50 protein-coding genes and 3 tRNA genes (2 of these 53 running past the window's edge) are annotated in these 56835 nt (G+C 69.9%); 16 read left to right on the forward strand and 37 right to left on the reverse strand.

The annotated features are described in order from the left end of the window. The 4 genes in view from ACFY36_RS47470 to ACFY36_RS47485 are tightly spaced (at most 5 nt apart) and all read left to right on the forward strand, a layout consistent with a single transcriptional unit that may run on beyond the window. Positions 1-435, forward strand: the 3' portion of a protein-coding gene (locus ACFY36_RS47470) for a DUF881 domain-containing protein (protein ID WP_499752514.1). Its footprint begins 378 nt before the window's first position; 435 of the gene's 813 nt are visible here — the last part of the coding sequence; its start codon lies beyond the left edge, outside the window; it ends in the stop codon at positions 433-435. Further along, positions 435-2942: a class E sortase gene (locus ACFY36_RS47475; protein WP_499752515.1), complete on the forward strand. Its 2508-nt coding sequence runs from the start codon at positions 435-437 to the stop codon at positions 2940-2942. Before ACFY36_RS47470 ends, ACFY36_RS47475 begins: the two co-directional genes overlap by 1 nt. Before the next feature lie 5 nt (positions 2943-2947). Next, a complete protein-coding gene (locus tag ACFY36_RS47480) occupies positions 2948-3253 on the forward strand; it encodes a hypothetical protein (RefSeq protein ID WP_499752516.1) in 306 nt (101 codons plus the stop codon). 1 nt (position 3254) lies between these two features. Continuing rightward, complete coding sequence (locus ACFY36_RS47485; RefSeq protein WP_499752517.1) at positions 3255-3905, forward strand: aminodeoxychorismate/anthranilate synthase component II; 651 nt, start codon at positions 3255-3257, stop codon at positions 3903-3905. Between the two features lie 6 nt (positions 3906-3911). Here ACFY36_RS47485 and pknB read toward each other — a convergent pair whose 3' ends face one another. From pknB to ACFY36_RS47520, 7 genes are all read right to left on the reverse strand, one after another. Next, entirely contained in the window at positions 3912-5762 is a 1851-nt protein-coding gene (gene pknB, locus ACFY36_RS47490; protein ID WP_499752518.1) for a Stk1 family PASTA domain-containing Ser/Thr kinase, read from the reverse strand. Beyond that, the gene (locus ACFY36_RS47495; protein ID WP_499752519.1) at positions 5759-7078 is read right to left on the reverse strand and encodes a serine/threonine-protein kinase; all 1320 of its coding nucleotides are present in this window, start codon (positions 7076-7078) and stop codon (positions 5759-5761) included. Before ACFY36_RS47495 ends, pknB begins: the two co-directional genes overlap by 4 nt. A 2-nt stretch (positions 7079-7080) precedes the next feature. Beyond that, positions 7081-8577, reverse strand: coding sequence for a peptidoglycan D,D-transpeptidase FtsI family protein (locus tag ACFY36_RS47500; protein WP_499752520.1), 1497 nt, complete (start codon positions 8575-8577; stop codon positions 7081-7083). Beyond that, complete coding sequence (locus tag ACFY36_RS47505; protein ID WP_499752521.1) at positions 8574-10031, reverse strand: FtsW/RodA/SpoVE family cell cycle protein; 1458 nt, start codon at positions 10029-10031, stop codon at positions 8574-8576. The genes ACFY36_RS47500 and ACFY36_RS47505 overlap by 4 nt, the downstream gene beginning before the upstream one ends. A 79-nt stretch (positions 10032-10110) precedes the next feature. After that, positions 10111-11490 carry a PP2C family protein-serine/threonine phosphatase gene (locus tag ACFY36_RS47510; RefSeq protein WP_499752522.1) on the reverse strand — a complete coding sequence of 460 codons (1380 nt, stop codon included), beginning with the start codon at positions 11488-11490 and terminating at the stop codon, positions 10111-10113. Further along, entirely contained in the window at positions 11487-11972 is a 486-nt protein-coding gene (locus ACFY36_RS47515) for an FHA domain-containing protein FhaB/FipA (RefSeq protein ID WP_097326886.1), read from the reverse strand. The genes ACFY36_RS47510 and ACFY36_RS47515 overlap by 4 nt, the downstream gene beginning before the upstream one ends. Positions 11973-11977: 5 nt before the next feature. After that, on the reverse strand, positions 11978-12769 hold the full coding sequence (locus tag ACFY36_RS47520; RefSeq protein ID WP_499752523.1) for an FHA domain-containing protein: 792 nt from the start codon (positions 12767-12769) through the stop codon (positions 11978-11980). A 196-nt stretch (positions 12770-12965) separates the two neighbouring features. On the opposite strand from ACFY36_RS47520, the gene ACFY36_RS47525 reads away from it, so the two are divergent. The 3 genes from ACFY36_RS47525 to ACFY36_RS47535 all read left to right on the forward strand — a co-directional run bounded on the left by ACFY36_RS47525 (position 12966) and on the right by ACFY36_RS47535 (position 15173). Further along, positions 12966-13048: transfer RNA gene (locus tag ACFY36_RS47525), tRNA-Leu, on the forward strand. A 569-nt stretch (positions 13049-13617) separates the two neighbouring features. Beyond that, the gene (locus ACFY36_RS47530; RefSeq protein ID WP_499752524.1) at positions 13618-14454 is read left to right on the forward strand and encodes a WecB/TagA/CpsF family glycosyltransferase; all 837 of its coding nucleotides are present in this window, start codon (positions 13618-13620) and stop codon (positions 14452-14454) included. Positions 14455-14576: 122 nt separating this feature from the next. Further along, positions 14577-15173, forward strand: coding sequence for a hypothetical protein (locus ACFY36_RS47535; RefSeq protein ID WP_499752525.1), 597 nt, complete (start codon positions 14577-14579; stop codon positions 15171-15173). Here the strand turns inward: ACFY36_RS47535 and ACFY36_RS47540 are convergent. From ACFY36_RS47540 to ACFY36_RS47550, 3 genes are all read right to left on the reverse strand, one after another. Beyond that, on the reverse strand, positions 15170-15595 hold the full coding sequence (locus tag ACFY36_RS47540) for a hypothetical protein (protein ID WP_499752526.1): 426 nt from the start codon (positions 15593-15595) through the stop codon (positions 15170-15172). The two genes, ACFY36_RS47535 and ACFY36_RS47540, sit on opposite strands and share 4 nt — an antisense overlap. A 115-nt stretch (positions 15596-15710) precedes the next feature. Further along, a complete protein-coding gene (locus tag ACFY36_RS47545) occupies positions 15711-15935 on the reverse strand; it encodes a DUF397 domain-containing protein (RefSeq protein ID WP_499752527.1) in 225 nt (74 codons plus the stop codon). Continuing rightward, positions 15899-16780, reverse strand: a complete 882-nt coding sequence (locus tag ACFY36_RS47550; RefSeq protein ID WP_499752528.1) for a helix-turn-helix domain-containing protein — start codon at positions 16778-16780, stop codon at positions 15899-15901. The genes ACFY36_RS47545 and ACFY36_RS47550 overlap by 37 nt, the downstream gene beginning before the upstream one ends. A gap of 385 nt (positions 16781-17165) precedes the next feature. Between ACFY36_RS47550 and ACFY36_RS47555 the strand changes: the two genes are divergently transcribed. Beyond that, entirely contained in the window at positions 17166-17465 is a 300-nt protein-coding gene (locus ACFY36_RS47555; protein ID WP_498656202.1) for a hypothetical protein, read from the forward strand. 3 nt (positions 17466-17468) lie between these two features. Here the strand turns inward: ACFY36_RS47555 and ACFY36_RS47560 are convergent, their stop codons facing one another. Beyond that, entirely contained in the window at positions 17469-18341 is an 873-nt protein-coding gene (locus ACFY36_RS47560; RefSeq protein ID WP_499752529.1) for a PASTA domain-containing protein, read from the reverse strand. Positions 18342-18508: 167 nt separating this feature from the next. On the opposite strand from ACFY36_RS47560, the gene ACFY36_RS47565 reads away from it, so the two are divergent. Continuing rightward, on the forward strand, positions 18509-20089 hold the full coding sequence (locus ACFY36_RS47565) for a Hansenula MRAKII killer toxin-resistant protein 1 (RefSeq protein ID WP_499752530.1): 1581 nt from the start codon (positions 18509-18511) through the stop codon (positions 20087-20089). A 93-nt stretch (positions 20090-20182) separates the two neighbouring features. Here ACFY36_RS47565 and ACFY36_RS47570 read toward each other — a convergent pair whose 3' ends face one another. Both ACFY36_RS47570 and ACFY36_RS47575 read right to left on the reverse strand, forming a co-directional pair. Further along, positions 20183-21631: a glutamate-cysteine ligase family protein gene (locus tag ACFY36_RS47570; RefSeq protein WP_499752531.1), complete on the reverse strand. Its 1449-nt coding sequence runs from the start codon at positions 21629-21631 to the stop codon at positions 20183-20185. A gap of 157 nt (positions 21632-21788) precedes the next feature. Then, on the reverse strand, positions 21789-22367 hold the full coding sequence (locus tag ACFY36_RS47575; RefSeq protein WP_499752532.1) for a YceI family protein: 579 nt from the start codon (positions 22365-22367) through the stop codon (positions 21789-21791). 104 nt (positions 22368-22471) lie between these two features. Here ACFY36_RS47575 and ACFY36_RS47580 point away from each other — a divergent pair, with 104 nt between their 5' ends. Beyond that, positions 22472-22966: a MarR family winged helix-turn-helix transcriptional regulator gene (locus tag ACFY36_RS47580; RefSeq protein WP_499752533.1), complete on the forward strand. Its 495-nt coding sequence runs from the start codon at positions 22472-22474 to the stop codon at positions 22964-22966. A gap of 255 nt (positions 22967-23221) precedes the next feature. On the opposite strand, the gene ACFY36_RS47585 is transcribed toward ACFY36_RS47580, so the two are convergent. The 12 genes from ACFY36_RS47585 to ACFY36_RS47640 form a co-directional block, all read right to left on the reverse strand. Further along, positions 23222-25645 carry an ATP-binding protein gene (locus ACFY36_RS47585; protein ID WP_499752534.1) on the reverse strand — a complete coding sequence of 808 codons (2424 nt, stop codon included), beginning with the start codon at positions 25643-25645 and terminating at the stop codon, positions 23222-23224. Between the two features lie 75 nt (positions 25646-25720). Beyond that, positions 25721-26875 carry an acyl-CoA dehydrogenase family protein gene (locus ACFY36_RS47590; RefSeq protein ID WP_499752571.1) on the reverse strand — a complete coding sequence of 385 codons (1155 nt, stop codon included), beginning with the start codon at positions 26873-26875 and terminating at the stop codon, positions 25721-25723. Positions 26876-26896: 21 nt separating this feature from the next. Then, positions 26897-28414, reverse strand: coding sequence for an acyl-CoA carboxylase subunit beta (locus ACFY36_RS47595; protein ID WP_499752535.1), 1518 nt, complete (start codon positions 28412-28414; stop codon positions 26897-26899). A 215-nt stretch (positions 28415-28629) separates the two neighbouring features. Next, on the reverse strand, positions 28630-29973 hold the full coding sequence (locus tag ACFY36_RS47600; protein ID WP_499752536.1) for a chaplin family protein: 1344 nt from the start codon (positions 29971-29973) through the stop codon (positions 28630-28632). 259 nt (positions 29974-30232) lie between these two features. After that, on the reverse strand, positions 30233-31264 hold the full coding sequence (locus ACFY36_RS47605; RefSeq protein ID WP_499752537.1) for a hypothetical protein: 1032 nt from the start codon (positions 31262-31264) through the stop codon (positions 30233-30235). Between the two features lie 145 nt (positions 31265-31409). Beyond that, a complete protein-coding gene (locus ACFY36_RS47610) occupies positions 31410-32288 on the reverse strand; it encodes a hydroxymethylglutaryl-CoA lyase (RefSeq protein WP_499752538.1) in 879 nt (292 codons plus the stop codon). A 7-nt stretch (positions 32289-32295) separates the two neighbouring features. After that, positions 32296-33624: an acetyl-CoA carboxylase biotin carboxylase subunit gene (locus ACFY36_RS47615; protein ID WP_499752539.1), complete on the reverse strand. Its 1329-nt coding sequence runs from the start codon at positions 33622-33624 to the stop codon at positions 32296-32298. 5 nt (positions 33625-33629) lie between these two features. Then, positions 33630-34235, reverse strand: coding sequence for a TetR/AcrR family transcriptional regulator (locus ACFY36_RS47620; protein WP_498656190.1), 606 nt, complete (start codon positions 34233-34235; stop codon positions 33630-33632). Positions 34236-34287: 52 nt separating this feature from the next. Continuing rightward, positions 34288-36960: a tetratricopeptide repeat protein gene (locus ACFY36_RS47625; RefSeq protein WP_499752540.1), complete on the reverse strand. Its 2673-nt coding sequence runs from the start codon at positions 36958-36960 to the stop codon at positions 34288-34290. Further along, entirely contained in the window at positions 36960-38702 is a 1743-nt protein-coding gene (locus tag ACFY36_RS47630) for an HSP90 family protein (protein WP_499752541.1), read from the reverse strand. Before ACFY36_RS47630 ends, ACFY36_RS47625 begins: the two co-directional genes overlap by 1 nt. A gap of 65 nt (positions 38703-38767) precedes the next feature. Further along, a complete protein-coding gene (locus ACFY36_RS47635; RefSeq protein WP_499752542.1) occupies positions 38768-39667 on the reverse strand; it encodes a sulfurtransferase in 900 nt (299 codons plus the stop codon). 21 nt (positions 39668-39688) lie between these two features. Continuing rightward, complete coding sequence (locus tag ACFY36_RS47640; protein WP_499752572.1) at positions 39689-40462, reverse strand: SGNH/GDSL hydrolase family protein; 774 nt, start codon at positions 40460-40462, stop codon at positions 39689-39691. A gap of 141 nt (positions 40463-40603) precedes the next feature. On the opposite strand from ACFY36_RS47640, the gene ACFY36_RS47645 reads away from it, so the two are divergent. From ACFY36_RS47645 to ACFY36_RS47660, 4 genes are read left to right on the forward strand one after another with little or no spacing between them, the layout of a single operon-like run. After that, positions 40604-42337 carry a proline--tRNA ligase gene (locus tag ACFY36_RS47645; RefSeq protein ID WP_499752543.1) on the forward strand — a complete coding sequence of 578 codons (1734 nt, stop codon included), beginning with the start codon at positions 40604-40606 and terminating at the stop codon, positions 42335-42337. 28 nt (positions 42338-42365) lie between these two features. After that, entirely contained in the window at positions 42366-42758 is a 393-nt protein-coding gene (locus ACFY36_RS47650; RefSeq protein ID WP_498693518.1) for a CBS domain-containing protein, read from the forward strand. Positions 42759-42771: 13 nt separating this feature from the next. Further along, entirely contained in the window at positions 42772-43206 is a 435-nt protein-coding gene (locus ACFY36_RS47655; protein WP_499752544.1) for a SufE family protein, read from the forward strand. 11 nt (positions 43207-43217) lie between these two features. Next, positions 43218-43859, forward strand: coding sequence for a DsbA family oxidoreductase (locus ACFY36_RS47660; protein WP_499752545.1), 642 nt, complete (start codon positions 43218-43220; stop codon positions 43857-43859). A gap of 25 nt (positions 43860-43884) precedes the next feature. Here ACFY36_RS47660 and ACFY36_RS47665 read toward each other — a convergent pair whose 3' ends face one another. Beyond that, positions 43885-44436, reverse strand: coding sequence for a YbaK/EbsC family protein (locus ACFY36_RS47665; RefSeq protein ID WP_499752573.1), 552 nt, complete (start codon positions 44434-44436; stop codon positions 43885-43887). Between the two features lie 103 nt (positions 44437-44539). Between ACFY36_RS47665 and ACFY36_RS47670 the strand changes: the two genes are divergently transcribed. Continuing rightward, positions 44540-45298, forward strand: a complete 759-nt coding sequence (locus ACFY36_RS47670; protein WP_499752546.1) for a hypothetical protein — start codon at positions 44540-44542, stop codon at positions 45296-45298. A gap of 3 nt (positions 45299-45301) precedes the next feature. On the opposite strand, the gene ACFY36_RS47675 is transcribed toward ACFY36_RS47670, so the two are convergent. The 10 genes from ACFY36_RS47675 to gyrB all read right to left on the reverse strand — a co-directional run bounded on the left by ACFY36_RS47675 (position 45302) and on the right by gyrB (position 55258). Continuing rightward, a complete protein-coding gene (locus ACFY36_RS47675; protein ID WP_498693510.1) occupies positions 45302-45703 on the reverse strand; it encodes an NUDIX hydrolase in 402 nt (133 codons plus the stop codon). A gap of 131 nt (positions 45704-45834) precedes the next feature. Continuing rightward, positions 45835-47127, reverse strand: a complete 1293-nt coding sequence (locus ACFY36_RS47680) for a class I SAM-dependent methyltransferase (RefSeq protein ID WP_499752547.1) — start codon at positions 47125-47127, stop codon at positions 45835-45837. A gap of 89 nt (positions 47128-47216) precedes the next feature. Further along, a complete protein-coding gene (locus tag ACFY36_RS47685) occupies positions 47217-47753 on the reverse strand; it encodes an excisionase family DNA-binding protein (RefSeq protein ID WP_499752574.1) in 537 nt (178 codons plus the stop codon). A gap of 64 nt (positions 47754-47817) precedes the next feature. Beyond that, entirely contained in the window at positions 47818-48537 is a 720-nt protein-coding gene (locus ACFY36_RS47690) for a DUF6461 domain-containing protein (RefSeq protein ID WP_499752548.1), read from the reverse strand. Between the two features lie 724 nt (positions 48538-49261). Beyond that, positions 49262-49337: transfer RNA gene (locus tag ACFY36_RS47695), tRNA-Ala, on the reverse strand. 14 nt (positions 49338-49351) lie between these two features. Further along, complete coding sequence (locus ACFY36_RS47700; protein WP_218855230.1) at positions 49352-49480, reverse strand: DLW-39 family protein; 129 nt, start codon at positions 49478-49480, stop codon at positions 49352-49354. A gap of 157 nt (positions 49481-49637) precedes the next feature. Then, positions 49638-49711 (reverse strand) — tRNA-Ile (locus ACFY36_RS47705). Between the two features lie 78 nt (positions 49712-49789). After that, the gene (locus tag ACFY36_RS47710) at positions 49790-50692 is read right to left on the reverse strand and encodes a DUF3566 domain-containing protein (RefSeq protein ID WP_499752549.1); all 903 of its coding nucleotides are present in this window, start codon (positions 50690-50692) and stop codon (positions 49790-49792) included. Positions 50693-50695: 3 nt separating this feature from the next. Beyond that, a complete protein-coding gene (gyrA, locus tag ACFY36_RS47715) occupies positions 50696-53206 on the reverse strand; it encodes a DNA gyrase subunit A (RefSeq protein ID WP_499752550.1) in 2511 nt (836 codons plus the stop codon). A gap of 105 nt (positions 53207-53311) precedes the next feature. Continuing rightward, entirely contained in the window at positions 53312-55258 is a 1947-nt protein-coding gene (gyrB, locus tag ACFY36_RS47720; RefSeq protein ID WP_499752551.1) for a DNA topoisomerase (ATP-hydrolyzing) subunit B, read from the reverse strand. 540 nt (positions 55259-55798) lie between these two features. Between gyrB and ACFY36_RS47725 the strand changes: the two genes are divergently transcribed. After that, positions 55799-56365: a hypothetical protein gene (locus ACFY36_RS47725; protein WP_499752552.1), complete on the forward strand. Its 567-nt coding sequence runs from the start codon at positions 55799-55801 to the stop codon at positions 56363-56365. 8 nt (positions 56366-56373) lie between these two features. On the opposite strand, the gene ACFY36_RS47730 is transcribed toward ACFY36_RS47725, so the two are convergent. Continuing rightward, positions 56374-56835: the 3' portion of a DciA family protein gene (locus tag ACFY36_RS47730; RefSeq protein ID WP_499752575.1), read on the reverse strand. It continues 12 nt past the right edge of the window; 462 of the gene's 474 nt are visible here — the last part of the coding sequence; the start codon falls outside the window, past its right edge; its stop codon occupies positions 56374-56376.

Consider the following 56835-nt stretch of genomic DNA (forward strand, 5'->3'; position numbering starts at 1 on the left):
CAGGGTTCCGGGGTGACGGTCACCCTCGACGACTCGTCCCGCCGGAGCAACGAGTTCTCCGACGCCACCGCACCCGACAACGACGACCTCGTCGTCCACCAGGGCGATGTCCAGGCCGTGGTCAACGCGTTGTGGGCCGGAGGGGCCGAGGCAATGTCGATCATGGATGTCCGCGTCATCTCGACGAGCGCGGTACGCTGTGTCGGCAACACGCTGCTGCTTCACGGCCAGGTCTTCTCGCCACCGTTCAAGATCACGGCGATCGGCGAACCCACAGCGATGCATCGCGCGTTGGAGTCCGCGGAAGGGGTCCAGCAATTCCGGGATGCAGTCGCCGACTTCGGCCTCGGCTACACGGAAAGGGTCGAGAAGAACGTGACAGTGCGGGCGTACGACGGATCGAGTGATCTCCGGTCCGCGGAGGTTGCCGGGTAATGGCCGCTTCGGACACGCCGGCCGGCAGCGCCGGTTCGGGTCGCCACCGCGCGCCCGACGGCGACGCACAGACGGCCTACATCCCCCGGATCACGGATGCTTCCCCCGACGGCGTCCCTGGCGGCCCTCTGGCACCCCCGGTAGGCCTCAGCGGCTCACAGACCACCCCGATCCGCCCACCGGCCCCCACAACACCGCCGGCGGCCACCCCCGACCCACAGCCCGCGCCGCCCACCTTCCCGGCCCGTCAGGACCCCGCCGCCCCGCCGGCCGCGTTCTCAGCCCGGCAGGACCCGGCCGCGCCGCCCGCGGCCTTCCCCGCGCGGCAAGACCCCGCCACGCCGTCAGCAGCCTTCCCAGCCTCGCCGGCGACCTTCCCGGCACGGCAGGACCCCGCCGCGTCGGCCGCCTTCCCGGCACGCCCGGTCTCCGACCCCGCGTCGGCAGCTTTCCCACCGCGCCAGGAGCCCGCAGCCTCATCGGCGGCCTTCCCGACGCGACCGGAGCCCGCAACCTCTTCGGCGGCCTTCCCGCGGCAGGAACCCGCGGCCCCGTCGGCGACCCTCCCGAACTGGCAGGAGACCGCGGCCTCTGCGCGCCAAGAGCCCGCCGCCCCGTCGGCGGCCCTCCCGAACTGGCAGGAGACCGCGGCCTCTCCGCAGACCTTTCCGGCGCGCCAAGAGCCCGCCGCTCCGCCGGCGACCCTCCCGGACTGGCAGGAGCGCGAGGGTCAGCGCTCGACGGACCAGCCGCCGGCCGCCGCGGACACCGCCATCCTGCGGCCCGACGTGGCAACCCAGCAGCGCATCTCCTCGGCCCGCAACACACCCGACGAGCTGGACGCCGCGGTCAACGCCGCCCGTCAGCGCCCGATCGAGCACGCCGCACCCACGCCGCAGCAGTTCGACTTCTTCGGCGCCCCCATCGGCGCCACGCCCGAGCCCACCCCCTTCGCCCCCGCAGCCAGCGAGAGTGCCGCACCCAGCACGGGCACCGCGACCAGCGCATTCGACTCCCCGGCCCGAGGAAGCGCAGCGCCGAGCACCTTCGACTCCGGCGCCTACGGAAGCACCGCGGCCAGCACCTTCGAGCCCACAGCCTCAGGAAGCGCCGCCGTAGAAACCGGAGTCCGCGGAAGCGCGATACCGAGCGCCTTCGAAACCACCGCCCGAGCAACCGCCTCCCCGAGCGCCTTCGAATCCGCGGCCCGGGGAAGCGCCACGCCGAGCGCTTTCGACTCCGCGGCTCACAGCACCGCGCTGCCCGCTGCCCTCGAACGCGACAGCGCGGCGCCGACCTCACCCGGCGGCTTCGGCGCCGGGTCGAACGGCTTCGGCGCGCCCGAGCGGCACGACACCGGCCTCACCGCCCTCCAGACGGGCGGCGCCGGCACCTACCCGGCCGCCACCCCATGGCAGCCCGCTAATAACGACCAAAGCCACCAGCCCGCCCAAAGCTGGCAAAACGGCTCCGGCTGGTCCGCTGAGGCCCGCGAGGCGAACCGGGCTCCTGAGGCGCCTACGAGCCTGCTGCCCGCCGTACCCCCAATCAGCTCTCAACCGCCCCTGCGGGAAGCCACCGCGCTCTTCTCCGCAGTTCCCGGTAAGGCGGCGCAAGCCGCCAAGGTGAAGGCCGAGCCCGACGCCGCCCTCGGCGCCGCGTCGGTCGGCCCTCCGTCGCCGGGTGGTCCCAAGCCCACCGGAGAGGTTGTCGAAGAGGTGGAGCCGAAGCGGGGCGAGAAGGTCGTCAAGCTGCGACCGGAGCAGACCGGCGAGGGCTACAAGAGCGTCTACTCCGAGCTGACCCGGCCCACCGTCGCGTCCCGCGTCCGTGGTGGCATCCGCGTGTCGGGCGAGCTCATGATCACCTTTGGACTGATCGTCCTGCTCTTCGCCGGCTACGAGGTGTTCGGCAACTCGGCCAAGGTCCAGGCCGAACAGGACACTCTCGCGACCGAGCTCGACCAGGCCTGGAACGACCCCACCGTCGCGCCGGCCGCCTCCGCTCCGGCGGCTAAAGCGCCCGACGCGCCCGGCGCCAACCTGGTCGGACGGCTCTACATCCCGAAGCTCGACAAGAAGTGGGTCGTCGTCGACGGCGTCACGCCGGCCGACATCCGCTACGCGCCGGGCCACTACCCCGACTCGGCCGACCCGGGTCAGGTCGGCAACTTCTCGGTGGCCGGTCACCGGATCAAGAAGATCTTCTGGCGGCTCGACGAGCTCAAGGACGGCGACGTCATCGGTGTGGAGACCCGCACCAACTGGTACGTCTACCGTGTCTACGCCCAGGAGGTCGTGAAGCCGACCGCCGTCGAGGTCGTCGCGCCGGTGCCGGGCAAGCCCAAGGCCAAGCCGTCGAAGGCGCTGCTCACGTTGACCACCTGCAACCCGAAGTACAACAACTACCAGCGTCTGATCATCCACGCCGAGCTGGTCTCGACGTCGAAGCGCGACCAGAAGCTGCCCGACGCCGGCATGCCGACCCCGATCAAGACGGGGGCCTGAGGCCGATGTACGCCTGGATCTGGCGCAAGCTGCCGTTCGGTTTCTGGGGCAAGCTCAGCGGCTCACTCGGGCTGATCGCGGCCACCACCGCCCTGCTCTGGTATGTCGTGTTCCCCTGGGCCACCCCACTGCTGCCCTTCGACGACGTTCAGGTCGGCACGGGCACCGAGCAGCAGGGCCCGGATCCGAACTCGGTCGACTCCGACAGCCCCGATCACGGGCCGGACGAGATCCCCTACAGCACCGAGTCGAACGAGCCGCATCCTTCCGAGACCGCCACCACCGGCGGCGGCGACCTTCCGGGTGATTGACGTGCGCATTCTGGTCATCGACAACTACGACTCGTTCGTCTTCAACCTGGTGCAATATCTGGGCCAGCTCGGCGCCGACTGCGTGGTGCGCCGCAACGACGAGATCTCCGTCGACGATGTGGGCACCTTCGGCGCCGCCGGCGTGCTGCTCTCGCCGGGCCCGGGCACACCGGAGCGGGCCGGCATCATGATGGACGTCATCAAGGCGTACGCCGGTCAGGTTCCGATGTTCGGTGTCTGCCTGGGTCATCAGGCGATCGGCGCCGCGTTCGGCGCGACCGTCACCCGCGCTCCCGAGCTGCTGCACGGCAAGACCTCGCTGGTGCACCACACCGGTGAGGGCGTGCTGTCCGGGCTGCCCGAGCCGTTCACCGCGACCCGCTATCACTCGCTGGCCGTGCTGCCCGAGACCCTGCCGGCCGAGATCGAGGTGACCGGCCGCACCGAGTCGGGCGTGGTCATGGCGATGCGCCACCGCGAGCTGCCGATCGAGGGTGTGCAGTTCCACCCGGAGTCGGTGCTGACCGAGGGCGGCCACACCATGCTGGCGAACTGGCTGGCCTCCTGCGGCCTGCCGTCGGCCCTGGAAAAGGCGCCGCCGCTCGCCGCCGAGGTCGAGTCCCGGCGCCGAGCGGCGTTCGCCACCGCTTAGCTCAGCTCAGTCCTGCCGGTAGGCCAGCAGGGAGTCGCCGATCACGCCGCCGGCTCCCGTGCCACCGCCGTTGCCGGGCGGCGGCGTCGTGGTCTGGCCCGGGTCGGGCGTCTCGGTCGAGTCGGGCGGGGTGGTCTGCTCGGCGACGACCGTCAGGGTCACCTTGCCGCCCTTGACGATCGTCTCGCCGGCCTTCGGGTTCTGCTCGATGACCGTGCCGGGCGTGGCGTTCGTGTCGTCCACCGTCTGGATGCTGACGTTGAACGGGCCCGCAGTGTCGAGGATGCCCTCGGCCACCGCCTGCTGGATGTCGGTCACCTTCGGCATCTTGACGAGCTTGCCGTTGGAGATCGCGACGTCGATGGTGCTGCCCGGCTCGACCGTCTTGCCCTGCTTCTCGACCTTGGTCACCACGCCGGCCGGCTGGATGCTGTCGACCGTCTGGAAGTTCGGCGTCAGGCCCAGCTCGCGCAGCCGCGTGTTCGCGTTGTCCTTCGTGCTGCCGACCAGGTTGGCCGGCACGGTGACCTCGTCCGGCTTGTTGCAGAGCTGGTAGGAGATCGGCGTGTCCGTGGTTACCTTCTCGCCGGCCTTGGGCGTCTGGCTCTCGACGGTGCCCTTGCAGTCGGTGTCCTGGCGCGGCTTCTCGGCCGAGATCTTGGTGAAGCCGGCCTTCTCCAGTGCCTCGATCGCGTCGTCGTTGCTCAGGTCTTCGAGGTTGGGCACGGCCACCAGCGCCGGCGTCGACTGGGTGGGGGTCGGCGTCGTGGTGGGCTTGTCGTCGTCGCGCGTCATGGCCAGGGCCACACCGAGCACGATCACGACCAGCACACCGAGCGCGGCCAGCGAGGCCCACACCCACGAGGAGCGACGGTCCTGCTGCCGGGGCGGCATGCCGCCGACCGGCCGCTGCATGGTCGTCGCGGCCTGCGGCTGCCACTGCCGGGGCTGCGGGCCCTGCTGGAGCGCCATGGTCTCGGCCTGCGACATCACCGGGGTGGCCAGCACCGGGCGACCGGAGACGGCGCGCAGGGCGTCGGCTCGCATCTCCTGGGCGCTCTGGTAACGGTTGATCGGGTTTTTCGCGAGCGCCTTGAGCACGATCGCGTCGACGTCGGGCGGGACCTCGTGGTTGATCTCGCTGGGCGCCTTGGGGTCTTCCCGGACGTGCTGATAGGCCACGCTGACCGGGCTGTCGCCGACGAACGGCGGATGCCCGACGAGCAGTTCGAAGAGCACACAACCGGCCGCGTACACATCGGAGCGGGCGTCGACGGCCTCACCGCGGGCCTGCTCGGGCGAGAGATATTGCGCCGTGCCGATGACCGCGCTGGTCTGCGTCATGGTCGTCGCGCCGCTGGCCAGGGCCCGGGCGATACCGAAGTCCATGACCTTGACCTGGCCGTTCTGCGTGATCATCACGTTGCCGGGCTTGATGTCCCGGTGGATGATCCCGTGCCGGTGGCTGAACTCCAGGGCGGCGTCGATGTCGGCGATGATCTCGAGGGCCCGGCGCACCGGGAGGCGCTGCTCCTGGGCGAGAACCTCCTTGAGGGTCCGCCCGTTGACGAACTCCATGACGATGAACGGCTGCTTCTCGCCGGTGGCCGAGATCTCTTCACCGGTGTCGTAGACGGCCACGATCGCCGGGTGGTTCAGGGCCGCGGAGTTCTGCGCCTCGCGCCGGAACCGCTCCTGGAACGTCGCGTCGCGGGCCAGGTCGGTGCGCAGCATCTTGATGGCCACGTCGCGGCCGAGCCGGAGATCACGTCCCTTGTGCACCTCAGCCATGCCGCCGTAGCCCAAAAGCTCGCCGACCTGATACCTGCCACCGAGCAGGCGGGCCTGCGCCGTCATAGCGTCTGTCGTCCTTCGTTCGCTGAGATCCAGCCGGGGTTGGCGCCCGTCTGTGTGGTTAGACGGTACGACGCCGCCGGCGGTGCCCCGCCATCGACGCCCGTGTGGAATACGGCCGCGTTGTCCTGGCCCTGCTTGAGGAGGAACGAGATGACCCCCGCGCAGAGCAGGACCAGCAGCGCGAGAACCACGGCGAGCACGATCAGCACCTGCCGCCCGCCGGAGCTCTCCGGCTTGGCGGCCGGGGCCGGCTGTGATTGATACGGCTGGCGGTAGGGCTGCGGTTGAACCGGCGGCCCGGATGGTACGGAGGCGGCGCCGCGGGCGCCGGAGACGGGCCGCTGCACCGGTGGCGGATATTGCGGGCGGGCGGCCCCGCCCGCGACCGGCGAGCCGGGCATGGCCGGACCGGACGGCGGCCGTGGGACACCGGCCGGGCTGACCGGCGGCGCCGGGCGCATCGGCTGGGGCGCGCTCGCGGGCTGCTGAGCGGTGGCGGCCAGCGACGCCGCGGCCTGGCGGGCGATCGCGGCCATCGCCGAGGCCGACGGCCAGCGGGCGCCCGGGTCCTTGGCCATGGCGCGGTCGACGATGCTGCGCACCGCGGGCGGGATGTCGCCGGGCAGCGGGCGTGGGTTGTCCCGGACGTGCTTCATCGCGATCTCGAGCGGCGTGGCGCCGTCGAACGGCCGGTGGCCGGAGAGGCACTGATAGGCGACCACGCCGAGCGCGTACACGTCCGAGGCGGGCGTGGCGACGGCGCCGGACGCCTGCTCGGGCGAAATGTACGAGGCCGTGCCCAGCACCGAGCCGGCCACGGTGAGCTGACCGACCAGCGCCGACCGGGCGATGCCGAAGTCGGTGAGCACGAGCGTGCCGTTCGGGCGGACGAGCAGGTTGCCCGGCTTGACGTCGCGGTGGACGATGCCGTTCGCGTGCGCGGCCTGCAGCGCGTCGGCGGCCTGGGCGACCAGCGCCATCGTGCGGGCCGGGGTCAGCCGGCCGACCCGGCTGAGCGTGCGCGAGAGCGCGTCGCCCTCGACGTATTCCATGACCAGGAACGCGAGCTGCTGGTCACTGCCGTAGTCGTAGACGTCGACGACCCCGGGGTGGTTGATCGTGGCCATGGTGCGGGCCTCGCCCCGGAAGCGCTCGGCGAAGCCCGGCTCGTCGAGCAGCGCGGGCAGCAGGATCTTGACAGCGACGGTCCGGCCCAGCACCTCGTCGGTGCCGCGCCACACGTCGCCCATCCCACCGCCGGCGATGCGCTCGTCGAGACGGTAGCGCCCGCCGAGGGTCACCCCAGGGCTGATCATGCTCAGTCCCCTCCTCGACCGGCCGCGGCCTTCATGATGAGCCCGGCGATCCGGGCCGCCTCGGCGCTGGCATGGCCACCGGGCACGTTCTCAAGCATGACGCAGACCGCGGAGACCGCCTCGCCCTTCTCGTTGTAGGCGAATCCGATGAACCAGCCGTGCGGGTCGGCGCCCTCGGCGTTCTGGGCCGTACCGGTCTTGCCGCCGACCTCGAAGCCGCTGATCTTGGCCTTCTTGCCGGTGCCGTTCTTGACGACGCTGACCATCATCTCCTTGAGATCGGAGGCGACGGTCTCGTTCACCGGCGTACGCAAGGTCTTGGGGTCGGCGTTGTAGATCGACCGGCGGTCGGGGCTGAGCAGCTGCTGCACCAGGTACGGGCGCATCTGCTTGCCGCCGTTGGCCACCGTGGCGGCGATGAGCGCGCCCTGCAGCGGCGTCATCCGCACGTCGCGCTGGCCGATCGACGACTGGGCCAGGGCGCCCTTGTCGACGCTGCCGTCCGGGTTGGCGATCTTGCCGGTGTCGCTGGCCGCCACCGGCAGCCCGTCACCCTCGAGGTTGCCGACCTTGAGGCTGTCGTCCTCGAAGCCGAACGCCTTCGCGGCCGCCAGCACCTTGTCGCGGCCCAGGGTGACGCCGAGCTTGGCGAAGCCGGTGTTGCAGCTCTCGGTCAGCGCCTCGTTGAGGGTGACCTCACCGCCGGGGCAGACCTCGTCCTCGGCGTTGCGGATGACCGCGCCGCTCTCCTCGTACTTGCTGCCGGCCGGGATCTCGGTCTGCTGGTTGTAGCCGTTCTGCAGGGCGGACGCCGCGACGATCACCTTGAACGTGGACCCGGGCGGCAGCGTCTCCTGCGTGGCCCGGTTGAGCAGCGGCTGATCCTCGTCCTTGTTGAGCTTGTTGTACGCCGCCGCGGCCGCCTTCTCGTCGTGGCTGACCAGCGGGTTCGGGTCATAGCTGGGGATTGACACCATGGCCTGCACCGCGCCGGTGCGCGGGTCGATCGCGACCGCCGCGCCCTTCTCCACGTCACGCTGGTTGTTGAGCAGCTGCTTGTACGCCGTCTCCTGCGCGCTGGGGTTCAGCGTGAGCACGACATTGCCGCCACCGGTGTCATTGCCGGTGAACATGTCCTTCACCCGGTCGGCGAACAGTTTGTCGCTCTCGCCTGAGAGGAAGTCGTTCTCGCTGTTCTCGATGCCCGTGGCGGCCAGGCCGACCGGGCGGTAGCCCAGCACCGGCGCGTAGACCTCCTTCTTGGGGTACACGCGCAGGTACTTCAGGGTGTCGTCGGTGACCTTGTTGGTGGCCAGGCCGATGCCGCCGGCCTCGATCACTCCGCGCGGGCGCTCGTACTGCGCCACCACGACGCGGCGGTTGTACTCGTTCGTGCGGTAATCGTCGGCCTTGTACGCCTGCACCCAGTTCAGGTTGGCGAACAGCAGGCCGAACAGGACCAGGATGACCACGCCGGCCCGGCGAAGGGGTGCGTTCACGGCTTGATCACCTCCGTCATGGCGCCGTGGAGCTGGGTGGGGGCCTTCTTGGGTCCGCCGGGGCGGTCGACGCCGCCACCGCTCGCCGCGGGCCCCCGGGCCGCGTTGGAGATTCTCAACAGCATCGCGATCAACAACCAGTTCGCCATCAGCGACGAGCCACCCGCCGACAGGAACGGCGTGGTCTGACCCGTGAGCGGAATAAGTCCGGTGATGCCACCCAGGATGACGAAGACCTGCAAACCGAGGGTGAACGCCAGGCCGCCGGCGACCAGCTTGCCGAACGAGTCGCGCACCGCCAGACCGGCCCGCAGGCCGCGCTCGACGATCAGCAGATAGATCACCAGCAGCGCGGAGAGGCCGAACAGGCCGATCTCCTCACCCATGCCGGCGAAGATGAAGTCGGTGCGCACCTCGGGCACGAAGCCGGGCGACCCGGAGCCCGGGCCGGAGCCGAACAGCCCGCCCGTGCCGAGCGCGAGCAGACCCTGAACGAGCTGATAGCTGCCGCCCACCCGGTCGTAGTTCTCCGTCGCGAACGGCTCGAGCCACACCTCGGCCCGGTCGTAGAAGTTCGCGAACGGGCCACCGACCGAGGCGCCCAGCAGATAGGCCAGGTAGACGCCGCCGAAGAACAGCAGCAGACCGATGATCAGCCAGCTGGCCCGTTCGGTCGCCACGTAGAGCGTCACGACGAAGAGGCCGAAGTAGAGCAGCGCGGTGCCCAGGTCCTTCTCGAAGACCAGCACCAGGAGACTGAGCAGCCACACCGTGACGACCGGGCCCAGGTCGCGCCCGCGCGGGAAGTCGATGCCGAGGAACCGGCGGCTGGCCAGCGAGAGCACTTCCCTCTTGCGGACCAGGTAGTACGCGAAGAACGAGACCAGGGCCAGTTTGGCGAACTCACCGGGCTGGATCGAGAACGAGCCGACCCGGATCCACAGCTTGGCCCCGTTGATCTCGGACATGCTCGACGGGAGCACCGCCGGGATCATGACCAGCACGATGCCGACCAGGCCCAGGGTGTACGCGTAGCGGGAGACCACCTTGTGGTCACGCACCACGAGCAGCAGCACCGAGGCCAGAATCAGCGCGGCCAGCGTCCAGGCCAGCTGCCGCCCGCCCGTGCCGGCGAAGAAGCCCGGCTCGGGCTCGTTGTTGGCGATCGAGCGGGCCAGGTCGAGGCGGCGCAGGAAGCCCACGCCCAGCCCGTTGACCAGGGCCACGGCGGGGATCAACACCGGGTCCGCGTACGGCGCGGTGTAGCGCACGACGACGTGTAGCCCCAGGAAGAGCACGCTGAGCAGCGCCGCCGGCACCCAGAAGGTCGGGGTGATCTTGTCGAACTGATTCGCCTCGACGATGGCGCCGTACGCCGCGACCAGCGCCATCGCGAACGCGAGCAGACCCAGCTCGGCGTTGCGCTGGGTCTTCATTCCCGGGATACGCGACATCTCACCCGTGGAGCTGGGTGTGGGAGCCGGTACGGCGGGCGCGGTCAAGAGGTATCCCCAGACGTTGTCGAGCCGGAGCTCAGTTGACTGTCCGGCACCCGACCGGATCGACGACCGGGGGCGCGGACTCGGTTGCCTGAGCCGACGGCGGAGGAGCGGGTGCGGTGGTGGCGACGCCCGCCGACGCCGGCGCCGTGGGGGCCGGGGTGGTGGGAGCCGCAGCCGCCGCGGCGGCCGTGGTGCAGAGCGGTTTCAGGTTCGGGTTCGACGGCTGGTCGACGGTGAGCTCGGTCAGCATGCGCTGGGCGTCCGGCCGGTCCTCGGCGTGGATGCCCTCTTTCACCCTGTCCTGAGCGACCGAGGTCAGGTCGTCGAGCCGGGTCGGGCTGGTCTCGTTCACCGTCGACAGGTCGAGACCGGCGATCTGCCCCGGCACGCCGCGGAATATCGCGATCTGGCCCGCGTCGGTCGCGCCGACGTAGTACTGGTCCTGGGTGTATCGGTAGCCCAGCCAGAGGCCGCCGCCGAGCACAGCGAGCAGCACGAGCACGAGCAGGCTGGTGCGCACCGGGTGTCCCTTGGGGGCCGGCTCCTCCTGCTGCGGCTCCGGTTGCGGCTGCGCCGGCCGTGGGGCCTGGAGCGCGGCGGCCCGCGAGGCCGGGGTGGAGGCGTCGGCGACCGTGTTGTTGCCCCGGTCGATGGAGGCGGCGCCGCCCACGATGGGCGCCTGCTCGACGATGTCGGCGTCGGTCGCGTCCGCGATCACCACGGTGATGTTGTCGGGACCGCCGCCGCGCAGCGCGAGCTGCACCAGCCGCTCCACACACGCCTGCGGGTCGGCGATCTCCCGCATCGTCTGGCCGATCGTGTCGGCGCTGACGACGCCGGACAGGCCGTCGCTGCAGATCAGGTAGCGGTCGCCCTTGAGCACCTGGCGAACCGAGTACTCCGGGTCGATGTCCCGGCCGTCGAGGGCGCGGGTCAGCAGCGACCGCTGCGGGTGGCTGCTCGCCTCCTCGGGGCTGACGCGCCCCTCGTCGACGAGCATCTGCACGTAGGTGTCGTCCTTGGTGATCTGGGCGAACTCACCGTTGCGCAGAAGGTAGGCCCGGCTGTCGCCGATGTGCACCATGCCGAACTTGCTGCCCGAGAAGAGGACAGCGGTCAGCGTGGTGCCCATGCCCTCGAGCTGAGGGTTGGCGTCGACGGTGTCACGCAGATGTTGGTTGGCGAGACCGACCGCGTGGCGCAGCGCGTCGACCAGGGCGTCACCGGGGACGTCCTCGTCGAGGGGCGCCATCGCGGCGATGACGATGTTGGAGGCGACGTCACCGGCGGCCATGCCGCCCATCCCGTCGGCGACAGCAAGCAGCCGCGGCCCGGCGTAGACGGAGTCCTGGTTCAGGTCTCGGATCAGACCGCGGTCGCTCTGAGCGGCGTAGCGCAGGGTCAGGGTCATGGCCGTAACTCGAGTGAAGTGCGACCGATTCGGATCGGTACGCCAAGGGGGACGGGAGTAGGTCCGGAGACCTTACCGCGGTCGAGGTACGTGCCGTTCGTCGAGCCGAGATCCTCGACGAACCACTGACCGTCACGCGGCACGAGCCGAGCGTGCCGAGCGGAGGCGAAATCGTCGGTGATGATGAGGGTGGAGTCCTCAGCACGACCGATAGTGATCGGAGCCTCACTCAGCGTGATGCGCGTGCCGGCCAACTGACCGGCGGTCACCACGAGTTGCCGTGCCGCCTTACCGCGCTTGGCCTTCGCCGGCGGCGGACCCGAGGGCACCGTGCCACCCACCCCCCGAGGGCTGGCGACGATGCCCTTGGACCGAACCCCGGCGAAGAGATCCTTACGGATCACCCCCACCACCGTGAACACGAAGATCCACAGGAGGATGAGGAAGCCGAACCGGGCGACGGTGAGGACGAATTCGGGCAAGGTCGCTAGCCGTCCACTCGGAAGGTGAGCGTGGTCGTCCCGAGCTGGATCATGTCGCCCGGGTTCAGAGCCACGGCCGAGACCCGCTGACCGTTGACCATGGTCCCGTTCGTCGACCCGAGATCGGTCAGCACGACCTGGTTGCCGTCGTAGTCGAGGCGCGCGTGCCGCCGCGAGATGCCGACGTCGGGCAGGCGAAGGTTCGCCTGGTCACCACGGCCGATCACGGTCGAGCCCATCTGGAGCGGGTACGTACGCCCGTCACCGGAGATGAGGCCCACGCTGCCGCGCCCGTTCGGCACGCCACCGCCACCGTGCTGCTGGTAGCCACCCTGGTCGTAGGGCGGGTACTGCGGCCCGGCGTCGTAGGCCGGCTGCTGCACCGGGGCGACCTCGCCACCGGTGTAGACCTCGGCCGTGACGCGGAACATGCCCGTGTCGAGCCCGTCCCCGCGCTCGATCTCGACGATCACGTCGCCGTAGACCGTCCAGGCCTGCTCACCGATGAACTCGGCCTGAGACTGGGCCAGCTCCTGGGCCAGCGCGGCGGCATAGGGCGCCAGCCGGCTGTGGTCATAAGGTGAGAGGTCGATCACGTAGCGGTTCGGCACCAGCGTGCGGCCACCGGCCAGGATGGCCTTGTGCGCCTCTGCCTCCCGCTGCATGGCATTCAGAATCTCCACAGGGTGCACGACACCCTTGAACACCTTGGCGAAGGCCCCTTCGACAAGGCCTTCCAATCGCTTCTCAAAGCGCTGCAGCACGCTCACCGGCTCCTCCTCGGCTTCCGAGGACATGATGGTATCCGGCCGCCGCTTGCGCATCTCTAGCTCAAGGACGACCGGCACTTCTGACCCTCGTATGACACCCGTAGACGCCGTGCTAGTCTTCTCGGCGTCACAGGCGATATCAACTCGCATGGTGACCAGCGACAGCGTAGTCTGTCGCAGCTAGTAACAAAAAGGCAGGCCTTAGGGCAGGCCTCATAGCCACGGGGATGTGGCGGAATGGCAGACGCGCACGGTTCAGGTCCGTGTGTCCGAAAGGACGTGGGGGTTCAACTCCCCCCATCCCCACGAGACGCTGGGCGCCTTGTGTTCGCTGAGGAACGCGAACCGAGGCGCCTCGTCATATCTACCTGGGGGGCGACCCCCCAGACCCCCACGTTGCGGTGGGCGCGGTGGGGGATCCGGTTGCGCACGGGTGCCGGTCACCCCTGGGGTGAAGAAAAACGTAGTGAGATTTCTTCAGTCTGAAGTTTCTGTGGGGTGGCAGGTCACGATTTGGATTCGCGTCGTGTCTGTGAGGCTCGGGCGAGTCGCGGAGCAGAAACACCAGGGTTTGGCTGGGGTCCCGTTGCGACGGCTCACCTGGTCTTGATCGCAAGGGGCTGGGGTCCGCAACCGGGGTTTGGTTGCGGACCCCAGACGCTTGTGATCCCCTCGTCAGCCGCCGCAGCGGGACCCCACCCAAACCCAACCACCCACAAAGCCGCCACCAACCGTCAGGCGGAGGTCCCAGCAGCGATGGCCGGGGTCTGGGGCGGAGCCCCAGGAATAAGAAGGACCCAGCCGAACGCTCGGCCGGATGACTCCCCCTACCCCACCGCTATGCTCGGCGGCGAAAATCGACAGGTGGCCAACCCATGGAGCGTGCTGTGACCGCCAACCGGACCGACATCCATTCGGGCAAGCGCAGCGTCCTAGGCGTCCTGGTGGACATCACCGACTACGCCACGGCCACCCACCAGATCATCGAGGCCGCCCACGCCCGCCGCCCGTACGCAGTGACCGCCCTGGCCGTGCACGGCGTGATGACCGGCGTGGAGGACAAGGCCCACAACGCCCGCCTCAACTCTTTCGACCTGGTCACCCCCGACGGCCAGCCCGTCCGCTGGGCCCTGAACCTTCTCCACAAAGCCGAGCTGGCCGACCGCGTCTACGGCCCCACCCTGACCCTCAAGGTCGTGGAGCAGGCCGCCGCCGACGGCCTGCCTGTTTATCTGTACGGCTCCACCCAGCCCACCCTCGACCGCCTGATCCCGGCCCTGGAGGGCATGTTCCCCGCGCTGAAGATCGCCGGAGCCGAACCGTCCAAGTTCCGCTCCAGCCACCCCGGCGAGCGCGAGGAGATCGCCGAGCGGATCAAGGCGTCCGGCGCCCGCGTCGTCCTGGTCGGTCTGGGCTGCCCGCGACAGGAAATCTTCACGTACGCGATGCGTCCGCTTCTCGACATGCCACTTCTGGCCGTCGGCGCCGCCTTCGACTATCACGCCGGCCTCCTCAAGAACCCTCCGGCATGGATGCAGAAGTACGCCCTGGAGTGGCTGTGGCGTCTGGGTCTGGAGCCCAAGCGCCTGTGGAAGCGGTACATCCTGCTGAACCCCGCCTACCTGGCCCGATTGGCCGCCCAGCGCAGCGGTCTGTGGAAGGCGACTCCCCCCGCTCCCGCCACCGAGCCGGTCACGACCTTCGCGGTCTAGGACAAACCGCTCCACTGTGGGCGCTCGGGGTTTACCCGCGTGTCGGAGAACACTCCCCTACGGGTGTCGGTCCGGTGATAACCCGGTTTCGCTTCGTGCGCGCCAGGTGAAGGCTGGTCGATGTGAACACCGTTGCGGACCTCATCCTCGCCGGCGCCCTGGTCGCGGTCTGGCTCACCGCCGGGCTGCTGGCCGACAGGCTGTCGGCCGCCCGTTCGGCGCGTGAGCTCCGCCGCCGCGCCGCCATCCTCACCGCGCTGGTCGCGGCCGGCGCTTCGGTGTTCGTCGCCGTTCCGGTCGTGACCGGTCTTCTGCCGGGCGATTCGTCCGCTCCGGCGGCCGCGCTGGCCTCGGCCGTGCCGGCCCTGATCGTGCTCACCGCGAGCCTGCACCGGCTGGGCCGGGTGCGTCGCGGCGCGGGGGCGTTCGCCTCGGCTCCGCAGACTCCCGTTCCGCCGGGCCTGCGTGCCGCGGCCGCTCACCCGCTGATGTTGGTGCCGCTCCAGGTGACCGCCCTGGCCACCCTGGTGGGCCTGCCGATCGCGGCCCGGGTGGTGGAGGTGCCCGGGGCCGACCTCGCCGGTATAGCGATCACCGTGGTGGGTGTCGCCGTGCTGGCCATCGGGATCCGGGCCGCCTTGCGGCACAGCCGTCTCAGCGTGCTGGTGCTGGCCCCGATGGGGCGCGGCCGGCCGAGGGTCCCGGCCAGCATCCGCTAGTTCTTCTTGGCTTCCTGCACGTAGAGCAGCTCGAGGATCGAGCGGGCCGCTTCGAACCAGCGGTCCAGCCAGTCCGACGGCGGCAGCGTCCCCCGGGCCGGCAGCTCCATGAGCAGGCCGCGCAGCAGCGGGTGGTCGGCCATCGACTGCGATCCGGCATCGGGCCACCCGCTGGACGGGAAGACCGGCTCGGACAGGCCCTGCATGTCGAGCGACGGCAGTTTGGCCGCCCGGTCGAGCGGGCTGATCGGCTCGATGCTGTGTGACCTGCCCGGCGACCGGACGGGCAGCCCCGACGAGCTGTCGCTGGTCTCCGAAAGAGAGTCGCGCCTGTTCTGGCGGTACGCGCTGACTCCTCCGCTGAACCGGTCCTGCGCCGTGGAGGAGGATCCGTTGCTGAGGTTTTCCGAACCCATCGTCATATGTCTGCCCTGCCTCGCTAGCTTTTGGCGGTTCAACGAGGCGGCTGCGGAAATGACTACGGCCGGCTCTCCCGCTCGGCGGGAGGGCCGGCCGCGTGGTGACAGGACCGCGAGGTCAGAGGTCGAACTCGCCGTCCTTGGCGCCGCCGACGAACGCGTCCCACTCGGCGGCGGTGAAGATCAGCGCCGGACCGTCCGGGTTCTTGGAGTCGCGTACGGCTATGGCCTCCTCCACGAAGGCCACTTCGACGCAGTTGTCGGAGTTGGGGCCGCTGCGCGTGCTCTTGAACCACTGTGCGCGGCTCAGATCGAGCCGGAAACCCTTCGATTCGACTTCCACAATGGCTCCTCTACCAGCATTTCAATCATCTCGATGGACTCCTCCGGGGGGAGGGCCGTCGCCTGGATGTTCTCGAAGATGGAGATGTACTTGCCGAGCTCCTCGGCCTTCTCCAGAAACAGGCCACCGGTCGCGTTGTCGATGTAGACCACGTCCGCGTCCCCCTCCTCTTCGAACTCGAGAATGGCGAACGTGCTGTCCATGCCCGCATGCGCACCGGCGGCGAACGGCAAGATCTGCAAGGTGACGTTCGGCAACCGCGCGGCATTGATCAATTTCGCCAATTGATCACGCATCACCGCGTCGCCGCCGACCGGCCGGCTCACCACCGCCTCATCGAGCACCGCCCAAAGATCGATCGGATCGTCCTGAATCAATAACGATTGCCGCTCCATCCGGACGCGCACCCGCTGCTCGATTTCCTGGTCGTTGTCCCCCGACCGGGCGGCCCGAATCATCGCAATTGCATACTCTTCGCTCTGCAGCAAACCGGGTATGACCTGCTGTTCGTACGTCCGGATGCACCTGGTGGCCGCCTCGAGTCCCACATAGGCGCCGCTCAAAACCGTTGAAAAGGGATGCCACCATCCCTTTTGCCGCGCTTCTCGGGCAATTTGGACAAGCTCTTGCGTCACCGCGACACTTACGCCATAAATGTCCAGCATGGCGGCAACATCGGCGGGCGTGGCGCTCGTATGACCGGTCTCAATACGGGACACTTTGGACGTCGAACACCCGAGTCGCTCGGCCACCATGTCGATCGTGATTCGGGCCGCCTCCCGGTGCCGGCGCAACTCGACCCCGAGCCGGCGGCGGCGAATGGTGGGACTGCGATGCTGATTCACGAGCACCAGTCTCCCTGTCGATCATTTAATGATTCAAGTTGACGGCCGCCAAGACCAACAATCACGGATGGCTGACATGCAACTTGCATCGATCGAACTCGTAGTGCAATCTTTTCGGTATGGCTCGCGTCACTCTGTCAACTTGGAGGATGCGGCCGAGCGCGGCCCAGTGCACCGATCCGGCGCCGATTACGCGGTGCCGATCCTCGCCGCGTCCGAATTGGACTGATCCACTAGGGATCCTCCGCGGCATCGGTCATGGTGACGTTCTGCAACGCTTTCGGTGATTGGCACCATCGGATGCTTGCAATGGCGTTTCTGCCGTGCACACTTGTTGCTTCCGTGTCAAGGTTCACCCCGAGACGAATACAGGGCAGGAGTTGACGTGTTACCTCGGTCCGGTGATGTCATACACGTGACAAAGGCGGCCAGCGTCCAGTTCGCGGCGCCGATGCTCTTCCGTGTCATCCGGGTTCATGACTGGCCCACGTACGAGGGCTGGATCTGGCTGGACGGTTACGAGCTCAACCCCTCGGGAGACGCGGTCGAGCGACGATCCATCTTCGTCCAGGTCAGCGGCCTGCGTGCCGTCGGCAAGGCGCCCGACCCCCGGGCGCGCAACGGCCGGCAGCCAGGCCTGGGAAGCGGTGTGGTCCAGGCCCGCGCGGCCCGTGCCAATCGCTGACCGTCACTGACCGTCAGCGTCGGCGCCCGGCGTGGCGCCGGTGGTCGCGGTCGTCGTCGGCACGGTCGTCGTGCCCTCGGCGGCGACCAGGAGCGTGACGACAGTGTCCGGTGGTACTTCCTGCCCCTCCGCCGGGTCACTGTCGAACACGGTCCCCGCCGGCGCGTTCACCACCCGGTAGATGATCCGGTAGTTCAGGCCGGTCTCGTTCAGCGCCGACTGGGCCGCCGGCAACGCCAGCCCGCGCAACGCGGGCACCGTGACCTCGGTGTCCGTCGGATCGGTGGTGTTGGTTGTCGGCGCCGTCGTGGTCGGCGCCGTGCTCGGCGTGGTGGTTTCCGTGGTCGCCGTAGCGGTCGTGGTGGCGGCCCTCGTCGGCGCGGCCGCCGACGAGGTCGTCGCCACCGGCGCCGGCGTGTCGTCGCTGTCGTCGTCCTGCACGATCACGTAGATGGCCCAGGCCAGGACGCCGAGCAGGACCAGCGCGATGACGCCGACGACGATCGGCATCCACCACCGGTCACGCCCTCGCGGCTCGGCGTCGGCCGCCGTCCAGTCGACCTCCGGATATCCCCGGCCCGGCTGCGGCGCGCGCACCTCGGCCCGCCCCGACCAGGCCGGATTGGCCCGGCTGGGCGCCCAGTCGTCGGCGGGCATGACCGTGGTCGGCTTGTCCTTGAAGGCCGGCACCGTCCGTACGTCATCAAGCGTGTCGTCGGGCCGGGTGCCGCCCGAGAGCGTGTCGTCGTCCGACGGCGGAGGCACCGAGGCGGTGCCTTTCGTGCTCTTGTCTTCTGCGGCCGGCAGGTCGAGCTGGGTCGCGTCATCGGCGGCGGGCTTCTCCGAGGGCTCGCCGGGCCGCTTCTCGTCGGACATCAGCCACTCCTCCGGCTAGGTCACCCGCATGGGTCAACGTATCGAATCTTGGGGGACGTGTCTGGCCTCCCCGGGACAAACACACCAGCTCGCCCGGGGTGAAACGGCCATCCGTGCGGTTACCGACGGATTAGCAGGCATCGGCGCTTACCGCTACAGTGCCCGGCATGGCCGACAAACGGGCCGGCAACAAGGCCGACGATGGCTGGATCGCGCGAGTGGCCACCGCCGCCGGAGTGGCGGCGGGCGCCGGCGCCGCCCAGTTGGGCCTGGGCTACGGCCTGGGCGTGGTGGTCTGGCCGAGCGCCACGACACCGGACGACAGCGCCTGGCTCGGCAGTCTCGGCTGGGCCACCTGGATAGCCGCGAGCGCCACGGTCTTCGGCGCGGTCATCGGAAGCCGGGTCCGAGGTGGTCCCGGTCCGAGGACAACGGGCGCCTGGCGTTTCGCCCTGGCCGCCTGCGCGGCCTTGGGCGCTTTGGTGACGGTCGCGCTGATCGCGCTTCCGGCTCGTTCGGCCGTACGCCCGGACACGTTCACGCCCCAGGTGATCGCCGGCGGCTACGCCGCAATCGGCCTGCTCCTGGGCTTGATAGTGGCCTTCTGGGCGGTCTCGTCGACCCCGGTGGCGGCAAACCTGATCGCCACCACGGTGTGGCTCTGGGCCCTGGCCATCGCGGCGGTGATCGTCGAGCTGGCCACAAACCGCACCTCGGCCACATATCTGACAAGCTGGCAGTTCGCCGAGGTGGCGTCGAGCGGCCGCTACGGAGCCATCTACTGGCCGAGCGCCCTGCTGACCTTGGCCGCCGCCTTCCTCATCGGCGCCATCGCCGTGGCCCCGGCCGCCCGCCGCGGAGACCTGAGCGCGGCCGCCGCCACATCCGGCGCCGCCGGCCCGCTGCTGGTCGCCTTCGCGTTCCTGGCCCTGGCCCCGCGCCTGACCGGCGCCCTGGGCCCGATCGAGTCCGCGTACTTGATCGCCCCTTACGCCGTCCTGACCGGCCTGGCCGGCTCCGCCTTGACCGTAGCGGCCGCCCGCTCCACCGCCACCCGCCGAGCCACCCGCGCCGCCGCAGCCCCCGTGTCGCCCCGTCCCACTCCAGTGGCCACACCCACCGGCGCCGCGACCGCCGCAACCCCCGCCGGCCGAACCGCCACAACTCCAGTCGCCTCGACCGGCGCAACCCCGGTCGGCCCGACCGGCGCAACCCCGGTCGGCCCGACCGGCGCAACCCCGGTCGGCCCGACCGGCGCAACCCCGGTTGGCCCGACCGCCGCAACCCCCGATGACCCGTCCGCCTCGGCGACCACGGCGCCCGAGAAGCCCGTCAAGGCGAGAACCAGACTGTTCGGACGTTCAAAGGTCCCCAGCCAGCCGACCACGCCCCAGACGGACGAATCACCCCAATCGTCGGATCGCCCCACCGCCGGCCAGACCGAGGCCGCACCTCCACGCCCGGCCGCAGTCCCGGTCTCGGCTACCCCCTCAGCCCCGGCTCCTTCTCAGGTGGCCGATCGATCTGCGCCAAAGGTGCCCAAGCCGGCTCCCGAGCCCGCCACCGAGAAGACCGCCGAGCTGAAGATTCCGAGCAAGGCCCCGGTGGTGGATCCCGAGATCGCGGCCGCCGCCCGGCCCACGCGTCCCCGGCCGACCAAGAAAGCCGCTCCGAAGTCGACGGTCGCGCCGCCACCGTCCACACCCACCATCGCCCAAATCAACCCAAAACCCCCGGCAGACGCTTAGTCGCACCACCGCGGCTTGCCGACGGGAGGGGCGCGAGGTGCCGGGCCAGGCGCGGGAGCCGACACGAAGGTGCGGCTTGCTGACGGATCGGTGCTAGGTGCTGGGCCAGGCGTGGATCGGCTCGTTGGTTTGTTGCAAAGTCCAGTAGCGGAGCAGCATCTCGCGCAGCGCGGCCGGGCGCGTCGAGCCCCGGTGCTCTTCGGCGTGGCGTACGAAATCGGTCTGCCAAGTGGCTCCGTTGCGGGCCAGCCGGCAGCGGTCGTCGATCACTGAGAGCAGGCGGTCGCGCAGGCGCGGGTCGACGCCGTAGAGGTCCAGGCCCTCGTACGCCTTCGGCAGCAGGACCGCGCGGACCAGGTCGGTGACCGCGATCTCGCCCTGGCCCGGCCACGTCATCGTCGCCTCGATGCCGGCTCGGGCGCCGGCGTGGAAGTTGTCGCGGGCCGCCGCGAAGGGCAGGCGTGACCAGATCGGGCGTTCCTCTTCGGCCAGCTGGCGGACCACGCCGTAGTAGAAGGCCGCGTTCGCCAACAGGTCGATCAGGGTCGGGCCGGACGGCAGCACCCTGTTCTCCACCCGCAGGTGGGGCCGTCCTTCGGTGACGTCGTAGACGGGCCGGTTCCACCGGTAGACCGTGCCGTTGTGCAGGCGCAGCTCACCCAGGTGGGGCACCCCGCCCGCCCGCAGGACCTCGAACGGGTCCTCCTCCTCGAGGATCGGGAGCAGCGGCGGGAAGAATGTGACGTTCTCCTCGAACAGGTCGAACACCGAGGTGATCCATCGCTCGCCGAACCAGACCCTCGGGCGTACCCCCTGGGCCTTCAGTTCGTCCGGGCGGGTGTCCGTGGCCTGCTGGAAGAGGGCGATCCTGGTTTCCGCCCACAGGCGCCGTCCGTACATGAACGGGGAATTCGCCCCTATCGCGACCTGCGGGCCGGCGATGGCCTGGGCAGCGTTCCAGAAACGGTGGAAGCGGTCCGGTGGCACCTGGAGGTGGAACTGCACGCTGGTGCAGGCGGCCTCTGGGGTGATCGAGTCGCTGGTGCTCTGTAATCGTTCGACGCCGTGGATGTCGACGCGGAACTGCTCGCCGCGGGCGCCGGCCATCTCGTCGTTGAGCCGGCGGTAGCGCTCGTTGGCGGAGAGGTTGTCGAGGACCAGGTCGCCGGGGGTGAGGGTGGGCAGCATGCCGATCATCACGAGGCGGCAGTCGGCCTTGGCGGCGGCGCGGTCGAGGCTGTCGCTCAGCGCTTGTTCGTAGTCGGCGAGGCCGCAGCCGCCGATCGAGCGGGGTGGGGCGTTCAGTTCGAGGTTGAACTGGCCGAGCTCGGTCTGGAACGCCGGGTCGTCGAGGCGGGCCAGCACCTCGGCGTTGCGCATGGCCGGCCGGGCGTCGGCGTCGATCAGGTTGATCTCGATCTCGAGGCCGGTCATCCCGTCCCGCGACGCGAAGACACCCTGGTCGAGCATCTGGGCGAACGCGTCGAGACAGTGACGCACCTTCTGCCGGTACGGCACGCGATCTTCGGGTGCGAAACCCACTTGTCCTCCCGGCACGGCCAGGGACGAAACGGACGTCGATCACCACTCTGTGAGCGAACCTGTACGCCCGGTCCACCTTGCCATCTTGGCGGGAGGTAACACCAGCAAACGAAGAGCCGCCGTCCTGACATGCGGACGGCGGCTCTTCAGTGGACGATCAGGCGCGGCGGACGGCCTCGCCCTCGATCTCGATCTTGATCTTCTTGCTGACCATGACGCCACCGCTCTCGAGGGCCATGTTCCAGGTCAGGCCCCAGTCCTCGCGGTCGATCTCGGTGTGCGCGCTGAAACCGAAGACCGACTGGCCGTACGGGCTCGTGCCGGCGCCCTCGAACTCGACGACCAGCTCGACCGGCTTGGTCACGCCCTTGATGGTGAGCTCGCCGTCGAGGACGAACTCGGCGCCCGCGTGGCTCTTGATGCCGGTGCTGCGGAACTCGAGGGTCGGGTACTTCTCGGACTCGAAGAAGTCACCGCTGCGCAGGTGGTTGTCGCGGTCGACCTGGCCGGTCTCGATGCTGGCGGCGGTGATCGACGCGGTGACGGAGGACTGCAGCGGGTCCTCGGCGATCGTGATGACCGCGCTGGCCTCGGCGAACTGGCCGCGCACCTTGCTGACCATGAGGTGTCGCGCCACGAACCCGACGCGCTTGTGCGCGGCATCCAGGTCGTAGGTGCCGGCGGCCGGGATCTGGAGACCCTCGTAAGCGCGAGTGGTGGCGACGGACTCGGTCATGACAATTCCTTCTCTCGAAGCACGGGACGGTCGGTGTTTGTCTGACACAGCAACTATATGCCAAGCAATATTCCACGTGTCAAGGGCCGGTGTACGATGGTCTTGTGAGTACGAACCTGGATGACCCCCGCTTCACCGCCTTCGGGCTGTTCGCCGAGGCGTTCACGGGGCTGACCAATCGTTTCGCCGCCCAGTTCGAGGAACACCGCCTCTCAGCCGTCGAGTTCGAGGTGCTGATGAGGCTTGCGCGCTCCCCTGGCCACCGGCTCCGCATGACCGACCTTGCCGGTCAGACCTCCCTCTCCACCAGTGGTGTCACCCGCGTCGTCGACCGGATGGACCGCGACGGCCTGGTCGTTCGCGAGGCCTGTGCGACCGACCGCCGCAGCTCGTACGCGGTGATCACCGATCTCGGCCGGCAGCGGCTCGACGAGGTGCTCCCCGGTCACATCGAGTTGCTCCAGCAGTGGTTCATCGGCCAGCTCAGCCCGGCCGAGCTCGACGGGTTGATGACCTCGCTCCGCCGCATCCGGGACGCGGTCAATCCCTGCGCCACGGCCGGCAGCGCCGACGATCAGGAACCCGCAGCAGCCGCCTGATCACGGCCGGTGGCAGCACCGGGGAACAACCGGCAGAAGTACCGGCAGGATCGGGCGACTCGGTGACCAAAAGGGACAAATCTCCCGGGCTTTGCAGCGCCGCACGGCTACTGTGATCCGCGCAGGGGGATGCGGCGCGACCGAGGCGCGTGCGGGGCTGACGGGGGAGCTTCGTTCACGCCGCGTAACGGGTGGGGCGTTGCGATGGCCGGCGCGTGGGGGGCACGATCGCCGGCTGTCCGCGCCCCGCTCCCGTCAGGAGCCGAGTCGCGAACGGTCGCGCGGGAGCAGCGTGATCCCGCCGGTCCGGCACCGATCCCGCAGGCGCCGCTCGGCCGCTTCCCGGTCCTCGGCGTTCGGCGTGCTCACGATCAGGCCGACCAGGGCCTCGACCGTGTCTCGAGGATCATGGCCGCCCTCGTACGCCTCCACGGCCGCCGCAAAACACTCGGCCGCCCGCTTGTTCTCGCCCCGGTGGAGCGCGATCGCCGCCTCCACGACCGCGGCCGGGCCGTCCGGCGGCTGGTCGTCCTCGGTACGAAGCTGATCGAGCACCGCGGCCGCCTCGGTGACGCGGCCCGACTCGGCCAGCGCCTGGCCGATCGTGGCCAGCAGCCGCCGCCGATGGTTCGGGTCGCCGACCTCGATCAGCTCGGTCATCGCGCCGCGCCCCAGCCGCTCGGCCTCGTCGGGGTGCCCGTCCAGCCGGGCCACTTCGGCCAGGTTGGCCAGCGCCACCGCGCGCAGCCGGAGCTCGCCGCACGCGCCGGCCAGCTCGTCGACCGCGGCCAGGCGGCGCCGCGCGGCCGGCAGGTCGCCCTCGCGGATCTCGTGCCAGGTCAGGTTGTTCTCGGCGATGGCCATGTCTCTCGTACGGCCACCGCGGCGCGCCAGGAGCAGCGCCGCCTCACCGTGCCGGCGCGCCTCGCCGAACCCGCCGGTGGTCATCCACAGCGACGCGAGCTGGGTGTGCGCGGTGAGCTGACCGGCCGCCGAGCCGAGTCGTTCGAACTCCGCCAGCGCCGCCGCCGCCGAGCCGATCTCCTCCGCGCCGGCGCCGTGCTCGAGCGCGAGCTGGGCCAGGCCGATGCGCGCCCAGGCCCGCACGGCCGGATCGGCGTCGGCGGTACGGGGGTCGTCGACGAGCCGTCGCAGCCATTGCCGCCCCGTGACGTCGCGCCCGCGGAACCGCCACCAGCGCGGAAGCGCGGCCGCTATCCGCAGGGCGGTGTGCGGATCTTCACCGGCCGCGAAGACCAGCGCCGTGCCCAGGTCACCGGCCACGCTGTCGAGACGGTCGGCGGCCTCGGCCAGCCGGACGCCGATCAGGTCGGGCGCCGTGCGCTGCGCGAGGTCGGCCAGGGCCAGCGCGTGCCGCCGCCTCGCCTCGGTGACCTCGCCCTCGGCCGCGGCCCGCTCGGCCGCGAAGTCGCGCACGACGTCGAGCAGCCGGAACCGGAAGGCCCGGCGGCCGCGCACGCTGAGCAGGCCGAGCTCGAGCAGCCGGTCGAGCAGGTGCACCACGTCGGCGTGCCCGTCGCCGATCAGCTGCTCGGCCAGTTCGAGCGACCAGCGATAGCGGAACATCGCGAGCCGGCGCAGCGCCCGCTGCTCGTCGGCGTCGAGCAGCCGGTAGCTGGCGGCCACGGCCTCGCGCAGCGACACCACGGTCTCGCGGGGCGGCAGCCCGGAACCGGGCCGGTCGAGGTCGAGCACGCGGTCGCCATATCGGTCGAGGATCTCGGGGACGGTCAGCACGCGCCCGCGGGCGGCGGCCAGCTCGATCGCGAGCGGCAGCCCGCCGAGCCGGCGGACCAGGGCGGCCAGGGGCGCGACCTCGTCGGCCTCCAGCTGACGGCCGAGGCGTTCCAGGAAAAGACCGACCGCGGGGTACGCCGACACGTCCGGCAGGGCGTTCGAGATCTCGGGCGGCGGTGCGGTCAGCGGGGCCACCGGCCACACCCGCTCCGACCGCAGACCGACCGGGTGCCGGCCGGTGGCGATGAAGCGCAGCTCGGGCAGCCGTTCAAGCAGGCGGGCCAGGCTCTCGGCGGCGGCCTCGGGTGAGCGCTCGACCGCGTCGACGAACAGCAGGGCGGGCCGGCCGCCGAGCCGTTCGCGCAGGTCGTCGGGGCGTCCGACGCCGAACTCGGCGGCGATGCTGCCGAGCATCTCGCCGACCGTGCTGCCGTCGGTGATCACGACGCCGGCCACGCCGCCCGGATAGGCGTGGGCGACCTGGCGCGCGACCACGAAGGCGAGGCTGGTCTTGCCGACACCGGCGATGCCGACCAGGGTGAGGCCGCGCGGGCCGTCGGGGTCGGTGAGCAGGGCGTCCAGCTCGGCGCTCTCGTCGTCGCGGCCGATCAGCTCGACGGTCTGCAGCACCCGCAGGAAGCCGGTCGGCGGTGCCGGCGGCTCCTCCGTGGACTGGCCACGGGCCGCGGCCAGGAACGCCTCGCGCTCGGCGCCGGCCAGGCTGAGCGCGGCCGCCAGCAGCTCGGCCGTCGTGCGCTGGGGACGGGACGCCCGGCCGCGCTCGAGGTCGCGGACCGTCCGGACCCCGATGGCGGCCCGGGTGGCCAGTTCCTCCTGGGTCAGCCTGGCGGTCAGCCGGTGACGGCGCAGCACGAGGGCGAAGCCGGAACCGGCCCGGTCGTCCGCGTCATCAGCCGCCATGAGACCGAACCTATGCAGGGACGACGTCGCCCGCGAGCAGAGATCCGCTCTTGTCGGAAAGCGGACGTATCTCTATCAGAGGCCGAGGCCCCGCGCGATCAGCATGCGCTGGACCTCGGAGGTGCCCTCGCCGATCTCCAGAATCTTGGCGTCGCGGTAGAAGCGGCCGACGGCCGACTCGTTCATGAAGCCGTAGCCGCCGTGCACCTGGGTCGCCCAGCGGCTGTTCTCCATGGCCGCGTTGCTGGCGTTCAGCTTGGCGATCGCCGCGTAGCGCTTGAAGTCGTCGCCGGCCAGCATGCGGGCCGCCGCGTCGTAGTAGCCGAGCCGGGCCGTGTGCGCCCGCAGCTCCATGTCGGCGATCATGAACTGGACGGCCTGGTAGTTGCCGATCGTCTTGCCGAAGGCGGTGCGCTGGTTGGCGTACTTCACCGACTCGTCGACGCAGCCCTGGGCGAGCCCGACCGAGAGCGCGGCGATCGCGATGCGGCCCTCGTCGAGGATGCGCAGGAACTGGGCGAAACCGCGACCCCGCTCGCCGAGCAGGTTGCCGGCGGGGACGCGTACGTCATCGAAGAAAAGCTCGTGGGTGTCCGACGCGCACCAGCCCACCTTGGAATAGCCGGGCGCCACCGTGAAGCCGGGCGTGCCGGAGGGCACGATGATCGTGGAGAGCTCCTTCGAGCCGTCCGGGTTGACGCCGGTCACCGCCATGACGGTGACCAGGCAGGTGATGTCGGTGCCGGAGTTCGTGATGAACGCCTTGGTCCCGTTGATCACCCACTCGTTCGTCGTCTCGTCGAGCACGGCCCGGGTGGTCGTGCCGGCCGCGTCGGAGCCGGTGCCGGGCTCGGTGAGGCCGAAGCCGGCCAGCGCCTCGCCGGTGGCCAGGCGCGGCAGCCACTGCTCCCTCTGCTCGGGCGTGCCGAACCGGTAGATCGGCATGGCGCCGAGGGAGACGGCCGCCTCGAGCGTGACCGCGACCGAGCTGTCCACTCTGGCCAGTTCCTCGAGGGCGATGCAGAGCGCGAAGTAGTCGCCGCCCATGCCGCCGAACTCCTCGGGGAAGGGCAGGCCGAACAGGCCCATCTTGCCCATCTGGCGGACCAGGTCGTACGGGAAGGTCTTGTGCTCGTAGTGGTCGGCGATGACCGGCGCGACCTGTTCCACGGCGAAGTCCCGGACGCTGGCGCGCAGCGCCTCCTGCTCCTCGCCGAGCCGGAAGTCCACCATGGCGTGCTCCTTCAGAGATCAGACAGGGGTGACGCCGTGCCGGCGCCGGGCGAAGCCGCGATCTTTGCCGCGCGCGGCGCGGTAGCGGCGGATGAGCTCGTCGCGCAGGTCGCCCGGCTCGACGACGGTGTCCACGACCAGCTCACTGGCCAGCCGCATGATGTCGATGTCCTGCTCGTACTCGGCTCGGCGCTCGGCCACGAAGGCGGCCCGTTCCTCGTCGGTCGGCAGGGCGGCGATCTTGTTGGCGTAGACCGCGTTCACCGCGGCCTCGGCCCCCATCACCGCGATCTTGGCGGTGGGCAGGGCGATGGTGGCCTCCGGGTCGAAGCCGGGGCCGGCCATGGCGTACAGCCCGGCGCCGTAGGCCTTCCGGACCACCACGCAGATCTTCGGCACCGTGGCCTCGGAGATCGCGGTGACCATCTTGGCGCCGTGCCGGATGATCCCCTGCTTCTCCACCGCGGACCCGACCATGAAGCCGGGCACGTCGCAGAGGAAGAGCAGCGGGACGTTGAACGCGTCGCAGAGCTGCACGAACCGGCTCGCCTTGTCGGCCGAGTCGGGGAAGAGCACGCCGCCCTTGAACATCGAGTTGTTGCCGACGACGCCGACGACCTCGCCGTCGAGCCGCGCGAAGCCGATCGTGAGCTCCTTGGCCCACAGGGCCTGGATCTCGAAGTACGAACCCTCGTCGACCAGGCCCTTGACGTAGCGCCGCATGTCGAAGGCCTGGCGCTCGCTCTCCGGGACCATGGCGGCGAGGTCGGCGCCGGTGCTCTCCCGCGGCTCGGCCACGGGCGGGCGCTGCTCCCAGTTGGAGGGCATGAAGGAGAGATAGGTCCGTACGACCTCGAGCGCGTCCTGCTCGGTCTTGCAGAGGAAGTGGCCGACGCCGGACTCGGTGCAGTGCACCTTGGCCCCGCCCATCGCCTCGAGCGTCGTCTTCTCCCCGGTGACCATCTCGACCATGCGGTCGGAGCCCAGATACATGCTCGCGTTGCCCTCGACCATGGCCACGACGTCGCAGAAGGCCGGCATGTACGCCCCACCGGCCGCCGACGGGCCGAACAGGGCGCAGGCCTGCGGGATCGCACCGGACGCGCGCACCTGGGTGTGGAAGATCTTCCCGGCGCCGCGGCGGCCCGGGAAGAGGTCGACCTGGTCGGTGATGCGAGCCCCGGCCGAGTCGACCAGATAGATCATCGGCACGCCGTACTCCACGGCCCGCTCGATGATGCGGATGATCTTTTCGACCGTGCGGGCGCCCCAGGAGCCGGCCTTGACCGTGGAGTCGTTCGCCATGAGGCAGACGTCGCGGCCGTCGAGCCGGGCCACTCCGGTGATCACGCCGTCGGCCGGCAGTCCGTCGGCCAGGCTGTTGGCATAGAGGCCGTCCTCGACGAAGGAACCCTCGTCGACCAGCAGGGCGATGCGCTCGCGGGCGAAGAGCTTGCCCTTGGCCGCGTTGGCCGCGTGGTAGCGCTCGGCGCCACCGGCCAGCACGCGTTTGCGCGTCTGCGCGAGCTCGTCCACGCTGAGTCCCCCTGAACGATCGTTAGGTTGAACGACCGTTAGGGTAGCCCACTTGTCAAGGTCACGGCAACGACGGACGGGAGCCTCCGCCGGCTGCGGAGACTCCCGTCCGTTTCACTGCTCCGGTGCCGTGGAGGGACACCGGGTACTGCTCGACGCCTCCTGGCGTCGTCGGGTCGCGCCCGGGACCGGCGCGACCCGGTCTGTGCGGGTGATCAGCGAAGCGTGTTCAGCAGACCCAGGCCCGTGGCGTCGCCGACGGTGCCGGCCAGGTCGGTGACCGGGGAACCCTCGGTCAGGGCCTTGCGGCCACCGGTGGCCTTGGTGTCCGAACCGGTCGCGGCCGGCTTGGTGTAACCAGCGGTCGGCTCCTCGTCCACGGGCTCCTCAGCCGCGGGCTCCTCGCCCTGGTTGGCGCCGTAGCCCTTGTCGTCGTCGCCCCGGACGCCGCCGTTGCCCTTGTAGTCGTCCGGGTCCTCGCCCTGCGCGCCACCGAAGTCGTCGTCGTCCTTGCCACCGTGGTGGTGACCCGGGCGGCCGTGGCCGTGGTGACCGTCCCAGTCGCCGTCCCAGTCGTCGCCGCCCCAGATGCCGCCACGACGACGGTCGTCGTCGTCGCCGAGGTCGTTGACGCACGCCGCCGCCGACTGGGCCGCGCCCAGGATGCCGATCGAGGTGCCGCAGACGTTGATCGGCACGTTGATCGGGACACCGATCTGGGTGCCGTTCAGGATGCCGTTGTTGTCGCCGTTGCTCTGGATGAAGTCGTCGTGGTGACCGGTGCCCTTCTCCAGCTTGTTGACGGAGACCGCGCGGGCGTCCGAGGCGCCGAGAACGGCGACCGAGGTGCCGGACAGGTTCACCGGGAGGCTGATCGGGGCGTACAGCTGGGTGCCGTTGGCGATCCCGTTGTTGTCGCCGTTGCTCTGCCAGCCGCTCTCCTTGGCCCGGGACTTGCCCTTGACCGAGCCGCTCTCCAGGTTGTTCACGCAGAGCGCGCGGCTGTCGGCCGCGCCGAGCAGCGCGATCGAGGTGCCACAGACGTTGATCGGGACGTCGATGGGCGCGTACAGCTGGGTGCCGTTGAGGATCCCGTTGTTGTCGCCGTTCGACTGGATGTCGCCGTCGCGGTCACGCCAGCCGTGCTCGGTGGTCCGGCCGCTCTCCTCGAGCTTGTTGACGCCGACGCCGGAGGCCTGCGCGTGGCCGGCGACCGCAGCCGCGGTGCCGACGACGTTCACCGGAACGTTGACCGGCAGGTACGCCTGGGTCCCGTTCAGGATGCCGTTGTTGTCCCCGTTGGACTGGACGCCGCGGCGGCCGCTCTCGAGCGAGTTGACGCCGGCGCCGCGCGAGTCGGCCACGCCGAGGATGCCGACCGAGGTGCCGACGACGTTGACCGGAACCCGGACCGGGACGGCGAGCTGGGTGCCGTTGAGGATCCCGTTGTTGTCGCCGTTGCTCTGGATGGAGTCGGCCTGCGCGGCGGCCGGGGCGAACAGCAGGGCGCCAGCGGCCAGGACGCCGACGCTCAGAGTCTTACGAACCCAAGTCTTCATGAGGAAAGAAATGCCTTTCAAGAATGTTTCGGCAAAATGCATACGTATTCAATTGGGACGATGCGTTTCGGGCGCAGCGGTGCCCTGGCTCGGTAGATTTCTGCCCTGACTCCGCTTGTCGACATGCGCCCACAAGGCGCTTCGGTGCGGTGCGTGTGATTCAGGCGTCTGCGATTCGCCGCTTGTTCGCAAGCGGTTCGGGAATCGGGCCCGACCGCGGGCACCGAAGCGGTGCCGGCCGGTCGTCGAGCGCCATCACTCAGTCAGGCGAGACGGTCGGTGCCTCGGCGTCGTGCTGCCGGGCCTCGACATCGGACGCGATCGCGGCGAGATGGCTGGCCATCGTGCCGTTAGCGATCGCAGCCGGCAGGAAGGCCGCGGAGCCACCTTCCGTCGGTGTTCCCGACCCGCTGGTCGGGGTGCCGCTGACGTCCCCGAGCCTCAGCCGCAGAGGAGCGGCCGGCTCGTCATCGCCGGGCGTGCTTTCCTCCCCGGCCCGATCCGGCGCCACGACCTTCGCCGCCTGAGCGGCGCGGGCGTGGTGGTGGTGCCGATGGGCCGATCGTGCGGAGGAGACCTTGCCGTGCTTGACCGGTACGGCGGCGCGATGGCCGGTGACCGGGGCGCGGAAGGTCGTGACAGGGCTCGCCGTGCCGGCGTCGACCGGCTGCTGCCGTTCCTCGTCCGAAGGCGCCGGCCGATCGTCGGCCGGGCTCTCGGTCTCGGTGACAGCGTCGGTCACCGCGGCGAGCCGCTGTGGTGTCTCCGGGCCGCCGATGAGGCGGATTGTGCCGGTGACATCCGAGAGGACCTGGTCGACGTCGCTCACGGCGGCGTCCACCGGTGTCCCGGTGTGGTCGTCGGTGACCTCGTCGACGACAGTCTCCGCCGGATGGGAGAGAACCCGCCGGGGAACGTCGAGGATGTCGGTCAAGGGTCGCTCATGGTCCGGTCGTTCCGCCTCCAGCGGCTGGACAGCCGCCTGTAGGAGACCGGTGACCGGAGCTGTGGTGTCGGCGCCGATGACGGAGCCGAGCAACGAGCCGTCCGGCCCGTCGACCCGGTCCGCTGCATGTGCGGCGGCACCGGTGAGCAGCCAGGCCGCACCGGCCAGGCCGCCGACGACGAGGACTCGCAGGCCCCACCGGGATCCGGTGTGCCGGCGTGCGCGGCTCTCCGTACGCCACTCCGCCCCCTGGATGTGAGGCGGCACGGGCGTGGAGTCGCCGGCGGGCGGCACGATCGGCCCTGGCAGCGTGGCGTGTGAACGCACGACCCCCAGCCCCGTCATGTTCCGCCCCTCGTCGTTTCGACTCGATCCGGTGGCGGATCCGCCGTATTCGGCGATATCGGCCACTCGGTATTGGTAACGAAACGACGGGACAGCGGTCACGCGGGCAAATCGGAAAAATGATCGCAGCGGGCTGCGGCGGAAATCACACCAATCTCGTCCGTGGCCCCGCGCGTAGAACACCCGACGGCAGGGTACGGCCGAGCAGTTTCTCAGCCGTACCGGCGACCTCGATCAGACGGTCGAGGTCGATTCCGGTGTCGATGCCCATGTCATGGAGCATGTGGACGACCTCCTCGGTCGCCACGTTCCCCGAAGCGCCGGGCGCATAAGGACAGCCACCGATCCCGCCGGCGCTGGCGTCGAACTCGGCCACCCCCAGCTCGAGCGCGGTGAGGATGTTGGCCAGCCCCGTACCCCTGGTGTTGTGGAAATGCAGAAGGTCGGGACGGACGGCCGAGAGAAGATCACGCACCCGGCGGGGAGTCGCCATGCCGGTCGTGTCGCCGAAGGCGATGCGGTCGGCGCCGTCGGCACGGACCCGGGCCACGATGCCGGCCACCCGATCGGGATCGATGTCGCCCTCGAACGGGCAGCCGAAGCTGGTCGCGACAATCACCTCGACCGTCGCGCCGGCCTCGTGGATCAGCGGGACGAGCGAGGCGATGTCGTCGAGCGACTCGCCGGTCGAGCGGTTGAGGTTGCGCCGGTTGTGAGTGTCCGAGGCGGACACGACGACCTCGATCTCGCGGAAACCGGCCGCGAGGGCCCGCTGCGCGCCGCGCGAGTTCGGGATCAGCGCCGAGTAGCGGATCTCCGGATGTTTCGTGGCGCGCGACCAGACCTCGTCGGCGTCGGCCATCTGCGGGATCGCCTTGGGATGCACAAAGGAGACAGCCTCGATCCGCCGGACGCCGGTCTCGCTCAGCGCGTCGATCAGCGCGACCTTGGCGTCGGTCGGTATGGGTTCCTCGTTCTGCAACCCGTCCCGCGGCGCGACCTCTCGAATGCTCACTGACGTCATCGGCGGATCACCTCATTCGGGACACGATGCCGGTGTCGTAGTCGCCGGACAGGAACTCCGGGTTTTCGAGCAGCTCGGCGAAGAACGGCAGGTTGTTCTTGGGGCCGGCGATCTGGAAATCGCGGACGGCCTCGCGGGCACGGGCCAGGGCCTCGTCACGGTCGGCGCCGACGACGATCAGCTTGGCCATCAGCGAGTCGTAATGCTGGGTGACCGCCGTGCCCTCCGCGTAGCCGGAGTCGACGCGGACGCCCTCGCCGGACGGCTCGACCCACGTGGTGATCTGGCCGGGACCGGGGAAGAAGCGTTTCGGATCTTCGGCGTTGACCCGGAACTCGATCGCGTGGCCGCTGGTGGACCGGGCCGGATCGGTCAGCTCGCCGGACGCGATGCGCAGCTGCTCCTCGACCAGGTCGATGCCGTGGATGATCTCGGTGATCGGGTGTTCGACCTGCAGGCGCGTGTTCATCTCAAGGAAGAAGAACTCGCCGGTGGTGGGGTCGAGCAGGCACTCGACCGTGCCGGCGTTGCGATAGCCGACGGCCTCGCCGGCCCGCACCGCGGCGGCCAGGAAACGCTCACGCAGCTCGGGCGAGACGGCCGGGCTGGGCGTCTCCTCCACCAGTTTCTGGTTGCGGCGCTGCACCGAGCACTCGCGCTCGGACAGGGCGATCACCCGGCCGTCGGCCAGGCCGAGGATCTGCACCTCGACGTGGCGGACGCGGGGGAAGTAGCGCTCGATCAGCACCGAGCCGTCGCCGAACATGCGCTCGGCGAAGCCGCGCACCTTGTCGAACTCGGCGCGCAGCGCCTTTTCGTCGTCGGCGACCGCCATGCCCATGCCGCCACCGCCGGCGGCGGCCTTGACCATCACCGGATAGCCGATCTCGGCGGCGGCCGCGACCGCGGCGTCCACAGTGGCCGCCGGATCGTGCGAGCCCGGCGCGACCGGCACGCCGGCCGCGGCCATGATGTTGCGCGCGTTGATCTTGTCGCCCATCGCGGCGATCGCCTCGGGGCCGGGACCGACCCAGATCAGGCCGTTGGCCTCGACCGCGCGGGCGAAGTCGGCGTTCTCGCTGAGAAAGCCGTAGCCCGGATGGATCGCCTGCGCGCCGGTCGATTTCGCGGCGGCCAGGACGGCGTCGGCGTTGCGGTAGCTCTCGGCCGGGTTGGCCGGGCCGACGCAGACCGCCTCGTCGGCCTCGGCCACGAACGGCATGCCGGCGTCGGCCTCGGAGTGCACCACGATCGTGCGGATGCCGAGCCGCCGCGCGGTCCGGACGATCCGCCGGGCGATCTCGCCCCGGTTCGCGACGAGCAGCGACTCGATCATCGGCCTCAGTGCCCCGTCAGCGCGTGAATGGTGGCCTCGCGCAGCAGCGCGGCCCGGCGGCGCCGGTCGACCTCGCCGCCGAGGAACGGCGTCGAGTTCATGAGGCCGAAGGCCGCGTGGGCCAGCACGCGGGCCTCGGCCGCGTCGAGCTCGGGGCGCAGCTTGCCCAGCACGGCCACCCACTCCTCGACGTAGAGCCGCTGGAGCCGGCGGATCTGGCGTCGCGGCTCCTCGGGCAGGCGGTCGAGCTCGTGCAGGTGCAGGGCGATCACGGCCGGGTTGGCCAGCGCGAACTCGACATGGAAGTCGATCAGATCGGCGAGCGCGGCGCTGGCGTCGTCGGGATGCAGCGCGACGCGGGCCTCACCACCGTGCAGCAGGCCCTCGCTCACCGGGATGAGCGCCGCCACGAGCATCGCCTCTTTGCCGGCGAAGTGGTGATAGAGCGCCGGGCCGGTCACGCCGGCCGCCGAGCCGATGTCGTCCATCGAGACACCGTGATATCCGCGGGCCGCGAAGAGACCCACCGCGATCTCCAGGATCTCGTCGCGGCGCGACCGTCGCCGGGGAGCGGGCGGCCCCGGGCGCTGCTGCTGATCAACCGTTGTCACGACGTCACTCTAACCCTCTGTCAAGCCGAATGCTTAACGTGCGTTAAGGAGTTTACTCATCGGTAGGGTTTCGCGCCTCCCCCAGCATGTTCTCGATCGCGGCCGCGTCCTCCTCGGCGCCGATGGCCCGCAGACGCTGCGGCAACTCCTCCAGCCGGTGCACCGCCTCGGCGTGCCGGCCACGGGCCATCAGCAGGCCGGCGGCCTCGCGGGCGACCATCGAGCGCTGCCAGATCGCGTTCGGCTCGGCGGCCAGCTCCGGCGGCAGCTCGGCGTAGAGCTTCTCGGCCCGGTCGGCCTCGGCCAGGCCGGTGGGCGCGTCGTCGGCGTAGTGCAGCGCGCTCACCCGCCGGCGCAGCACGCGCAGCTCGCCGATCAGATCGCCGGCCTCGTGCAGCGCCCCGGCCGCGGCCTCGAGGACCTGCGCCGCCTCGCCGTCGCGGTCGAGGTCGTAGAGCAGGGCGCCGGCCTGCTCGCCGACCTGTCCCCGCCCGGCCGGGTTGCCGGACAGGCTCTCGATCAGCGCGCGGTAGAGGGTGAGGGCGCCCTGGTTGTCGCCGATCTCGCGATAGAGACCGGCGAGCAGGAAGCGGACGTCGTCGGCGGGCGCGTCGAGCTCGAGCCGCTCGAAGCGCAGCAGCGCCTCCTCGGCCACCTCGGCCGCCTCGACCGGGCGGCCCGACTCCTTGTAGGCGATGGCGAGATCCTGCCGGGTGAAGGCCCCGCCCTGTTCCTCACCCTGTTCCTCAGCGAGGGCGACCGCCTCGACCAGGTCGGGGACGGCCTCGGCGGCCCGGTCGAGGTGAAGCAGCGCCCGGCCACGACCGGCCCGGGCCATCAGCGCCACCTCGGGACGGCCGTCGGCCAGCACCTCGCCGAACGCCTCGGCCACCTGCTCGGCGTCGGTGGTGAGGTCGGCGACCATCAGCGCGGCCTCGGCCATGCGGGATGCCGGGCCGTGCTCGCGATAGAAGTCCCGCGCCTGCAGTGCCTCGGCGAGCGCCTGTTCGCGGCGGTCGGGTCCCACCTGGGGATCACCGGCCATCAAGACGCGGGCCCGCCAGACGGCGTGGACGGCGCGGTGCCGGGGCAGGCCGGCCGCCTCGGCGAACTCGTCGGCCCGGTCGAGGCTCTCGGCGGCCCCGGCGAAGTCGTCGGCCACGAACCGCGCGATGGCCAGGCGCGACCAGGCGCTCGATCGGCGGCGGTCGTCGCCGTGGCCGGACATGTGCGCCACCTCGGCCTCGACCAGGGCCAGGCCCTCGCCGGGCCGGCCGGTCAGGCAGTAGAGGATGCCGAGGCGACCGCCGGTCGCGGCCGCGCGCTGGGCCGCGCCGGCCTCGGTCAGCAGGTCGATCGCGCGGCGCCAGGTGCGCTCGACGGCCTCCGGGTCGGCACGCCAGTCGGTGGCCGCGCCCTCGAGGGCGGCCCGCCGGCCGGCATCCTCGCCGGTGGGCTCGGGGAACCGGCGGTCGAACTCGGCCAGCGTCGCCGCCGTCGCCTCCTCGCGATCGTCGCCCGCATGTTCCTCGGCCAGGTCGAGCAGCTCGGCCGCGCTCAGACCGGCCGGAACCTCGACCGGCTCGTCCGCCACCGTGACCGGGGCCGCGGCCTCGGCCGGGCGCGCGGTCGGCGACAGGGCCAACGTGACGCCGAACGGCTCGCGGGCCAGCCACTCGGCGACGCGGCGGCTCTGCTCGGTGGTGCCGTTGCGGGCGTCGAACCGGGCGGCCAGCTCGGTCGCCCGGGCCGCGAGCTCGGTGGCGAGCTCGGCCGCGGTGACGTCGGGTCGGTCGAGGCGGCGCACGACCGCGTCGCCGTGGCCCAGCTCGGTGACGCGGCGCAGCAGGTGGCCACCGGCCGCGGCGAACTCCATCGCCGCCATCGGCGACGGGGCCTTGTCGAGCCAGTCGATGTGCCGCTGGAGGATCTCCAGCCCGCGGCTCTCGTTGCCGGTGCGGGCGCAGAACGTGATGTGGCCGGCGATGTCCGCCATGTCGGCCAGGGTGGACCGCTGGAGGCGGTACGAGCGCCGGTGCGCGTCGGCGGCCTCGGACTCCCGGCCGGTCAGAAGGTACGGAACCATCAGTTCCTCGAGGATCGCCTGCGGCTGCTCGGTGCAGTTGAGCGTGCCCTCGAGCACCGGGTGGGCGTGCTCGACCGCGTCGGCGAAACGGCCGCGGGCCGAGAGGTGGGCCGCGACGTCGGTGGGATCGCAGCCGACGCAGTCGGAGAGGCTGTCGCGCGGGGCGGCCTGCCACTTCTCGTACCAGGCGTCGGCCTCGTCGCGCAGGCCGACGTGGTCGGCCACGACATAGCGGTATTTGTAGAGCGCGCCCAGACCACGGCCGAACTCGCGGTATCGCCGCTCCATGTCGTCGAGCACCGCGTAGGTGCGGGCCAGCGGCACCTCGGGGAACTTGGTGAGCGCGTTGACCATGGCCTTGAAGAGCCAGAGCAGGTTGTGCTGGGCCCGCTGGTGGTACGGCTGAGGGTTGCGGTCGAAATCGCCGACGCACCAGGAGAAGGTGACGAAGGCCTTGGCCGGCTCGCCGCCGTAGATGTAGGCGTTGCTGGCGATCATGCGGGTGACGAAGGCCAGCTGCGGATCGTTCACCGCGTCGACGTGGCGCAGGATCTGCTCGACCATCGCGATCTGCGCGGCGCCGTACGGCATGTCGTCGGCCTGGGAGATCAGCTCCCAGAGTTCCTCGGCGGTCTTCATCAGGCGTCCTTCTCCCCCGGGACGGCCCGCTCGAGCAGGCCCAGGAACGACGTGGTCAGCAGCGCGGCGTCGGCCGGTTTGATCGGGTGGTGGCCCAGCATGAGCGCCTGGCCGTAGAGCGACTCGACGGCGAGGCCGATCAGCTCGGGGTCGGCGATGGCGATCACCCGGCGCACCAACGGGTTCCGGTGGTTGAGCACCAGCTGGGGACGGTCGGCCGGCGCCGTGTGGGCGAGCGCGTCGAGCACCCCGCCCCACAGGTCGTCGGCCCGGTCGCGCCCGGCGGTGAACTCCTCGTGGAACGCGGCCGATCGGCTCACCAGATAGAGCGCGGGCAGGTTGGCCGGGTCGAACGCGCGGACCTGGACCTCGCAGCCGAGCCGGTCGAGCCGGCGCTGGGCGGCGGTGAGGAACGGGCGCAGCCGCAGCTCGGTCTCGGTGCCGACGGCGGTGAACCGGGTGGCCAGGTCGGACGGCTCGAGCCGCTCGACCCGCACGCCCGAGTCCACAGTGGCCAGCCGCTGGATGAGGTCGGCGTCGTAGACGTAGCCACCGTTGATCAGGGCCACCTCCTGGGCGGCGGCGACGGCGGCGAGCTGACGGAACTCGTCGGTGGTGGCCGCGTAGCGGATCACGCCGTATCGCTCGCGGAACTCGGCCAGCGTCAGCCGGCCCATGTTGGTCTCCATGGCGAACCACTGCTCGACCAGGCGCAGCATCTCGTCGTCGTGCAGGGCCAGTGCCTTGACGCCGAGGTGGTGGACCTCGAGGAAGCGGGACAGCCTGCGCGGATCGGTGGCGGCCAGCCGCACCAGCCAGCCGCGCAGCTGGTCGGCGATCGCCTCGCGGGTGTCGGCGAGCAGGCCGTCGTCGTAGAGCGCCTCGCGGCTCGCGGTGGGACGCAGCTCGGTGCTGTCGACCACGCAACGGGCGAAGAACGCCCACTCCGGCAGCAGGCCCTCGACGCTCTCGGAGAGCAGCATGCGCTTGAGGTAGACGCGGTGGCCGCCGCGGGTGGCCGGATTCACCGGGGTCGGCAGGATGAAGGCGACACCGGTCAGGCCGGCCTCGGGCACGTTCAGCTCGACGGTGTCGAAAGGCCGGAAACCGAAGACCTTTTCCCCGTACGCCGTGAGGGCGGCATCGCTGTTCTCCCACGGCACCGAGCCGGCGGTCACCCGCTCGCCGTCGACCTCGACCCGCACGGGCAGCAGTGAGCCGTAGAGCCCGGCCAGCTCACGCACGGACGTACTGCTCAATAGATGCTCGGAGCCACGGCGCGGCAGCAGGGTGACCGTCGTCCCGGGCTCGCGGTCGTCGCCGGCCCGCACGTCGTAGCGGCCGTCGGAATATCCGGTCCACAGCACGGGCTCGGCGCCGGCCCGCCGGGTGTGCACACGGATCTCGTCGGCGACCAGGAAGCACGAGAGCAGGCCGATGCCGAACTGGCCGAGGAACTCGTGGCGGGCGAAGCCGAGCTCGTCGCGTTTCGAGCTGCGCCCGATGGTGGCCAGCAGCTCGTGGACCTGGGCCTCGGTGAGCCCGATGCCGTTGTCGGCGACGCGCAGCCCGTGGTCGCCGGTGGTCATGGTCACCGACCCGGCCGCGAGGTCGCCGGTGGCGGTGATCGCATCGACCGCGTTCTGGAGCAGCTCGCGGACGTAGACGCGTGGGCTCGCGTAGAGGTGGTGACTCAGCAGGTCGACGATGCCCCGGAGATCGACCTGGAACGTGTTGCTCACGGCGGACAAGGTACCGCCAACCACCGACAAGTTCGGGGCGGTTTCTCACGCCGCCCCGATCTTCGTCAGCTCAGGCCACCGGGCTCGTTGCCCTTGGCGATCGGCGCGCGGACCAGGTTGCCCCACTCGGTCCACGAGCCGTCGTAGTTGCGCACCTGCGGATAGCCGAGAAGGTGGTGCAGCACGAACCAGGTGTGGCTCGACCGCTCGCCGATCCGGCAGTACGCGATGATGTCGTCGCTCGAGTCGAGCCCGAGCTCGTCGCGGTAGATCTTGGTCAGCTCGTCGGCCGGCCGGAACGTGCCGTCCTCGTTGGCCGCTGATTTCCACGGCTTGCTCACCGCGCCCGGGATGTGCCCGCCGCGCAGCGCACCCTCCTGCGGATAGGCCTCCATGTGGGTCAGCTCACCCGTGTATTCCTGCGGGGAACGCACGTCGACCAGTGGGCGGCCGCTGCTGATGTGGCCCATGACCTGGTCGCGGAAGGCGCGGATCTCGGCGTCGTTGCGAACCGGCACCGGGTAGTCGGCGGCGGGCCGATCAGTGCGGTCGCGGGTCAGCGGACGGCCCTCGGCCGCCCATTTCTGCCGGCCGCCGTCGAGCAGGCGGACGTCACGGTGGCCGAACAGGCTGAAGACCCAGAGGGCGTACGCCGCCCACCAGTTGAAGTTGTCGCCGTAGAAGACGACCGTGTCGTCACGGCCGATGCCCTTGGCCGAGAGCAGCGCGGCGAAGGCGGCCGGGTCGAGGTAGTCGCGGGTGAGCTGGTCGTTGAGCTCCAGATGCCAGTCGACCTTGACTGCGCCGGGGATGTGCCCGGTGTCGTAGAGAAGCACGTCCTCGTCCGACTCGACCACCACCAGGCCCGGGGTGTCGAGGTTGGCGGCGAGCCACTCGGTCGTGACGAGCTTGTCGGGATGGGCGTACGCCTGGAGCGCGGGCGCCGGATCGTTCGCAACGGACATGGTTGTCACGCTAGTCCTTCGTCAGGCCGCGATGTCGCCCGTCACCGGGGCCAGTTGCGGGCGCTTGGCCAGGATCTGGTCGCCCGAGGAGTGCCCGCGCAGGTGCCGGCCGACCCAGGGCGCCAGGTGCTCGCGGGCCCAGCGCAGGTCAGCGCCCCGTGCGAGCAGCCACGGCGTGGGCTCGGGGTTCGGCGGGACCAGCATCCACTGGTCGTCGCAGCCGACGCCGAGCGCGTTCAGCACGTGTCCGGCGACACGGCGGTGACCGGCCGGCGAGAGGTGGAGCCGGTCCGGCGCCCACATGTGCGGGTGGCGGAAGGCGTCGTCGGCGAACAGGTCGACGACGTACGCCCCGTACTTCTCACCGACGGCCCGGGCCCCGTCGTTGAGCACCGCGGCCCGGCGGCCCAGCATGGCCGGCAGATTGACCGTCACGTCGGCGAAGCGGAACAGAACCATGTCGGCGCCGGTGGCGCGCACGCTCGCGACCACCGAGTCCATCCGCTCGACCAGCGCGTACGGGTCGACGCGGGGCCGCAGCGAGTCGTTGCCGCCGGCCGCGAAGCTCACCAGGCCGGGCCTCATGGCCAGGGCCGGTTCGAGTTGCTCGTCGACGACCTGGCCGAACAGCTTGCCGCGGACCGCCAGGTTCGCGTAGCCGAAGTCGGGTCCCGCGTCGACGGCCATGCGGGCGGCCACCAGGTCGGCCCAGCCCCGGAAACTGCCGTCCGGGTAAGCGTCGTTCAGCCCCTCGGTGAAGCTGTCCCCCATTGCCACGAAGCTCTTCCAGGCCATCACGCGGCCCCCCTTAACGCGCCCTAAAATTTGCTCGTAGGGAACACATTTCCACCGAAGCAAGTCCATCGGTAGCGTGACGATGGCGACACGGATTAATGCGGTGGTCGAACCCGGCCAGGGGTATCTACGCTGCTCCGCATGCTTCTGCGAATGTCCACCTTGCTGCTTCGCACCCTTCGTGAGGAGCCGGCCGAGGCCGAGGTGCCGAGTCATCGGCTGCTGCTGCGCGCCGGTTATGTCCGCCGCGCCGCCCCGGGTGGATATACGTGGCTGCCGCTCGGCAAGCTCGTCCTCGACCGGGTGTCCGCGGTCGTCCGCGACGAGATGGAGGCGATCGGCGCGCAGGAGGTGTCGTTCCCCGCGCTCCTGCCCCGCGAGCCGTACGAGACGACCAACCGCTGGACCGAGTACGGCGACGACATCTTCACGCTCAAGGACAGGCGCGGCGCCGACTACCTGCTCGCGCCCACCCACGAGGAGATGTTCACCCTGCTCGTGCAGGACATGACCAGCTCCTACCGCGACTTCCCGCTGCTGCTGTTCCAGATCCAGACGAAATATCGCGACGAGGCCCGTCCCCGGGCCGGGCTGCTGCGCGGCCGCGAGTTCCTGATGAAGGACGCGTACTCGTTCTCGCTCACCGACGAGGCCCTGGCCTCGGCGTACGCCGAGGTGCGCGGGGCCTATCAGCGCACGTTCGCGCGCCTCGGCCTGGACCACACCATCGTCTCGGCGGTGTCGGGCGCCATGGGCGGCTCCGCCTCGGAGGAGTTCCTGGCCGAGAGCGAGGTGGGCGAGGACACGTACGTCGGCTGCACCTCCTGCTCCTACGCGGCCAACACCGAGGCGGTAATCACACCCGCGCCGGCGCCTCTCTCCCGTGAGCTCGAACACCTCACCGTCCACGACACCCCCGACACGCCGACGATCGCCTCCCTCGTCGACCTGGCCAACGCGCGCGCCTTGGGCGGCCGCGACGACTGGACGGCCGCCGACACGCTGAAGAACGTCGTGGTCACCGTCCACCGCCCGGGAGCCGAGGACGAGTTACTGGTGATCGGCGTGCCCGGCGACCGCGAGGTCGACATGAAGCGGCTCGACGCCTCGCTGGCGCCGGCCACGGCCACCCTCTTCGACGACTTCGCCACCCGCCCCGACCTGGTCAAGGGCTACATCGGCCCGCAGCACATCAAGGTGCGCTACCTCGCCGACCCCCGGGTGGCGCCGGGCACGGCCTGGCTCACCGGAGCCAACGAGCCCGGCCGCCACGCGGTGAACGTGGTCGCCGGCCGCGACTTCACCGTCGACGGCACGATCGAGGCGGCCGAGGTGCGCGCCGGCGATCCCTGCCCGGCCTGCGCGGAGGGTTCGCTCACCATCCGCCGCGGCATCGAGATCGCGCACATCTTCCAGCTCGGCCGCCGCTACACCGAGGCGTTCAAGGTGGACGTACTGGGCGTCGACGGCAAGCCGGTCCGGCCGACCATGGGCTCGTACGGCATCGGGGTGTCCCGCGCGGTCGCCGCGATCGCCGAGCAGCACCACGACGAGCGGGGCCTGCTCTGGCCGGACGAGGTGGCCCCGGCCGACGTGCACATTGTGGCCGCCGGCAAGGACGGCCAGATCGAGGCGGCGCTGTCGCTCGGCGCCTCGTTGCGCGACGCGGGCCTGCGGGTCCTGATCGACGACCGGCCGAACGTGTCGGCCGGCGTGAAGTTCACCGACGCTGAGCTCATCGGCATCGCCCGGTCGGTCGTGGTGGGCCGCCGGCTCGCCGAGGGATTCGCCGAATTTCGCGATCGCCGCACAGGCGAGCGTGAAGAGGTGCCGATCACGGACATACCGCGTGTAATCACGTCTGCACTCGGGTAACTCCATTCACAACACGGGAGGTGTGCGCATGGCGAGGCCATCGGTCGCTGATGTCATGACCAGGCAGGTCGTCTATCTGCCGGAAGCGACCATGCTGGACGAGGCCGCTCAGGTGATGCGCGATCGCGCCATCGGCGACGTCGTGGTGACCCGCGGGCCGACGATGATCGGCCTGGTCACCGACCGCGACATCGTGGTGCGCGCGATCGCCGAGAACCTGCCCGTCAAGACGACGTCCCTGGGTGACGTCACCTCCCACGAGCTCATCATGGTGGAACAGTCGGCCACCGTGGACGAGGCCGTGCAGGCGATGCGCGAGCGCGGCGTCCGCCGGCTGCTGGTCTGCGACGCCGACCGCAAACTGGTCGGCATCATCAGCCTGAGCGATGTGGCACTCCTGCCGACATCCGCGCCGGCCTGAGTAGGGTCACTTCGTGACCGACATGCCAGTAAAACTCGCCGAGATCGTCGACGAGTTCGCCTCGGCGCCGCGCGACGTGGTGCTCGAGATGTTGCTCGAGTTCGCCGACTCCATGCCGCCTCTCCCGGCCGACCTGGCCGGGCACGACGGCATGGAGCAGGTGCCCGAGTGCCAGACCCAGTTCTTCCTCAAGGCGACGGTGCAGCCGGACGACACCGTGGTCACCTGGTTCGACTGCCCACCCGAGGCGCCGACCACGCGGGCCTTCGCCGGCATCCTGGCCGAGGGCCTCGAGGGCGCGACGACCGCCGAGATCCTGGCCGTGCCCGACGACCTCTACGCGCGGATGGGCCTGGCCCAGGCGATCAGCCCGCTGCGCATCCGTGGCGGCTCGGCCATCCTGGCCCGGCTCAAGCGGCAGATCGCCGCGCAGGTCGCGGCACGTTAGGGTTCCGTCTCGTGGATATTCAGGTCTGGTCCGACGTCGTCTGCCCCTGGTGCTACATCGGACGTCACCGCCTCGAGAAGGCCCTGGCCGAACACCCGGGCGACGTCACGGTCACCTACCGCGCGTTCCAGCTCGACCCGGCCCCGGTGCCGGCGCCCCTGCCGATCAAGCAGGCCATGGCGGCCAAGTTCGGCGGGGCCGAGCGGGTGGACCAGATGCTCGGCCACGTGACCTCGATCGCCGACGGCGAGGGCATCACGATCGACTACGACCGGGCCGTCGCGGCCAACACGTTCGACAGCCACCGGCTGATCGCGTGGGCCGCCCACCAGGGCCGGCAGACCGAGATGCTGGACGCGCTCCAGCGGGCGCACTTCGCCGAGGGCATCGACGTCGGCTCGCGGCCCGCGCTGGCCGCGGTGGCCGGCTCGGTCGGCCTCGACCGGGCGGCGGCCGCCGCCTACCTCGACACCGACGCCGGCACGAGCGCCGTCGAGACCGACCTGGCCGAGGCCCGCGAGCTGGGCATCTCGAGCGTTCCGTTCTTCGTGGTGGACGGCAAGTACGCCATCCAGGGCGCTCAGGACTCGGCCACGATCCTGACCGCCCTCGAGGAGATCGCCCGCCGCGAGGCCGTCGACGCCGGTCGATGACGTTCCACGTGAAACGGGATCGAACCTAGTCGATCGGCTTGGCCAGGTCGGCGATCACCTCGGCGCCCGGCAGCGCACCGAGGGCCGGACCGGCGATGGCGATCTTGCTGTGCCGCACGCCCGATCCGATGATGACGTGCGGCGCGGCCGCGACCCGGGCGTCGACCAGGATCGGCCAGTCCGCGGGCAGGCCGATCGGCGTGATGCCGCCGTACTCCATGCCGGTCAGCCGCACCGCGTCGTCCATTGGCGCGAAGCTGGCCTTACGCGCGTCGAGATAGCGCCGGACCACACCGTTCACGTCGGCCCGGGTGGTGGCCAGCACGATGCAGGCCGCGTAGCGGGTCACCTCGCCGCGGCGTCCCGCCACGATCACACAGTTGGCCGAGACGTCCAGGCCCACGTCGTACGCCTCGCAGAACGCCGCCGTGTCGGCCAGCTCCGGGTCGATCGGGGCGACCAGCACCTGGTCGGCGTCGACCGGCGCGTCCTCGGGCCAAACGGTCAGAGCTTTGGAGACCGGCGCGGCCAGCAGGTCGGGGCGGGACTGGGCGGGTTCGAGCTTCAGGCTTCCCATCACGCCCGCCATCCTCGCTCAATAGTCGGACGCCAGGTAGTCCTCCCACCCCAGGGTGTCCTACTCCTCAGACGGCACCGGATTCTGCCGAACAACAAAGGCTGTGGAGGAACGACGTAGCTCACGCGTAGGTACCGTCAGCGGCCTGGCTCTGCTGGTCGGCGGTACCGCGATCGCGGCCGCCTCGGGCGGGGGCACGCATTCGGTGTTCGCCACGTTCCTGCTCATCCTGTTGACCGCCGGCTTGGCCCACTCGCTCACGGTGGAGATCAAGCGGCAGGCGCGGCGGGGCTTCCCGGCCCGCTGGAGCCGGTCGGACTCGGTGAACGCGGTGCTGCTCGGCATCTGGGCCGAGGCGGCCTTGATGATGGCGATCCTGCAGTCGGGGGCGGAGCGGTACGTGGGCCTCGGCCTGGCCGCCGCGTATGCCGCCGGCTGCGCCTACTTCGTCACCGAGCGCCGCCGCGCCACGAAGACCCCAGCGACGATCCCGTCGGCGAAGGCACCCGCGATGGCGGCCCCAGCGGCGGGCTCGGCTTCGGGCGCGGGCTCGGGCGCGGCCTCAGGGGCGGGCGCGGGCTCGGGATCGGCCTCAGGCGCGGGCTCGGGCGCGGGTTCGGCTTCGGCTTCGGCTTCGGCTTCGGCTTCGGCTTCGGCTTCGGTCAAGGCTCCGGCAACGAAGGCCGTCCACGCGGTGGCCCGCATTCAGACCGCGACGTCGAACCACACCGCCGCCGCCTCCGCCCCCAACCGCTCGTCCAGCGACGCTTCCGACCGTGCCGCTTCCGACCGTGCCGCTCCCGATTGGGCGCCCGGCCGGGCTTCCGACCGCGTGTCCGACCACGCGGAAGCGGTCAGGTAGCTCTCACGCCGTCGGCAGCACGACGATCATCGGCGGGACGGGCACACCGCCGTGGGTCTCGATGGGCAGCTCCGGCGCGGGCAGCCAGTCGAGGCCCAGCGGCTCCGGGCCGACGCCGTCGTCGGCGCCCACCCGGGGCTCGCCGTCGGCCACGGTCACCGAGAAGACCGAGGTCATGCCCGACGGGTACGGCATCTCGAGGATGTGCCGGGCCTCGCCCACCACCAGGCCCGTCTCCTCGAACACCTCCCGGCGCACCGCCTGCTCGGCGGTCTCGCCCGGCTCCAGACCGCCGCCGGGCAGGGTCCACCACTCGCCGCCACCGGATCGTCGGCTGCGCTCGTGCACCATCAGCACGCGCCCGTCCCGCACGATCACGGCGGCGGCCCGTTTTCGTTCGTCCACGATCGCAGGCTAACCGGCCGTCGAGGGTTCACGCACGACCAGAGGAAAAGCTGTGGATAACGTCCGGATTCGTTCCTGCGTAATCAAACCGTCACCGACCGAAAAGGACTCTCGTCCGGCGACACCATCGATTACACCGAATAGGAACCGCGTGTAGCGGGCATATCACTCGTACCGTCGCGGTGTTCCTTGACCGCGAGGACCTGATTCACACCGATTCGTGCCTGTTCGAAGGCGAGCGCCGACGCCGCCATGTAGAGCCGCCAGACGCGGGCGCGGCCCGGACTGGTGAGCGAAACCGCCTCGGCCCAGTCGGACTCCAGGTTCGCCACCCACGCGCGCAGGGTGCGGCCGTAGTGCTCCCGTAGCGCGTGCACGTCGCGTACCTCGAACCCGGCCTCTTCCAGCAACGTCGTCGTGGTGCCGATGGGCGCCAGTTCGCCGTCCGGGAAGACGTACGCGTCAATGAAGGAACGCTGCTGGTGCGGCTGCTTCTCGGGCAGGCGGAGCCGGGAAATCTGGTGGTTGAGCAGGCGTCCGCCGGGCTTCAGCTGGCCGTAGAGGATCTGCGCGTACTCCTTGTACGGCCCGGTGCCGACGTGCTCGGCCATGCCGACGCTGGAGATCGCGTCGAACGGCCCGTCGTCGAGGTCGCGGTAGTCCTGCACCCGGATCTCGACCTGCTCGGTGAGGCCGGCCTCGGCGACCTGCTTGCGCGCGAAGTCGGCCTGCTCGGTGGAGAGCGTGATGCCGAGAACCCGTACGCCGTACTCGCGGGCGGCGTGAATGGCGAGACTGCCCCAGCCGCACCCGACGTCGAGCAGGCGCATGCCGGGCTCCAGGCCCAGCTTGCGACAGATCAGGTCGAGCTTGTCGCGCTGCGCGTCGGCCAGCCCGTAGCCGGGCTCGTCGGAGGTCCAGTAGGCGCAGGAGTAGACCATGCTCGGGCCGAGCACTATCCGGTAGAAGTCGTTGCCGACGTCGTAGTGGTGGCTGATCGCCTGGCGGTCGCGCCGTTTGCTGTGCCGGCTGCCGGTGACGACCATCTCCTCCGGCGGCGGCTTCGGCTGCGTGCCGAGCACGCCGAGACGTACCAGGTCGCCGAAGACCGCGCGGACCGGGATGTCCCGCAGGTCGGGCGCCCGCCAGATCAGGGCCGCGAGCCGGGTCAGCGCCTCGTAGAGGTCACCCTCGAGATCAATTTCGCCCGAGACGTACGCCCGGGCCAGCCCGAGATCGTTCGGCTGCCAGATGATGCGGCGCAGGGCCCGCTTGTTCCGGATGATCAGCACGGGCGCGTCGGCGGGGCCGGCCTCGGAGCCGTCCCAGGCCCGCAGCCGTACGGGCATCGGCGCCTGTAACAGCGATTCGAGCAGATCCTTGAGCCGCGTGGCGGTGTTCAGAGAAGGAATGGTCGTCGGCATCGGTACCTCCCCGGGGGTGCAGACGATCTCCACTATCTGCCCGTTTCCGCGAGATACATAAGGTCCTGATCTACTTTGTGATCAGAGACTCACACTGCGCGCATGACCCGTTCCAGATTTTCCAGGCGCATGGGTCTTGCCTGGTCACGGCGGCTTTCGGCCAGCGCGTAGAGCACCGCCCGTCGCTCCGCCTCGGACAGCACGCCGGCGAACGGCGACGTGCTGCGCAGCTTCACCGCATGCTCCGCCGGAGATGTCAGCACGTCTATGACCGCGGCCACGCCACCGTCCAGCAGCGCCTCCCACCGATCGAGCCAGACCCATTCCCGGCCGGCCGGATGCAGATGACGCAGCCGCCGCAGATTGATCGCCGCCGCCGCGAGAACCGCCGGCGGATGAGCCGCCAGCTTGGCCGCGATCGCGCGGTGCAACCACAGCTGCTCGGCCTGTTCCCGAGTCAGGACAGGGTGAATCAGAGCCTCCACATCGGACCGCCGAACGCGCCGGTGTGGCCCGACATTGACGTACGGAAGAAAGCCCCTCGCACACAGATCGAGCACACGCCACCGAGGGAACCGCATGAGAACCGCGGCCTCGCCGATCGAGAGGAACTCCGGTGTGCGCATCGTCACACGTGGATATTGGCCCGACAGATCCGGGACTGCAACAACCGAACGGCCAATGACTCTTTCACCGCGGGGCTGAGCTGAACAGGTACGTCCGTTCCTTCAGAAGATCGAGGGTCAGGGGTACGCCGGTGAGCCGCTCCGCCAGCGCGAAGGAGGCCGCCTTGGCCGTCCGCGGGGTGAAGTCGACCGCACCGATCGTCGAGGCGAGCTCGGTCGCCCGGGTGCCCAGGCGCTTGCCGTTCGAGGCCGGGTCGAACTCCAGCTGCACGACACGGTCGGCCATGACCAGGAACCGGCTCCGGGCCTTGGGGTCGTGGTAGTTGCAGACGACCGTGGTGCCCACGGAAAGCTCGGAGAGCAGCTGGTCGGCCAGCCCCAGAGTGCCGTTGTCCTCGACGATCAGAGTGGTGGTGTCCAGGCGGGCCACCCCGAAGAAGTATTTGCCGGTGCTGACGCGTTGACCGTCGCCGGCGCCGACGAGCTGCTGCCAGGCGACGCGCTCCAGCTCCTTGCCCTTCAGGCGGTCCAGGGCCTGTTGGGGCTTGAGGCCGGCCACCCAGACAAAGCAATAGCCCTTGTCCAGGTCCGTGACGCCATCGAACCAGGCGTAGTCGGATGCTGTGGCTTGCCGCTTGACGGCGGCGGGCTTCGGGGCAGGTTCTTTGCGGTCTCCACAGGCTGACAGGAGCCCTACGGCTGCTAGTCCCAGAAGATTCCGCCTGCGCACGGCAGGTAGTAGATCACGGGAAGCCCTTGACGCTCTGCCCCAGACCCCGCCCATCGCCGCCGGGAACGGGCTTCAGGGACAGGCTTCTGCATGCGAAACGAGTCCTGTTGCGTGGACGAAGGCCAGTCGGGCCAGGTGCAAGGTAGAGCGCTCCTGACCGCCGGAAGTGTCGGTCACCGATAGCTTCTATACGTTCAGCGCATCTGACGCTTACTCTGAGCGCATGGGTCTCCACCTCCAGCCGCGCCGACTCGCACTCGCGAGCGCGCTAGCGCTTGTGGAGGTAATCAAGGTGGCTGCTGGCTGGAACTCAGGACCGTCTTGGATTCAAGTCGTACTGGCTGTGCTGATCTTCGGTGCTGTCAGCGCAACCGCCGTGGAAACTTCTCCCAAAAAAAAATCGTATGAAATCGCCTTATCTGCAATCTGCAGATGGAGATAAGCTCGATAGCCCCGTGGTTCTACCCACCACCCCGTCGACTCCGGGGTTCGTCGTGCTTGCCGCACTCCTTCGCGTCTGCGCGGTCAGGCTGCGCGTCGCAAGCAAGGGAAGTCGACTGCCTGATGCTCACCTGGTGTCTCGAGCAACGGAGCCCTAACGACAAGCGGTTGCCGTCACGGCGCGCCATGGCCGGAAGCAGTGGAGGTCCGCTATGCCGACGCGGCAAGCGCATCGTCGGTGTCATCCTGCAGTCCGCACTCACGAAAAAAGGCACAACGTGAGTTGTGCCTTTTCGGACGATCTTGCGGCTCATGAGCCGCAAGTCAAGCGCCATATTGGTGGAGCCCAGGGGACTTGAACCCCTAACCCCCGCCTTGCAAAGGCGGTGCTCTGCCAGTTGAGCTAGGGCCCCTCGAGCAACGCTACCTAGCGCAGGTCAGGAGTGGTAGTGGCCTCATGCCACAGCGCCCGCTCATCACTGGACGCCTTGACCTTCTTAAAGACCAGAGCCGCCGCGCCCGCAACCGCAGCAACGATCAGGAGCTTCTTCAGCATCACTAACCCCCTAGGAGAGAAGCGCCAAACCACAAAGCGCAAGCGACTCACTCACCGCCACCACCGTAACGTGGGGGTCTGGGGGGTCGCCCCCCAGGCAGATATGACAAGCGACCCGCGTCCGCGCTTTTTGCGGACACAGGACGCCTGTCGCGCGTGGGGCTAGCTGGAATCGAACCAGCGACCTCAGAGTTATCAGCTCTGCGCTCTAACCGACTGAGCTATAGCCCCTCAGAAGCGACACCGAAGGTTACCGCACGGGGGTGGGGGCCGCCAAAACGGGGTGGCCCCCAAACCCTGTGCTTCGGGTCAGTCCCTCTCGGCGAGGGTCAGCTCTACGCCGCCGACCAGGTCGGCGCAGACGTTGTAGATGAAGGCGCCGAGGGTGGCCAGGGCCGTGAACAGGACGACGTTCACGGCTCCGATCAGCATCGACGTGCCGATGACGCCCCAGGCGGTGATCTGGAAGCCGCCGCTGGCGGAGGCCTCGTCGCCGCCGCTGGCGGAGACGAGCTCCTTGAGGCTCGTGTTCACCTCGCCCCAGACACCCATGGCGTCCAGGGCCAGGTACAGCACCGATGTGGCGACGACCACGACGATGAAGAGCACGACGGACACGGCGAACGAGAACTTCATCACGGACCAGGGGTCGATCCGCTTGAGGTTGAGCCGGGCACGGCGAGGGCCGCGGGCGGCCGCCGAGGTGACCGTGGTGCGTGCCGAGCGGACCGCCTCGGTGACCCGGGCCGCGCCGACCGCGTTGCCGCCCTGAGGCTGCTGCTGCGGGCCGGCGGGGCGGGCCTTGCCGCTGGTGGTCTGCCCGGGGGCCGGCACGCCGGCAGCGCCGCCGGGGCGCTGCTGCGGGCCGGTGCCGGTGCCGGGGCCGCCTGGCTTGGCGGCTCCGGGCACGCTGACACGTCCCGAGGTGCTGCCGGGGGCAGCGCCCTTGCCCTTGGTGACGGTCGGCACGCTGGCCGAGCCCTTCACGATGCCGCCTGGGCGTTTCGTGTCGTCACTTTCGGCGTTGGGCTCACCGGGGGGCGGGGCCATGCCCGGCGCCCGGGTGAATTTCGGCGGGGACGGGGCTTCGGCGGGGGCCGCCGTACGAGCCGCGGCTGACTCGCGTCCGTTCTTGGCGGCGTCTTTCTTGGCCGCTTCGTCCGGAGTCGCTGAGCTCCCCGTGGCCCCCGACTTCGCCTGTGTCTCCGGCATCAACTAGTCCTGTTCGTCAGGCTCGTCGGCATTGCGAGCAAGCGCCACGATGGTTACACCTTCTGGGAGGTCCATCAGCTTGACCCCCATTGTGTTCCGATCCCTCGTGCGCCGTACAGGCTTCACGGGAGTCCGGATGACACCACCATTGCTGGTGATGGCAAATAGTTCATCCTCCGGGCTGATCACGAGAGCACCCACCAGTCCACCACGGCGCTCCGTGATTTTCGCGGTGAGGACGCCCTTGCCGCCCCGGCCCTGCACGGGATACTCCTCGATCGGCGTGCGCTTCGCATACCCACCGTTGGTGGCGACCAACACATCCATGCCCTCGACCACGACTTCCATGGCCAGGAGTTCATCGTTGTCGCTGAAACGCATGCCGATCACACCGGAGGTGGCCCGGCCCATCGGGCGCAGCGCCTCGTCGGTGGCGTTGAACCGGATGGCCTGAGCCTTCTTGGAGACCAGCAGCAGATCGTTCTCCGATGCCGCCAGGGCCGCGCCCACCAACTCGTCGTCCTCCCGCAGGTTGATGGCGATGATGCCACCGCTGCGGTTGGAGTCAAATTCCTCGAGCCGGGTCTTCTTCACGAGGCCATTCTTAGTGGCGAGCACAAGGTAGGGCGCGACCTGGTAGTTCGGGATCTGGATGACCTGCGCGATGTGCTCGTCGGGCTGGAAGGCGAGCAGGTTGGCGACGTGCTGCCCCTTGGCCACCCGGGCCGCCTCGGGCAGCTCGTACGCCTTGGCCCGGTAGACCCGGCCCTTGTTGGTGAAGAACAGCATCCAGTCGTGCGTCGAGATCACGAAGAAGTGCGACACGATGTCGTCCTGCCGCAGCGTGGCGCCGCTTACGCCCTTGCCGCCGCGCTTCTGCGAGCGGTACAGATCGACCTTCGTGCGCTTCGCGTAACCGGTACGTGTGATGGTCACCACAACGTCCTCGCGCGCGATGAGATCCTCCATGGAGACCTCACCGTCGAACGGGATGATCTGCGTGCGCCGCTCGTCGCCGAACTTCTGCACGATCTCGCTGAGCTCCTCGGAGACGATCGCCCGCTGCCGCTCCGGCTTGGCGAGGATGTCCTTGAGGTCGGCGATCTCAATCTCGATCTTCGCCAGCTCGTCGATGATCCGCTGACGCTCGAGGGCGGCCAGCCGGCGCAGCTGCATGTCGAGGATCGCGGTGGCCTGCACCTCGTCCACGTCGAGCAGCTGCATGAGGCCCTGACGCGAGTCCTCGACGGTCGGCGAGCGCCGGATCAGGGCGATGACCTCGTCGAGCATGTCGAGCGCCTTGACCAGACCGCGCAGGATGTGCGCGCGCTCCTCGGCCTTGCGCAGGCGGAACGCGGTCCGCCGCCGGATGACCTCGATCTGGTGGTCGACGTAGTGGCGGATGAACTGCGCCAGGTTGAGCGTGCGCGGCACGCCGTCGACCAGGGCGAGCATGTTCGCGCCGAAGGTCTCCTGGAGCTGTGTGTGCTTGTAGAGGTTGTTCAGCACGACCTTGGCGATCGCGTCACGCTTCAAAACCAGGATCAGGCGCATTCCCGTACGCCCGGAGGACTCGTCCCGGATGTCGGCGATGCCGGTGAGCTTGCCCTCCTTGACCAGCTCGGCCACCCGCTCGGCGAGGTTGTCCGGGTTGACCTGGTAGGGCAGCTCGGTGACGACCAGGCAGGGCCGGCCGCGCGGGTCCTCCTCGACCTCGACGACCGCGCGCATCCGGATCGCGCCGCGGCCGGTGCGGTAGGCGTCCTGAATGGCCTGCTGGCCGACGATCAGACCGTGGGTCGGGAAGTCGGGACCCTTGACGATCTCGAGCATCGCCTCGAGCGCCGTGGCCTCGTCGGACTCGGGGTTGTCGAGCTGCCACTGCACGGCGCCCGCGATCTCGCGCAGGTTGTGCGGCGGGATCTTGGTCGCCATGCCGACGGCGATGCCCTCGGACCCGTTGACCAGCAGGTTGGGGAAGCGCGCGGGCAGGATCGTCGGCTCCTGCGTACGGCCGTCGTAGTTGTCCTGCATGTCGACGGTGTCTTCGTCGATGTCACGCAGCATCTCCATCGCCAGCGGCGACAGCTTCGACTCCGTGTAGCGCATGGCGGCCGGCGGGTCGTTGCCCGGCGAGCCGAAGTTGCCGTTGCCGTCGATCAGCGGGTAGCGCAGCGACCACGGCTGGCCCATCCGGACGAGGGCGTCGTAGATCGACGAGTCGCCGTGCGGGTGGTAGTTGCCCATGACGTCGCCGACGACGCGCGCGCACTTGACGTAGCCGCGGTCGGGCCGGAAGCCGGAGTCGTACATCGCATAGAGGATCTTGCGGTGCACCGGCTTGAGACCGTCGCGGACGTCGGGCAGCGCTCGGCCGACGATGACGCTCATCGCGTAGTCGAGGTACGAGCGCTGCATCTCGACCTCGAGGCCGACGGGCTCGACGCGCTGGGTCACGCCGCCGGTCGACTCCGGGGCCTCGTCGCCGTCGGGGGGTTCGGGAGTGTCAGTCACTGTTAACCCTTACTCAAGGTGAAACCAGACATAAGCGGCATTAGCCCACGTATCGCTGTGGATAACGTTGTGGAAAGTAGAGGGACGCTGTGGATACTCGGCAACCTAGATGTCCAGGAACCGCACGTCCTTGGCGTTGCGCTGGATGAACGAGCGCCGCGCCTCCACGTCCTCACCCATCAGGACGCTGAACAACTCGTCGGCCACCGCGGCGTCATCGAGCGTGACCTGACGCAGCGTGCGCGTCGCCGGGTCCATCGTCGTGTCCCACAGCTCGTGGAAGTTCATCTCGCCGAGGCCCTTGAACCGCTGGATGTCGTCCGGCTTGGCGTTCGGCTTCTTCTGCTGGCGCAGCGCGATCAGGCCGTCCCGCTCCCGGTCGGAGTAGGCGTACTGGGCGTCGTCGCCGCGCTTGTTCCACTTGATCTTGTAAAGCGGCGGGGCCGCCAGGTAGACGTGGCCCATCTCGACCAGCGGCCGCATGAAGCGGAACAGCAGGGTGAGCAGCAGCGTCTGGATGTGCTGGCCGTCGACGTCGGCGTCGGCCATCAGCACGATCTTGTGGTAGCGCAGCTTGGCGATGTCGAAGTCGTCGTGGATGCCGGTGCCCATGGCGGTGATCAGCGCCTGGACCTCGTTGTTCTTCAGCACCCGGTCGATGCGGGCCTTCTCCACGTTCAGGATCTTGCCGCGGATCGGCAGGATGGCCTGGATGCGGCTGTTGCGGCCCTGCTTGGCCGAGCCGCCGGCCGAGTCGCCCTCGACGATGAACAGCTCGGACTCGCGCGGGTCGGTCGACTGGCAGTCGGCCAGCTTGCCCGGCATCGAGCCCGACTCCAGCAGCGACTTGCGCCGGGCCAGCTTGCGGGCCTGCTGCGCGGCAATGCGCGCGCGGGCCGCCTGCGACGCCTTGGTGATGATGATCTTCGCGTCGGCCGGGTTGCGGTCGAACCAGTCGGCCAGTTGCTCGTTGGCGACCCGCTGGACGAAGCTCTTCATGTCGGTGTTGCCGAGCTTGGTCTTGGTCTGGCCCTCGAACTGGGGGTTGGCCAGCTTGACCGAGATGATCGCGGCGAGGCCCTCGCGGATGTCCTCGCCGGAGAGCTTCTCGTCGTTCTTGAGGAACTTCTTCTCGGCCCCGTAGCGGTTGACGATGCTGGTCAGCGCCGCCCGGAAGCCCTCCTCGTGCGTGCCACCCTCGTGCGTGTTGATCGAGTTGGCGAAGGTGTAGACCGACTCGCCGTACGACTCGTTCCACTGCATGGCGACCTCGACCGCCATGCCCTCCTCGGCCGACTCGGCGCCGAAGTCGATGACCGACTTGTGGATCGGCGTCTTCGTGGCGTTGAGGTGACGGACGAAGTCGGAGATGCCGTCGGCGTACATGAAGGTGACCTTGCGGTGGTTGCCCTCGTCGTCGACCGTGCGCTCGTCGGTGAAGTTGATCGTGAGCGCCTTGTTGAGGAACGCGTACTCCTGGAGACGACGGTAGATCGTCTGGAAGTCGTACTCGGTCGTCTCGAAGATCGTCGGGTCGGGCCAGAACTGCACGGTCGAGCCGGTGGTGGTGGTCGACTCGCCCTTGGCCAGCGTGCCGGGCTTGGACGCGGTGTAGTCCTGCCGCCAGACGAAGCCGTCCTTGTGGATCTCGACGTGCATCTTGGTGGAGAGCGCGTTCACGACCGAGACGCCGACGCCGTGCAGGCCGCCGGACACCTTGTAGGCGGTGCCCTCGAACTTGCCGCCGGCATGCAGGATCGTCAGGGCGACCTCGACGCCGGGCTTCTTCAGCTTCGGGTGCAGGTCGACCGGGAAACCACGGCCGTTGTCGGTGACCGAGACGCCGCCGTCGGCCAGCAGCACCACGTCGACGGTGTCGCAGTAGCCGGCCATCGCCTCGTCGACCGCGTTGTCCACAACCTCCCAGACCAGGTGGTGCAGACCGCGCTCGCCGGTGGAGCCGATGTACATGCCCGGGCGCTTGCGGACCGCCTCGAGACCCTCGAGAACGGTGATTTGACCGGCACCGTATTCCTGGTTGTTCTCTGTCACCCTCGGCCACTTTCTCGCGATGGGACCGTGAGGTCCCACACGGGGAGGGCGGGCGCGCGACAGGCGGCGGCGGGCAGGGTCGACCACAGATGACAACCCGCGGGGAGAAGCGGACCACCGGTGGAACCGTGCTCGCCGGTCGCCGCGGCAGGCCCGCGGATCGTGATCGGCTGGAAAAACCGCGTAGCGTGACCGCGGCCAGCCTTTATGGGCTGCCCGCGGGCCTTCTACGTACGTTTTCCCGGTCTCCGTCGATTCTACTCCGCCGAATCGAGTTGGCGAGGGTCCGGCACCCCTTCCGGGTGCCTCAGATTGCCGTAGCCGGATTTGGGGCGCGCCCTAAGTCCTCCCCTACACGGAAGACGCACCCGGCCGCAACGGCAAGTGATCCGGCCGCTGCTGTCCGGGGCGCGCCTTCCGGCCCCGGCCGCCCCGCGCTGCGACACTGCCTCCCAGCGGCGGGGGTTTGTGTCGTAACCTCCCCGCGCGGGCCGGTGCTTGGCCGGACGGCCGCGAATGGTCTAGGAGGGATGGCCCCCAATGGCGCACGACAAGGGGCTGGAGAACGTCGCGGTGCATTGGCCGCGGACCAACCAGTACTACGACCCGGTAGCTCCCGCCGAGTTCGTCGACTTCGGGGCGATCGCCGACGCCCCCGAGATCGCCGCGCCCACGGGAGCGCTGGCACTGCACATCGCCAAGACCGGCACGGTGCGCGCCACCGCGTACACCGAGCTGGTTGATCTTCTTCTCGGTCTCAACGGCGTGCTGTACGCCACCGAGGCCGCCGCCGAGGACGAGGACCCCGTCATCGACCCCGACGGCTGCGCGTGGATCGCCGGCGGCCTGGAGCGGTTCGTCGAGGGCCACGAGAAGTACGGCGACCTGGTCACCTTCGACAGCGTGGCCGAGGTGATGCGCAACGCGATCTCGGCCGGGCGGCTGGCCGAGCAGCAGCTGCGCTGGCTCGACCAGCGCCTGGCCGCGCTGCGTGACGAGGCGGGCAACGCGCCGCACTGGAGCTTCGCCCGCTCCGAGCTGGCGATCCTGGCCGGCTTCTACCGCCGCTGCGCCGAGCGCGGCTTCGCGGTCTTCGCCGACTACTGAGAGATCGATCAGCCGTACGTGTCCCGGGGGCCCCTGCCTTGAACGCGGCGGGGGCCCTTGCTCCAGGAGGGCGCGGCCGGGCCGTGGATGTTCAGCTTGGTGACCACGTTGTGGCCCACCTCGCCGGCGATGTTGCGCAGCAGGGTGGCCGCGAGCAGGCGCAGCTGCGTGGCCCAGGCCGTGGACTCGGCCTCGACGGTCAGCACGCCGTTGTCGAGCTTGACCGGGCGGCTGTGGGAGGCGATCTCGGGGCCGACCACTTTTTCCCAGGCGCCGAAGACGGTGGCCTCGGCTTTCGGGCGCTCCCAGCCCCGGGCCTTCATGAGCCGCTGGAGCACGTCACCGAACAGCGCCGGGTCGCGCGGGTCGGGCCCCGACCCGGAATAGCCGCGGAGCCTCTTCTCGCCCTTGGCGCCCGTGGCGCCGCGCCGCGGCTTGCGGGCGGCGTTCTCCCGGCGCCGCGCGAGGGC

This window comes from Actinoplanes sp. NPDC000266 (assembly GCF_042899005.1).
Lineage (GTDB): Bacteria > Actinomycetota > Actinomycetes > Mycobacteriales > Micromonosporaceae > Actinoplanes.

What these genes read in the sequence shown, in the direction of transcription:
- ACFY36_RS47575 (WP_499752532.1), bottom strand. Translation starts at nt 22,367, where the DNA reads ATGACCGAGTCCGTCGCCACCACTCGCGCTTACGAGGGTCTCCAGATC.
- ACFY36_RS47615 (WP_499752539.1), bottom strand. Translation starts at nt 33,624, where the DNA reads ATGATCGAGTCGCTGCTCGTCGCGAACCGGGGCGAGATCGCCCGGCGG.
- ACFY36_RS47710 (WP_499752549.1), bottom strand. Translation starts at nt 50,692, where the DNA reads ATGCCGGAGACACAGGCGAAGTCGGGGGCCACGGGGAGCTCAGCGACT.
- ACFY36_RS47650 (WP_498693518.1), top strand. Translation starts at nt 42,366, where the DNA reads ATGGCGAGGCCATCGGTCGCTGATGTCATGACCAGGCAGGTCGTCTAT.
- ACFY36_RS47685 (WP_499752574.1), bottom strand. Translation starts at nt 47,753, where the DNA reads ATGCGCACACCGGAGTTCCTCTCGATCGGCGAGGCCGCGGTTCTCATG.
- ACFY36_RS47560 (WP_499752529.1), bottom strand. Translation starts at nt 18,341, where the DNA reads ATGTCCGACGAGAAGCGGCCCGGCGAGCCCTCGGAGAAGCCCGCCGCC.
- ACFY36_RS47665 (WP_499752573.1), bottom strand. Translation starts at nt 44,436, where the DNA reads ATGGGAAGCCTGAAGCTCGAACCCGCCCAGTCCCGCCCCGACCTGCTG.
- pknB (WP_499752518.1), bottom strand. Translation starts at nt 5,762, where the DNA reads ATGACGGCGCAGGCCCGCCTGCTCGGTGGCAGGTATCAGGTCGGCGAG.
- ACFY36_RS47635 (WP_499752542.1), bottom strand. Translation starts at nt 39,667, where the DNA reads ATGTCCGTTGCGAACGATCCGGCGCCCGCGCTCCAGGCGTACGCCCAT.
- ACFY36_RS47600 (WP_499752536.1), bottom strand. Translation starts at nt 29,973, where the DNA reads ATGAAGACTTGGGTTCGTAAGACTCTGAGCGTCGGCGTCCTGGCCGCT.
- ACFY36_RS47540 (WP_499752526.1), bottom strand. Translation starts at nt 15,595, where the DNA reads ATGACGATGGGTTCGGAAAACCTCAGCAACGGATCCTCCTCCACGGCG.
- ACFY36_RS47510 (WP_499752522.1), bottom strand. Translation starts at nt 11,490, where the DNA reads ATGACCCTGACCCTGCGCTACGCCGCTCAGAGCGACCGCGGTCTGATC.
- ACFY36_RS47505 (WP_499752521.1), bottom strand. Translation starts at nt 10,031, where the DNA reads ATGTCGCGTATCCCGGGAATGAAGACCCAGCGCAACGCCGAGCTGGGT.
- ACFY36_RS47475 (WP_499752515.1), top strand. Translation starts at nt 435, where the DNA reads ATGGCCGCTTCGGACACGCCGGCCGGCAGCGCCGGTTCGGGTCGCCAC.
- ACFY36_RS47605 (WP_499752537.1), bottom strand. Translation starts at nt 31,264, where the DNA reads ATGACGGGGCTGGGGGTCGTGCGTTCACACGCCACGCTGCCAGGGCCG.
- ACFY36_RS47640 (WP_499752572.1), bottom strand. Translation starts at nt 40,462, where the DNA reads ATGGCCTGGAAGAGCTTCGTGGCAATGGGGGACAGCTTCACCGAGGGG.
- ACFY36_RS47585 (WP_499752534.1), bottom strand. Translation starts at nt 25,645, where the DNA reads ATGGCGGCTGATGACGCGGACGACCGGGCCGGTTCCGGCTTCGCCCTC.
- ACFY36_RS47700 (WP_218855230.1), bottom strand. Translation starts at nt 49,480, where the DNA reads ATGCTGAAGAAGCTCCTGATCGTTGCTGCGGTTGCGGGCGCGGCGGCT.
- ACFY36_RS47645 (WP_499752543.1), top strand. Translation starts at nt 40,604, where the DNA reads ATGCTTCTGCGAATGTCCACCTTGCTGCTTCGCACCCTTCGTGAGGAG.
- ACFY36_RS47480 (WP_499752516.1), top strand. Translation starts at nt 2,948, where the DNA reads ATGTACGCCTGGATCTGGCGCAAGCTGCCGTTCGGTTTCTGGGGCAAG.
- ACFY36_RS47625 (WP_499752540.1), bottom strand. Translation starts at nt 36,960, where the DNA reads ATGAAGACCGCCGAGGAACTCTGGGAGCTGATCTCCCAGGCCGACGAC.
- ACFY36_RS47495 (WP_499752519.1), bottom strand. Translation starts at nt 7,078, where the DNA reads ATGATCAGCCCTGGGGTGACCCTCGGCGGGCGCTACCGTCTCGACGAG.
- ACFY36_RS47725 (WP_499752552.1), top strand. Translation starts at nt 55,799, where the DNA reads ATGGCGCACGACAAGGGGCTGGAGAACGTCGCGGTGCATTGGCCGCGG.
- ACFY36_RS47520 (WP_499752523.1), bottom strand. Translation starts at nt 12,769, where the DNA reads ATGTCCTCGGAAGCCGAGGAGGAGCCGGTGAGCGTGCTGCAGCGCTTT.
- ACFY36_RS47530 (WP_499752524.1), top strand. Translation starts at nt 13,618, where the DNA reads ATGGAGCGTGCTGTGACCGCCAACCGGACCGACATCCATTCGGGCAAG.
- ACFY36_RS47610 (WP_499752538.1), bottom strand. Translation starts at nt 32,288, where the DNA reads ATGACGTCAGTGAGCATTCGAGAGGTCGCGCCGCGGGACGGGTTGCAG.
- ACFY36_RS47690 (WP_499752548.1), bottom strand. Translation starts at nt 48,537, where the DNA reads ATGGGCGGGGTCTGGGGCAGAGCGTCAAGGGCTTCCCGTGATCTACTA.
- ACFY36_RS47565 (WP_499752530.1), top strand. Translation starts at nt 18,509, where the DNA reads ATGGCCGACAAACGGGCCGGCAACAAGGCCGACGATGGCTGGATCGCG.
- ACFY36_RS47680 (WP_499752547.1), bottom strand. Translation starts at nt 47,127, where the DNA reads ATGCCGACGACCATTCCTTCTCTGAACACCGCCACGCGGCTCAAGGAT.